We start from the raw sequence: 57671 nt of genomic DNA, 5'->3' as shown, positions 1-57671 counted from the left end.
CGCGTATATCGGGCGGCACGGTATCGGGCATCGGTACATTGTTGTCTGGTTCCCACGTCGGAATGGATATCGGTACATCGCAAAAGGCGCGACGCGATTTCGTCGGACTCGAGTCACCGCCAGTACTCGCTTCCGGTGCGCCGGGGCGGGAGTTCGTGCTTAAAAGTGAAAACCTCGGCTCACTCGATATCGGTTCGCCGGTGTTTTTCAGAAGGCTTCAGGTTGGCCAGATCGTCTCCTACGCGCTCGATCCCGAAGGCGCGGGGATGATCGTACACGTCTTTGTCAACGCGCCTTACGACAAGTACGTGACGAACGACACCCGCTTCTGGCATGCAAGCGGCGTCGATGTGACCGTGGATACGACCGGCGTGAAGGTGGACACCGAATCATTGGTATCGATTCTGATTGGTGGCCTTGCATTCGAGAGTCCACCCGACACAAAGACTGGGGTTGAAGCCGATGCCCTGCACCAGTACCCGCTTTTCCTCAATCGAACAGAAGCGATGAAGCGGCATGACTCAATCACCGATAAGTACGTGTTGAACTTCAAGGAGTCTGTGCGTGGGCTCACCGTGGGAGCACCCATCGACTTCCGCGGGATCGTCATCGGCGAGGTATCGGCGATCAACACACACTTCGATCCGGCTACGCGGGAATTCAGCATTCCGGTCGAAGTCAACATTTTCCCGGAGCGCCTCATTCCACGCGACGAATGGAAAGACCAAGGTGGTCAAATATCCTCGGCTCGAAAGGAATTCGCGGACTACCTGATCTCAAAGGGGCTGCGGGCACAACTGAGGACAGCGAGCCTGCTGACCGGACAACTGTACATCGCAATCGATTTCTTCCCCTCCGCGCCGAAAGTGACCATGGACTGGAGTAAAAAGACGCCGCAACTGCCTACGGTGCCAGGCAATCTGCAGGGGCTTCAGGAATCGATTACCGATCTCGTCGCGAAGCTGAACCGTATTCCGTTTGAAGGAATAGCCACAGACTTGCGCAAGACACTGGGTGACGCGGACACGCTGTTGAATACGATCAATACGGATATTGCACCTGACGCAAAAACGACGATGGCCGCAGCCCGTGAAGCACTCGCGTCCGTGAATCGCACGATGCAAAGCGATTCGCCACTTCAGCAAAGCACCGCCGACACCATGCGCGAGGTCTCGCGGGCTGCCGCCTCGATCCGTTCGCTTGCGGAATACCTCGAACGTCATCCCGAAGCGCTGATCCGCGGCAAAACCGAGGACAAGCCATGAGCCGACGTTCAGCATTACCTGTGTCGATGATTGCGCTTGTTCTTGCCACTGGATGCGCAACGTCGCCGACGCCGGCGTTCTACACATTGAGCCCTGTCCAGCATATTGAACAGTCGCCAGGCGCTAGTCCAATTGCAATCGCAATAGATCTGGTTACGGTTCCCGAACTGGTCGATCGTTCGCAAATAGTCACGAAGCTCGACGCGAACCGCGTCCGTATCGACGAGTTTGCGCGCTGGGCCGATCCATTGAAGAGTCAGATTCCCCGCGTACTCGCTGCGGATCTGGCGGAGATCATTCCAGGGGCGATCGTATCGACTTTTCCTCAGCGCGCGAATGACAACGCCTACCGCGTAACGGTTGACGTGCAGAACTTCGATTCATCGGCGGACGGTACGGTGATGCTGGCCGTTATCTGGTCGGTGCGTCCTCCAAACGGAGGAAAGCAGATTGCAGGACGTTCTTTCGTCCATGAGACCGCTGTCGGGTCAGGTTACGACGGCTTGGTCAAAGCGCACAGCCGAGCTCTGTTGTCCGTGGCGAAGGATATCGCTGCGGCGACGCAATCGGCTTTGCGGTTATGAAAGCGCCAGGTGCGCGCTTTCGCGTCAGGAGAATACGCTCGCTAGTTCTTTATGAAGATCACAAGGTAGATTGGAACCCGTCGCCCTGCCATGCCGAAGTGGATAGCGCAGCGACCGGCACTACGTTAGCACCGGTCGCTGCGTCGTTCAGGCCGTACTTGCGTGAAGGGAGTCAAATACCGGAATCCGCCCTTCCTGGTCTGGATGGTGAGGTGCAGAATTACGCCGCCTGCGTTTCAGCATGGAACGGATAGTCGGTGTAACCGCGTGCGTCGCCACCATAAAAAGTACTACGGTCGTACTGGTTGAGTGGCAGATTCAACCGCAGGCGCTCCGGCAGATCGGGGTTGGCGATGAAGTGGCGGCCAAACGCTACGATGTCCGCGTGGCCCGCTTCGATGATCGCGTCCGCAGTCTCTTTCGTGAAACCGCCTGCAGCGATTAGCGTGCCGGTGAACTTCGGCCGCAGATGGCGCGCCGCGACCGGATCGTGAACTTCGCCGATCGTCTCCGTGCCCTTGATGCGCGGCTCGACCACGTGGAGATAGCCGATGCCACGCTTGTCCAACTGCTCCGTCACGTAACCGAAGGTGGTTTCCGGATCGCTGTCATACATCGAGCCATAGGTGCCGCTCGGTGCAATGCGCACGCCAACCCGATCCGCTCCCCACACCGAAATCAGTGCGTCCGTCACTTCGAGGAAGAAGCGGGCGCGATTTTCAATCGGTCCACCGTACTCGTCGGTGCGAGCATTCGAACCGTCCTGGAGAAACTGGTCCGGCAAGTAGCCGTTTGCGCCGTGCAGCTCGACACCGTCGAAGCCCGCGCGCAGTGCCCGCTCGGCACCTCTGCGGAAGTCCTCGATAATGGCGGGGATTTCGTGCAACTCAAGTGCACGGGGCATCGAGAATTCGACTTCGCCGTTCACCGAATACGCATGGCCTTCAGCTCTCAGCGCAGACGGAGCGACGGGCGCCACACCACCAGGCTGAAGATCGGGGTGAGACTGACGGCCAACATGCCACAACTGCAGGAAGATGCGAGCGCCTTTGGCGTGCACGGCATCCGTGATCCGGCGCCACCCTGCAATCTGATCGTCGGAGTAGATTCCCGGGGCCATTGCATAGCCGTAGCCTTGTACCGAAACGGGGGTTGCCTCAGTGACGATGAGACCACCTTCGGTTGCGCGCTGCGTGTAGTACTCAACCATCAGATCGCCCGGCACGTCGCCGGGCTCCGAACGCATGCGTGTCAATGGCGCCATCGCGACGCGATGGGAAAGCGTGTAGGGGCCCACTTTGACGGCTGAAAACAGCTTGCTCATGGAGTTACTCCTTGCGGATCAGTTAGCACCGGCTTGCGGTACGAGTGCGGTAACACGTTCGATGGCTCTTGCAACTGTCGGGCGAGCCACAACGGCGATTTGCTGTCAGACGAGTTCCTGGTAGCGGTTCGCCGGACACAGAAACATCGTCGTTGAATTGAACGGGCCAGGGTAGGCAGCGCGACTGCATAACACTCATTCCCTTGGGGCATATCGGCAGGACTTCATCCCGGTCGGTGAACATCTGATGGCGCAAGGGAAGTCGCTGAGGATAAGAACGCGTTACCGTATGCCTGTGCGGCATGAGTGTTATGCCGACGCTACGGAAAACAACGTGGCGCGGTGGTGTATCTTCCGGCAAGCAGGTTTCGTCGCGCGTGTTTGACGGTGCGACGCTCGAGCCCCAGACATCCGTTCCAGGAGGGACGACCGTGGACCGACTAACAGCGATGGAGACGTTTGTGTGTGTGGTGGAGTCCGGCTCTTTTTCGGCGGCAGCGCGGTTACTGAACGTGGGGCAGCCCGCCGTTTCCAAGTCCATCGCGCAACTCGAAGAGCGGCTCGCGGTTCGACTGCTGCTTCGCTCGACGCGCGGGCTGACGCCGACCGAAGCAGGCCACGCATTTTACGAGCGCGCAAAGCGGGCGATCGAAGAGGCGGACGAAGCGGAGGTTGCGGCAAGAGGATCGGCTGGCGCCCTCTCGGGTCGTCTCAGGATTTCAGCAGCGGTGACCTTTGCGCGAATTCACATCCTTCCGCGGCTTCAGACATTTCTTGATCGACACCCTGAACTCAACATCGACATTGTGCTCGACGATGAAAACATCGATCTGCTGGAGCGCGGCATCGACGTTGCACTCAGGATGGGGGTGCTTGGCGACTCGAACATGACTGCACGCAAGGTCGGTCACGGTCGGCGTTGCGTCGTCGGCACGCCAGCGTGGTTCGCAAAAGCCGGCGAACCGCGGGTCCCTGCGGATCTGCTATCGCATCAGGCGATCGTGTATGAGCAGGGCGGCGGCGGAAGCGTGTGGTCGTTCAAGCAAGGCAATTCGGAAACGTCAATTGTCGTCGCCGGGCGCGTCCGCGTGAACGCCGCGGAAGGCGTGCGCGCGGCCGTGCTCGCCGACATGGGCGTCGCGATCGCTTCGGAATGGATGTTCACGCCGGAACTCGCAAGTGGTGCCGTCAAACGCGTGCTGCCCGACTGGGAATTGCCGGGTATCGACCTGTGGGCAGTTTTTCCCAGTGGGCGCATGGTCAGTGCAAAGGCACGCGCTTTCGTTGCCTGGATTGAGGAGATATTCGGCCCTCAGATTGACGCCTTGCCAATCGAAGCGCCGCCATCGACAAACAACGTTTGACCCGTAATGAAAGCAGCGTCATCGGACAGCAGGAAAGTGATGGCTGCAGCAATCTCGTCTGGCTTGCCGAAGCGTTTCATTGGGACGGCGGCGAGATAGCGCTGCTCCCCTTCGCTTCCTGGCGCGTTGTTGGCTCTAAACAGTTCGGTTTCCGTGGGACCGGGTGCGACGGAATTGACTGTGATGCCAGTGGTCGCCAGCTCAAGCGCCCAGGAGCGCGAAAAACTCACCAGGGCGGACTTGGCGGCGGCATAAGCCGTGCGCTCCACGATGCCAAGGACAGTGAGGCTCGTTATGTTGACGATTCGCCCCCAGCCTTGGGCGCTCATATTGGGCAGGAGTGCTTGCGCCGCCTGTACAGCCGGATGCAGATTGACCGACATGACGGAGTCGAGCGTGTCCAGATCGATGGCGCCCAGCCTCTGCGGTTTGACCAGCCCAACGTTATTGACCAGGCCGTCGAACTTGTATTCCGCCACAAGCCTATCGAGCACAGCCTGCGTTTTCACGCGGTCGGACAGGTCGACAGGCACGAGCGTTCCTGGGAAGCCAGGGTCGTCTGCCTGGCGTGCCAGTCCCACAACCCGGTGCCCGTCTGCGTTCAGCCGCGCTGCGACGGCTCTGCCGATGCCTTTGCTGGCACCGGTTACAAGAAAAGTGCGTGATTTCATATTGCCTCGATGTTGATGTACCAGCTTGCCTGTCCAATCGTTCCCGACGGTTCACGGCCGGGAACGAAACAGGACCGAATCAGGACCGAATCAGGACGCCGAAGCGACCTTCTTGCGGAGAACCGGCAACATATCCTGGGGCTCCGGACGGTGCGTATAGTCAGGGTTGACTTCCGAGTACAGGATCGTTCCGTCTTGCCCGACCACGTAGCGCGCCGGCATCGGCAACGTCCAACTGTCGTCTCCGTTGAACGCCGGCAGATCGTTCTTGAGGTTCTTGTACAGATCCACGAGATAGTCGGGCAAAGCAAAGCGGATGCCGAATGCGGCGGCCACATCATTGTGCGTGTCGCTCAGGATCGGGAAGTTCAGCTTGTTAGTGCGGACCGATTTGCGGCTGTTCACGGCATTCTGCGGGGAGATCGCAACCAGACTTGCACCTTCGGCCTTGAACGACGGCAGCGCTTCTTCCAGGGCCGTCAGTTCAAGATTGCAATACGGGCACCATACGCCGCGGTAGAAGCTGATTACGAGCGGCCCCTGCTTCAGCAGCTCGACAGACGACACGGGTTTGCCCTCCGGATCATTGAGGGTAAATTCCGGTGCTAGGTCGCCTGCTTTGAGCGCGCGTGCGGCCTGGCCGGACGCCACGAGTTCGGCCGTCGCACGTTCCATGACCGGATGGATTTCCGGCGGTGCAAAGAATGGGGCTTTACCGCCTTTGAAATCGGCCTTGAATGCATCGAGCCTGGCTTGAAGTGACATGACTATCTCCTTCCTGATGATGTTCAACGCACATTGCGTGGGAGGGATAGTCCGTCAATGCAAACCGCCGGAGAAGACAGCGCGATTGCATAACTGTCATTCCTGCTGGGCATGGGAGGCGCCGGTGCGCTTCCCACCGCTGATTGAAACTGTTTTTTCCCATGACCCGCTTATCGCATTGCCGGGACGAAGATAGCCTCAGTCGACTCACAACCTAGCAACAGGACTTTTCGTGGAACGACAGGCAACACACTGGATAGACGGCGAATGGCTGGAAACCGGCACGCCCCGGGAAAGCATCGACCCGGCAACCGGCCAGGCATTCGCATCGTATTTCGACGGCGGACTCGACGAAGCGAAGCGCGCCGTCGCGGCCGCCCGTAGGACCTTTCTCGAGACCGACTGGAAAGTCGATCCGATGAAGCGCGCGAGCGCTCTGAGCCATCTCGCCGATGCCTACGAGCAACGTGCCCAGGACATCATCGACTGCCTCTCAATCGAAAACGGCAAGCCCAAGGTCGAAGCCGGCTTTGAAGCCATGCAGATCGTGCGCGCGCTACGGTTTGCGTCCGGCCTCGCGCTCCATACATTTGGGCGGGTCTCGGAGCCGCGCCCCGGAACGCAGTCGATGGTGCTCCGCCAGCCCGTGGGCGTGGCGGGGCTGATCGTGCCATGGAATTCGCCGGCCTATCTGCTGGTCCGCGCGCTGGCACCCGCGCTCGCGGCAGGCTGCACCGCAGTCGTCAAGCTGCCGGCCCAGGCGGCACAGACCGCGCAGCTCTCGGCCGAGATACTCGCGAGCGTGCCGGAAATTCCCCGAGGGGCAATCAATCTGTTCGTCGAAAGCGGTGCGGACGGCGCGAAGTTCCTCGTCGACTCACTCGATGTCCCGGTCATCAACTTCACGGGCAGCACCTCAACCGGACGTGCAATCGCCACGGCGGCCGCCGCCCGCTTCAAGCGGGTCGGACTCGAACTTGGCGGAAAGACGCCGCATCTGGTTTTCGACGACGCGGATCTCGCACAGGCGGTGCCGACCATCGCGGCATCGTCCACCGTGTTCGCAGGTCAGTTCTGCGTGACGGGCAGCCGCATTCTGGTTCAGCGCGGAGTCGCGGAGCAGTTCAAGAACCTGCTGGCGGAACGACTCGCCGCTGTGCAGCCCGGTGCATCCGCCGATGCATCAAGCCAGATGGGGCCGCTCATCGACCGCGCGTCGGTCGAGCGGGTCGACCGGATGGTCGCGGCCGCGCTGGCGGAAGGTGCGACGGCCGTCGTGCGAGGCGGCCCGATTGTCGAAGGGCCACTCGCGGCGGGCGCCTTTTACCGCCCCACGCTGCTGGAAGTGCCCGCGTCGGGTCTCGCCATCTCGCGCGACGAAGTGTTCGGTCCGGTTCAGACGCTTCAGGTGTTCGACACGGAAGACGAAGCCATCGCACTCGCCAACGATAGCGAGTATGGCCTGAGCGCTTGCATCTGGACGCGGGACGCGGACCGGCCGATCCGCGTGGCGCGTCAGCTCGACGCCGGCCACATTTGCATCAACGAGTGGGCGGGCATGCAGGTCGAATTCGAGGAAGGCGGCTTCAAGAACAGCGGCCAGGGCCGGCTCGGCGGGCTCGCCGGCATCGACGATTTCCTCGAGTACAAGCAGATCCTTCAGGTCTTCCACCGCGCGTAACAGAAACCGGCGGCTGCAAACCCGGCGTGCGCCGGCAGCGGAAAGACCGCCAGGGTTTGCTGCCTCAACGAAGAGCCGGATATCGGCGAGCCTTTCCACGATATTCCCATATTTTTTGAAAATCCTTCAAAAGATAGGCCAATTATCAAAATTGGTTCGCGTGTACACAATGGGCTCACTTCTTCAATCCGCGACTCTTCATTACCTCACGCCCCCAGAGATTTCCACCATGACATCCACCGCTTCGTCACTCTTCACGCCGACCGTTGTTTCACAGTTCCAGCTCCCGCACCGGGTCGTCATGGCGCCGATGACACGCTCGCGCAGCACGCAGCCGGGCGACGTGCCCAATGCGATGATGGCGCGCTACTACGCGCAGCGCGCATCGGCCGCATTGATCGTCACCGAGGCCACGCAGATTTCTCCGCAGGGCAAGGGCTATTCGTTCACGCCGGGCATTTATAGCGCCGCGCAGGTCGCGGGATGGCGTCTCGTCACCGATGCGGTTCACGCCGCCGGCGGCCGGATATTCCTGCAACTGTGGCACGTCGGGCGTATGTCCCATCCGGACTTCCACGACGGCGAACTGCCTGTCGCACCGTCCGCCATTCCCTTCAACGGTCAGATCTGGAAAGTGGACGCGGCAACGGGCATAGGCGCTATGGTCGCGTGTCCGACCCCACGTGCGTTGTCCGTCGAGGAAATTCGGGATGTCGTGGCCGACTTCCGCCGCGCGGCGCGCAACGCGGTGGACGCGGGCTTCGACGGCGTGGAGATTCACTGCGCGAACGGTTATCTGGTCGACCAGTTCCTGCGCACGACCTCCAACACACGCACCGACGAATACGCCGGCTCGCGTGAAAACCGGCTGCGCTTTCTGAAGGATGTGGTCAACGCCGTGGCCGAGGAAGTCGGCGCGGAGCACACCGCCATCCGTCTCGCGCCGTTCCTGACCGCCCGCGGCATGGACTGCCCGGACATCCTGCCGACGATTCTCGAAGCAGCCGAGTTTCTGCAGGCGCGTGGCATTGCCTATCTGCATCTCGTCGAAGCCGACTGGGACGATGCCCCTCAGTTCACCGAAGCATTCCGCAAGGCCATCCGCGAACGTTTTACGCGCCCAGTCATTGTTGCCGGCAAGTACGACTCGACCCGCGCCGAGTGGGTTCTGTCGCACGGCTATGCGGACCTGGTCGCCTTCGGCCGCCCGTTCGTCGCGAACCCCGACTTTCCTCGCCGCCTGGCCGAGGGTCTGCCGCTTGCCAGCTTCGACGGAAGTACGCTGTTCGGCGGCACCGAACGCGGATACGGCGATTACCCGAACTGGAGCGGCACCGCCATGACGGCGGAAGAAAGTGCGCTTACTCCATAAGCGACCATTCACCGGCACAGCACGCTATGTTAAATTCTCACGCCACTACTCACACATCATCTTCATCGCGCTCCCAGCGCATCGCCTTCGTCCAGGCCTGCTGGCATAAAGACATCGTCGATCATTGTCGAACCTCGTTCGTCGCGGAACTTGCTCAGGCTGGTTATGCCGAATCGGACTGCGATTTCTTCGAAGTTGCCGGAGCATTCGAAATCCCGCTGCACGCTAAAATTCTTGCGCAGAGCGGCAAGTACGCGGCGGTGGTTTGCGCCGGGCTGGTTGTTGATGGCGGGATCTATCGCCACGAATTCGTGGGTCAGGCAGTCATCTCCGGACTGATGCAGGTGCAACTGGAAACCGGAACACCGGTCCTGTCCGCCGTGTTGACACCGCATCACTTCCACAGTTCGGAGGAGCACACGAATTTCTTCCTCGCACACTTCGAAGTGAAAGGCGCCGAGGTCGCTCGCGCCTGAATCCAGACAGTGGAAACGATCGCTGCAATGCGCAACTCGCGCGAGTGCGCGCCGGCGGCGCAAGCGGCCTGAGGGAGAAAGCGAACGGCGAGCGCATGCGAGCGGTCGCCGCATTTGGCAGTCAGAACGTTTCCAGCCTTCGGTCCGCGAGTGAGCCGTTGCCGGCACCGGCACGGCCGCCCTCGCTGCAGAGGTTTGACGCTCTTGTGCCCTTACGACCGGAGCCTTGGGTGGCGGGGCCGCTCGAGCCTGCATCGGCTGACCGTGAAGCGCACCGTCAAGGCGGAAGATCGTCACCGCGTCGATCAACTGGCGGCCCTGGTCCTCGAGGGACCTCGACGCGGCGGCCGCTTCTTCAACCAAGGCAGCGTTCTGCTGCGTGATCGAGTCCATTTGACCTACCGCGCGATTCACCTGCTCGATCCCTCTCGACTGCTCGTCGGTCGCGGCGCTGATCCAGTCCGGACACCAGAAGCACCAGCAAGACAAGCAATCCGAACGCCACCGTGAGCTTGCCGCGCAGGGTCATTTTATTAGAATTCATGACTTATTCTCCGGTCACAACACTACAGATGGCCGTGTCCCGGACAGCCCCAACCGGACGGAACGCGGATTAATTATTTTCGTCGCATCTTCTCTGCTGCATAAGTGCCATAACACTGGCGAGCGCAGACGGAAAACAAGCAGCTATCCACCGTGATCAACGGAGCGTTTCCATTAGCGCAATCTGGCACGCGCCCGCGCGATCAACGCCGAAGTCGACGAGTCATGCTTCTTCTCATCGACGCTTGCCGACGTCAAATCCGCCTCGACCACCTTGCCGAGGATCTTGCCCAATTCGACGCCCCATTGATCGAACGGGTTGATGTCCCATACCGATGCCTGCACCAGCACCTTATGCTCGTACAGCGCGATCAATGCGCCGAGCGAACGCGCGGTGAGTGCATCGACCAGCAGCGTGCTCGTCGGACGGTTGCCCGGAAACACCAGATGCGGCGCCAGTTCCGGCTTGTCCGCACCGGCAACCTTCTTCGCTTCTTCGAGCGTGCGGCCGAGCATCAGCGCTTCGCTTTGCGCGAAACAGTTCGCCAGCAGCTTCGGATGATGACTGACGAGCGGATGCTCCGGCGTCAACACGGCGATGAAGTCGATCGGCACGATCGTCGGGCCCTGATGCAGCATCTGGAAAAACGCATGCTGACCGTTCGTGCCCGGTTCGCCCCAGGTCACGGCGGCGGTCGGATAGTCGACCATTGCGCCATCGAGACGCGCCGACTTGCCGTTGCTCTCCATTTCGAGCTGTTGCAGATACGACGGCAGGAAATGCAGCGCTTCCGAATATGGCGCGACCAGATAGCTTTGCGAGCCGAAGAAGTTGCGATACCAGATGCCGATCATGCCGAGCAGCACCGGCAGATTCTTTTCGAGCGGTGCGTCGCGGAAATGCTGGTCCATCTCGTTGGCGCCGGCCAGCAGTTCGTCGAACTGTTTCGGCCCGATCGCGATCATGATCGACAGACCCACTGCCGACCACAGCGAATAACGCCCACCGACCCAGTCCCACATCTCGAACACATTCTCTTTCGCGATGCCGAACCTGACCACTTCAGCCGGGTTTGCCGACACGCCGACGAAGTGCTTCGCCAGCGCACTCTCCGGGCAGCCTTTCTCGATGAACCAGTCGCGCAGCGAGCGCGCATTGGTCATCGTTTCGAGCGTCGTGAAGGTCTTGGAGACGATGATCGCAAGCGTCTCTTCGGGATCGATCATCTGCATCACGTTGTACAGATCCGCGCCGTCCACGTTCGACACGAAGTGCGTGGTGATCTCCGGCGTGGCCAGATGATGCAGCGCGTGCACGACCATCTTCGGCCCGAGGTCCGAGCCGCCGATGCCGATGTTCACGACGTAGCGAATCCGCTTGCCGGTGTAGCCGGTCCACTCGCCGCTGCGGACCTTGTCGGCGAACGCGGCCATCCTGGCGCGTTCGGCCAGGATTTCCGCATGGAATGGCGCCTTCGGATCAGTGGCGCGCAGCGCGGTGTGCAATGCGGCGCGACCTTCGGTCGGGTTGACGACTTCGCCCGCGAACATCGCGTCGCGGCGCTTCTCGACGCCGGCTTCGCGCGCGAGTTGCACCAGCAGTTTCAGGGTTTCGTCGGTGATGCGGTTCTTCGAAAAATCGGCCGCGAGACCGCCGCCCGCGAACGCAAAGCGCTCAGCACGGGTAGGGGCGGGATCGTTCTCGGGGGCGAACCAGTCGCGCATGTGCGCATCGCGAATCTTCTCGTAATGCGTTTGCAGCGAGGACCATGCGGCCACGACCTCATCGTGGTATCGGATCAGGCGCTCCACTTCCAGCCTTGACCCGAGGATGACGGGAACGCGCTGATGGACATGGTCAGGCTGGACTTCCATGATCCGCATCTCGCCCGTCGTACTCATCCCGCCAGCCTGTTCGACGATGAACGACATCGGATTGGCCTCATAGGTCAGCCGCAACCGTCCAGCAAGCTGGGGGTTCTTGTTGTCTCGCGGATAGAGGAAAACGCCTCCACGCATCAGGATTCGATGGACCTCCGCGACCATGGACGCTATCCAACGCATGTTGAAATTCGTTTGCCGCGGCCCCGAAGCACCTGCCACACACTCGCGGACATAGCGGCGCACAGGTTCTTCCCAATAGCGCTCGTTGGACATGTTGATCGCGAATTCGCAGGTATTTTCCGGGATCTGAAGCTGTGGGTGGGTCAGCACGAACGATGCCGACTCCCTATCGAACGTGAAACCGTCGACGCCATACCCCGTGGTCAGCACGAACATCGTCGTTGCACCGTAGATCGCGTACCCCGCGCAGACCTGCTTCACGCCCGGCTGAAGAAAATGACGCTCGTCGAGAACGGCATCAGACACCGGAGCAGCCAGCACGGAAAAGATACTTCCGACAATGCCGTTAATCTCAAGATTGGAGGATCCATCGAGCGGATCGAAAAGCAGCAGATATTCGGGGGTATCCGTGGCATGCTCATGCCCGCTCACCTGAACCGACTCGAGCTCTTCAGACGCCAGTCCGCGCAGACAACTAATCGACTCGACCGTACTGATCATAATGTCGTTAGAAACGACGTCGAGCTTCTTTTGCGCCTCTCCATGAACATTCTCGGAATGTGCAATTCCGGATGCGCCGTCGAATACGCCTCGCTCAACAGCGGTTGCGATGGAGGAGCATGCGTCGGCAACAGATTCGATCAGCGTAACCAGTCCTGCCGGGACTCGTTCGTCAAGTGCTGCTTTCGCGAGAAATGAGGACAGCGTAATGTACTGGGTGCTTGCTATGTGAGTCATGTTCGGTCTGCTTGGCAGAAACTATCTGGCGATCGATTGGAATCAACGGGTTGAGAGAGACTCCGTCGACATGCATACAGCAATGGTGGACGCTTACGCATCACATGGCGCGGCGCTACCTTGCCCGAGCAGCGCGAGGGCTGCATCGGGACCCGCGCCTCCCGCAACATACGGCTCGGGAGGATCCTGCTCGCGCCAAGCGTCGATGACAGGATCGACCCATTGCCATGCGGCGTCGAGTTCGTCGCCTCGCATGAAAAGTGTGAGTCTGCCGCGGATCACGTCGAGCAGGAGCCGCTCGTAGGCATCCCTTCGTCTCGTCGAGAATGCCGAAGAAAACTCGAGGTTCAAACTCACCGGTCTGACCGTCATCTCATCACCCGGCGCCTTGGTCATCAGGTACAGTTTCAGGCTCTCGTCCGGCTGCAACCGGATGACGAGGCGGTTGCCCTGGCTGTCCGTGCCGGGAGAGCCGAAAACCGAGTGCGGCACATCCCTGAAATTGACGACGATCTCCGCGACTCGACTCTGCAGGCGTTTGCCGGTGTACAGGTAGAAGGGCACGCCTGCCCAGCGCCAGTTATTCAGCTCCACTTTCAGCGCGACGAATGTCTCCGTCCGGCTATCGGCACGAATGTCCGGCTCGTCCAGGTAGCCGGCAACCGGCGCGCCATGCATCTCGCCGGCCGTGTACTGACCACGTACGGTCTGCCGTGCCACATCGACCGCGCTGAGTGGCTTGAGCGAGCGAAGGACCTTGAGTTTCTCGTCGCGTACGGCATCCGCTTCGAGACTCAGCGGCGGCTCCATGGCGAGTATGCACAGCAACTGCAACAGATGATTCTGGACCATGTCCCGCATTGCGCCGGTGCGCTCGTAAAACGCACCGCGCCCCTCAACGCCCACCTGCTCGGCAATCGTGATCTGGACATCACGAATCCCGTCGCGATTCCAGAGACGTTCGAACATCCCATTGCCAAAGCGCAACGCAAACAGGTTTTGAACAGTCTCCTTACCGAGGTAGTGATCGATCCGGTATATCTGCTGCTCGCGAAATATCGCCCCGACCTCGCGGTTGATCCGTTGAGCGGAGGGCAAATCATGGCCCAGCGGCTTTTCCAGAACGACCTTCGATGTCGCGGAGACCAGCTCTGCCCGATTCAGTTCAGTGCATATCGGAATAAACAGTTCCGACGGCGTGGCAAGGTAGAAGATGTGCCCCCGGCTCTCCTGCCATCGCAACATTGCGGCGAGCCGTGCGTAGTCCGCAGACACTCGCGCGTCCAGTTGAACGAATTCGAGGCGAGCTGAGAAGGTGCTCCACTGTGCGTCGTCGAAGTCGGTCGCGGGCAGGAACTGACGCAAGGCATCGCGTACCTTATCGAGGTAGCTGTTCCGCTCCAGCCCCTCCCGTCCGACGCCGACGATGCGCATGCCGTCCGGAAGCGCGCCCTCCCGGTGGTTCTGATACAACGCGGGTAGAAGCTTGCGCATGGCAAGATCTCCCGTGCCGCCAAAAATAACCAATATCTGTACTTTCATCGATCTGACTCCGACGGGATTCCTGGGGCCATGTGACCTGTCGCGCGCTCGTGCCAGCGCAATCCATTACGCGCAGTGCACGCGGTCATAGCGCCCTGCCATCGCCGACAGCGCAACCGGCTTGATCTTGTGCGCCTGTCCGGCACTGCCGAATGCCTCGAAGCGGGAACAGCACAGATCCCGGGCCGCGCCGAGTGCGTCCGTGAAGAATCGACGCACGTCGAACTCGGAAGGACGCTGTGCAAGTGAGCGCCGTATTGCACCGGTCATCGCGAGGCGAATGTCCGTATCGATGTTGATCTTGCGTACACCATGGCGAATGCCCTCGCAGATCTCTTCCACCGGAACACCGTACGTTTCGCGGATTTCGCCGCCGAATTCACGAATGATCTCGAGCCATTCCTGAGGCACGGAACTCGATCCGTGCATCACCAGATGAGTATTGGGCAGGCGGCGATGAATTTCCCTGATCCTGTCGATCGCAAGAATGTCGCCCGACGGTTTGCGGGAGAATTTATAGGCACCGTGCGATGTGCCGATAGCAATTGCCAACGCGTCGACCCCGGTACGCTGCACGAAGTCGACGGCCTGCTCGGGGTCGGTCAGCAGCATGTCGTGGGTCAATACGCCTTCGGCACCCGAGCCATCCTCCTCCCCTGCCATTCCCGATTCGAGCGAACCCAGACATCCGAGCTCACCCTCGACCGACACCCCGACGGCATGCGCCATCTCCACCACAGTGCGCGTCACCTCGACGTTGTAGTCGTAGCTCGCAACGGTTTTCATGTCCGGCATGAGTGAACCGTCCATCATCACGCTGCTGAATCCGCTGCGGATCGCGGCCTGGCAAACAGCCGGCGACGCCCCGTGGTCCTGATGCATCACGACCGGGATGTCGGGATAAGTCTCGATCGCCGCCTCGACGAGGTGACGCAGAAACGCTTCGCCTGCGTATTTCCGCGCGCCGGCGGAGGCCTGCATGATGACCGGACTATCGCAGTCAGCGGCCGCCTGCATGATTGCCTGAACCTGCTCGAGGTTATTGACGTTGAATGCCGGCACGCCATACGCGTGCTCCGCCGCATGGTCCAGCAACTGCCGCAATGAGATCAGCGCCATGTCATTTCCAGGAAGTAATGTCGCCGTGCGGCGAACGTCGTTAAATTGATATCGAGAATGATCACGACATCGCGCCGGTGTCGGCGATTCCGGCACTTTTGGGCACGACGCGGCGACGCAACGAAGACGAAACTAGTCAACCACCCCTTGTTCCACTTCGAGCGTGCGGTTCACGGCGTCGACGATCGCATCCACCGTAATACCGAACTCTTCGTACAACGTCTCAGCCGGAGCCGACTCGCCAAAGTGCGACAACCCGATCACAGCGCCGCTCAACCCGACGTACTTCCGCCAGAAATCGCCGGCCGCCGCTTCAATGGCCACGCGCCGGATCTTGGGCGGCAAAACGGAAAGCTGGTACGCAAGCGGTTGACTATCGAAGATCGTGGTTGACGGCATCGACACAACCCTTGCGGCAATCCCTTGATCGGCGAGCGCCGTCTGCGCTTTGAGCGCGAGTTCCACCTCGGAACCCGTCGCAATCAGAATGATGTCCGCCGGTCCGCCGACAGCCTCCGAGAGCACATAACCGCCTTGCCGGATCTGTGCCTTCGCCTGCGCGGTACGGGAAAGCGGCGGCAGATTCTGGCGCGAAAGCAGCAGCGCAGTCGGCGCATCGGTTGTTTCCAATGCTGCCGCCCACGCATATGCCGTTTCGACCGCGTCTGCCGGACGCCACACGTTCATCCCCGGAATCTGGCGCAGCATTGCCGCGTGCTCGATCGGCTGATGGGTAGGCCCGTCCTCGCCGAGACCAATCGAATCGTGGGTGAAAACGTAAATACATTGCAGATGCATCAACGCCGCCATACGAAGCGCATTCTTCGCGTAGTCGGAAAACACCAGGAAGGTCCCGCCATACGGAAGGAAACCACCATGGAGCGCAGCGCCATTCATGATCGCGACCATGCCGAACTCGCGAACGCCGTAGTGGATATAGTTTCCAGGCCCGTTCGCGCTGTCGGACATGAGCGCACGCGAAGCCGGCACCATGGTGAGATTCGACGGCGCCAGGTCTGCCGAACCGCCCAGAAGTTCAGGCAATCGACCAACCAGCAACTCCAGGCATTTCTGCGACGCCTTGCGAGTCGCCATCTTCTGCTCGAACCAGTCACCGCCCTCCAGCAGGCTTTCGATCGCCTCGGCGGATCGTTCGCGGCGGCTGCCGTGCATGCGGGACTCGAAGTAGCCGGCCTTTTCCGGAAAGCGGGTGCGATAGGCTTCGAACAACGTGCGCCAGGCCATGTTGCTCTCACGGCCCGCCGCTCGCGCATCCCATGCGTCGCGAACCGGCCCGGGAATATCGAACGGCGCGTGATGCCAGCCAAGATGCTCCCGCGTGGCCGCGATTTCAGCGGCGCCAAGTGGAGCGCCATGCACGTCGTGCGTGCCGGCCCGATTCGGCGAACCATGTCCGATCACCGTCTTGCAGCAGATCAACGTCGGCCGGTCACGTTCCGCTCGCCCTGCCTCGATCGCCCGCTCGATCGACAGCGGATCATGTCCGTCGACACCCTCGACGACATGCCAGCCGTACGCACGGAAGCGCATCGGGGTCTGGTCGGTGAACCAGCCCTCGACATGGCCATCTATCGAAATGCCGTTGTCGTCATAGAACGCAATCAGTTTGCCGAGCTGCCAGGTGCCGGCGAGCGAGCACGCCTCATGCGAGACGCCTTCCATGAGGCAGCCGTCGCCGAGAAACACATAGGTGTGGTGATCGACAATGTCGAAACCCGGTTCGTTGAATTCAGCGGCCAACAGCCGTTCAGCCAACGCCATGCCGACGGCATTGGCAAGACCCTGTCCTAACGGGCCGGTAGTCGTCTCGACCCCTGGCGTCAGACCGCGTTCCGGGTGCCCGGGCGTAATCGACTGCCACTTCCGGAAACCCTTCAGATCGTCTATCGACAGACCGTAGCCGCTCAGATGCAACGCGGCATAGAGCAGCATCGACCCGTGACCGTTTGACAGCACGAAGCGATCCCGGTTGACCCAATCCGGACTTGCCGGATCATGCTTCAGGTACTTGCGCCACAGTACTTCGGCGATATCCGCCATTCCCATCGGCATGCCGGGGTGTCCAGAATTGGCAGCCTGGACGGCGTCGATTGCCAGAAACCGAACTGCGTTGGCAAGTTCTGTCCGGGTCGGATTAGCATGATCCATGAATCACCACTGTTTCGTATACCTAAATTAATATATTGAAGCCCCGCGCGTTTTTCTCGACGAGGCTCCGGCATCCTGTCTTCGGGTACTGTTACGACCTCAGGCGGCAGGCACCGCCGTACTATCCAGCAGATGCGTGATCGATTCACCCATGCTGCGCAGGATCAGAAAGCAGGAACATGCGCCGGCGTCCAGGACACCAATCGAACGGTCGCCCAAACGGGCTGCCCGGCCGATACGGGCGCGCAGCTCGCGGGTCGAATTCATCCCGGCTTCCGCGGCAACCACCATCGCATCGATACACTCCCGGAAGCTCTTGCCCTCTTCCAACGCCACCCCATACGCCATCCGCGCGGGAGCAAGCGTGTCGATCAGCGTCTTGTCGCCGACCTTCGCATCGCCGATCTCCTGGACAGAATCGATACCGGCAACAAGTGCCTGATAGAAAAGGGATTTGTCGAGTTCGGCGTGGTCCGCGAACGTGTCGCTCATGCTGAGAAAGAACGTCCCGTAGAGCGGTCCCATTGAACCGCCGATGCCGTCCATGAGTGCCGAGGACAGATCAGCGAGAGCCACCTGGAGCGACGGTGCCGATCCGCGTGCCGCAAGATGCTCCCCACACTGGCTAAAGCCCTTGCTCATGTTGATGCCATGGTCGCCATCACCAATCGCGCCGTCGACTTCGCTCAGATACTGGCGATTCGCATTGATGGTTCGAACCAGATCGACGACCACACCGCCGGCGTCGGCCAATTTAACGATTTCAGTCATCGTGCGTCTCCCACATTGAGTCCGATGCTTTGACATGGATGCGCGAGGCACGCGCTCAGTTCGTCGTCGAGTTTCGTCAACGTCAGCGTAACCCCCATCATTTCCAGCGACGTAAACAGATTGCCGACGAACGAGAACTGGATGTCGATTCCCGCTTCACGCAGATACTCGGCAACCTCTCCGTACAGGATGTATTGCTCCATCACCGGCGTCGCGCCGAGACCGGACAACAGCACCGATACCCTGTCGCCTCTGGCAAAAGGCAAATCCGGCAACAGCTTGTCGAGCATCAGCCTCGCCATGTCTCTCGCGGGAACGGTGGGCTGGACCAGGATTCCGGGTTCGCCATGATGGCCGATGCCGACTTCCATTTCGCCATCTTTAATGACGAAGTTCGCCTTGCCGACCGCGGGGATCGTACAGGCGGACAGGCCGACACCGATCGAGCGCGTCGAGTCCACCGCTTTGCGCGCACTGGCGATCACTTCATCGAGCGTGGCGCCCTGAGCGGCCCGTGCCCCCCCTACCTTCCACATCACGATTTCACCGGCAACGCCGCGCCGTTTTTCGATCTCGTCTTTCGGCGCCGACGCGGCATCGTCGTTTGCGACGACCGTGCGCACGCGAATACCTTCGCGCTCGGCCAGCTTGATTGCCATCTTCACGTTCATATTGTCGCCTGCGTAGTTGCCGTAAAGGCACGCTACGCCCGCGCCGCTATCGGCCGCCTTGAAAGCTTCAAAGAATGATTTCGCAGTCGGCGACGAAAAGATTTCGCCGATGGCCACGGCGTCCACCAGGTTGCGCCCGACATAGCCGATAAAAGCCGGTTCGTGTCCTGATCCCCCGCCGGTCACAATACCCACACGGTCCTTCTGGCGAGCATGGGCATGCGAGACAACGCGAGGATTCTCCGGTGCGGCGCGCAGCTCCGGGTGTGCCGCGAGGATGCCGCGAAGCATGTCCTCGACAACGAGATCAGGATTGTTAATGACGCGATTCATACCGTTCCTTTACATCTTGAGTATTGTTACTGGGCGGTGTAGCCGCCATCAATCACGATATTCTCGCCGTTGACCATCGCGGCGGCATCGCTGACCAGATACAGAATCAACGCGGCGATTTCGTCGGGGCGTGCGAATCGCCCTGCGGGAATTTTAGCCTTCATCGCTTCGCCCACCGCACCCGCCCAGGCTTTCCTGCCCAGTTCGGTATCCACGACCGTGGGCGAAACGGCGTTGACCGTAATGCCGTGCTTTGCCCATTCGAGCGCGAGCACCTTGGTCATGCCGACGATTGCCGCCTTGCTCGCGCAGTACGCCACATGGCGCTCCAGTGCGACGACACTCGCCTGAGAAGCCAGATTCACAATCCGGCCGGGACCACCACGGCTCAGCATCTGCTTGCCGACGGCTTGCGCCAGGAGAAACGGGGCTTTGAGGTTGATTGTCATCGTCCTGTCCCAGGCTTCCTCTGACAGTGCTTCCGCGTTCTCAAGCAGAGCGACGCCGGCATTGTTGACCAGGATGTCGACGGGACCCAATGTCTCGGTCACGCGCCGCACCAGGGCATCCGATATCCCGGCGACCGTGATATCCGCCGCGATACCCACGTGCCTCTCCGGGCCGCCAGGAAGCGTCCGGGCCACGGCCTCGACGGCCGGGTTGATATCGAGCAGCGCAACGCGCGCACCCGCGGCAGCAAGGCACTCGGCAACGGCAAACCCGATACCGCTTGCCGCGCCGGTCACGACCGCGACGCGGTCCGTGATATCAAAAGGGGTCGTTGAATTGACCGACATCGCTCCACTCCTTGATTAATTACTCTTGGGAATCTTGTTGAGAATGTCCTGGGCGTTGGCCGGCGTGACCTGCGTCCAAGGCACCGCGTAGGACTTCGCCGTACCGTCGTCCCAAGGCATCTTCGCGCCGTATCCCGCCCAGACGTCCGAGCGCGGTTTGTAAGACGAACCGATGACCGTACGCAGCGCAACGTCCAGTGCGCCTTGCGCCTGCGCCTGCGAGTCCTGGAAGAAGGTCGTCATTTCGCCGCGCTTGACTGCGGCGATGCCGTCGACAATTCCGTCAATACCGGCAACCGGAACTTTCTTCGGATCGATACCCTTCGATTTCAGCGCCTGGATTGCGCCGAGCGCCATGTCATCGTTCTCCGCAATGATGCCGCTGATCTGCCCCGGATGCGCGGTCAGCCAATTCTCGACCAGCGCCAGCGACTCGGCACGCGACCAGTTCGCCGTCTTATGCTCGAGCACCTTCACGTCCGGATTTTTCGACAGCACGTCCTGAATACCCTTCGAACGATCGATCTGCGCGGACTGGCCGATCGGCCCCTCGAGGATGACCACATTGCCCTTGCCGCCGATCGCCTTGACGATCGCCCCGGCTTCCATTTGTCCTGCAATCACGTCGTTACTACCAACATAGGACGTGAGTTTGTCGCCGGACACCAGGGTATTCGATCCAATGACCGGAATATGCGCCGCGGCGGCTTTGGCCACGGCGGCGGCACCCGCTGCCTTGTCGATCGGCACGAAAATGATCGCGTCGTATTTCTGCGTGATCATCGTGTCGAACTGATTGCTCTGGGTGAGCGCGTCATAGTTGCCGTCGAATACCGTGATCTGCACCGTACCGTCCTTGACCGCGGGCTGAGCCTTAAGTGCGTTGGTCCACATCTGCATGAACTCACCCTTGAGCCCATACACCGCTGCGCCAATACGGATGGGTTTGGCCGCCTGCGCGACAGTGCAGGTGAGGCCCATCACTGCGCAGGCCAGCAAGGTTTTTTTCCACGAAATCATCGAAGTCTCCTGAATAGTTCCGGATTGTTTCTTTTGAGGTTGACGTTATTGCTTCTTGCGCGAAGCATCGAGCAGGACGGCACCGACGATAATGACGCCCTTTACAACTTGCTGGTAATACGACGACACGCCCAGCAAATTCAGTCCGTTGTTGATGACGCCGATCAGCAGCGCGCCGACCACCGTGCCGCCGAGCGAGCCCGTGCCGCCCGAAAGACTCGTGCCGCCGATCACGACGGCCGCGATAGCATCGAGTTCATAGGACACGCCGGCCTGCGGCAATGCCGATGTCGTGCGCGCGGCGAGGATGATCCCGGCAAGGCCCGCCAACAGTCCACCGATCACGTAGACGGAAAAGAGGATCTTCCCCGTCGAAATACCGCTTGTTTTGGCGCTCTTTGCGTTGCCGCCCACTGCATAAACGTAGCGGCCGTAGGTCGTATAGCGCAGGACAAACCAGAACAGCACAACGACGAGAGCGAAAACGATGATCGGCACCGGTATCCCGGCAATCGCGCCCGTGCCGATGGTCAGGTATCCGTCCGGCAGATCGGTCACCGGCATGCCATCGTTGTAGATATAGGTCAGCCCTCGCGCCGCGCTCAGCATGCCGAGCGTCGCAACAAAAGGAGGAATGGAGAGCCGGGCAACGAGCAAACCGTTGATCGCACCGATGGCAGCGCCTACGGCAAGCCCCGCCGCCAGTCCAATTGCCGCGCCGTGCGGATGCGGACCCGTCACGAGACTGGCGCTGATGATGCCGGCGAGAGCGAGCGTGGACCCGACCGACAGGTCAATGCCCGCCGTGAGCACGACATACGTCATCCCGACGGCCAGAATGCCGTTGATCGACGTTTGTCGCAGGATGTCCGCGATGTTGCCCAGCGTCAGAAAGTACTGATTGGCAAAAGACAACACGATGCACAGGACGACGAGCACGGCGACGATGCCGTAGCGCCGGTAGATATCGCGCATATGGGCGGAACGGCTTTGGCTCGCCGGGACTTTCAGGGAAGTGGTATGAGTATTCATGATGCGAGGTGCAAAAGATCTTCCTGAGTGGTGGTATGGCCGTCGATCACGGTGACCAACTGCCCCGACTTGAAAATGGCGATGCGGTCGCTGACATCCAGAATCTCCTGTGCCTCGGAAGACACCACCATGGCGGCGCCGCCTTTCGACACGAAGTCGTCGAGCAGCTTGTAGACCTCGCGCTTGGCGCCCTCATCGATGCCACGGGTCGGTTCGTCGCACAGCAGGCACGTGGGCTCGGTTGAAAGACAACGCGCGAGCACGACCTTCTGCTGGTTCCCCCCGCTCATCGACGAGACCGGCAGCGACACCGAACTGGTCTTGATCCGCATGCGATCGACCATCGTGTCGACGAGGGCCTTCACTTTCCGGCGGTTGATCAGCGACAGGCGCGACAGGCGGTTGTAGGCGGAGAACGAGATGTTGTCGCGCACGGACGCCGACAGCACGAGTCCCGTCTCCTTGCGATCCTCCGTCACAAGCGACAGGCCGGCCTGGATGGCCTTGGCGGGGCGGCCAACCGGCAATGCGCGGCCCTTGAGCCTGACTTGACCGCTATCGGGACGGGTCAGCCCGTACATGCAGTTGAGGTATTCACTGCGGCCCGCGCCCATGAGCCCGTAGATGCCAAGGATTTCTCCCTCGTGAACCGTGAGCGAGATATCGTTGAATTCCGACTCCCGGGAAAGACCCGTCGACTCCAGTACGGGCTCGCCCACGGCCCTGCGAACCTTCTCGGCGGAATGCAGCTTGCGCCCGACGATCGTGCTCACCAGATAGGAGCGGTCGATGTCGGCGATACGGCCGCTGTCCACATACCGTCCGTCGCGAAAGACCGTGTAGTCGTCCGCGATCTGGAATATTTCCGAGAGCCGGTGGCTGACATAGATGATCCCGGTCCCCTGCGCCGTCAGGTTACGGATCGCGTTGAACAGTACTTCGGTTTCGCGCTCGCCGATCGCTGAAGTCGGCTCGTCCATGATCATCACGTCGCAGTCGCGGCTGAATGCCTTGGCGATCTCAACTAGCTGGATCTGCGCGAGACTCAGCGACGACATGCGTGCGCGGGCATCGACCGGGAAAGCAAGGCGGTCCAGGAGTTCCTGCGCCTGTCGCACGAGCGCCCCGAATCTGACCAGCACACCGGCCCTGCGGGGTTCGCGGCCGAGATACAGGTTCTCGGCAACGGTCATGCCGGGAATCGGCGAAAGCTCCTGCGTAATGATCGCGATGCGATTGTCGAGTGCTTCGGCCGGCGTCTGGAAATTGACGCTTTGTCCCTTGAACAGGATTTCTCCGGCATCGCGCTGGGTGATACCCATGACGATGCCAAGGAAGGTCGACTTTCCGGCACCGTTCCCGCCGCATAGCGCATGGACACTTCCGCGCCGCAGCTTCAACCGGCCGTCCTCTAATGCCCTGACACCATTGAATGCCTTTTGTACACCGCTGGCATCCACAAGAAGGTCGTCCACTTTGTCTCCTAACATTTGCTCGCGGTTGAACATTTGAGCATCTGGATGACATCGTAGGTTCGCTCCAGACACCTGTCAATTACTCGAATCACGTGGTTTACCCCTAATGTTATCTCGCCTCAAAATCTGCTGCAGCGCAGTGATTACGGTCAATGACGCCTTGGGCGCCTTAACAGAAAACGCGCACCTACGGTCTTGACATTCACACGCACACGATTGAGAATTTGATCATCAGTGGACATTTGATCAATCGTGCGCTGAGCAATCTCGGACAACTGGAGTGGAATATGAAGCTGGCAATCGGGTGCGATGAAGCCGCATTTGACCTGAAGGAACTGATCAAGCAACATTTGGCTGGCAAGGGGCTGGACGTCACTGACTTCGGAACCTACGAGGCGGAACCTGTCCACTACCCAAACATCGCGTTCGCCGTAGCGGAGAAGGTTGCGCAAGGCGAATTCGATCGGGCCGTGCTGCTGTGCGGAACTGGCATCGGCATGGCGATCGCCGCCAACAAGGTGCATGGCATTCGCGCTGCGCAATGTCACGACACCTACTCGGCGGAACGGGCGAGCAAGAGCAACGACGCGCAAATCATTACAATTGGCGCTCGCGTCGTCGGTCCCGAACTCGCGAAAGCGATTGTTGATACATGGCTTGGTGCGAGCTTCGATGGCGGACGCTCCGTCCCGAAGGTGAACCGCATCAAGGAATACGAGGATGACCACCAGCTACCCCGCAACAACAAGCCTGCCTGAACTGGCTGCCCCGGTCATAAGTCGATTACCCACCGGCTCCGCGGCAAGCCACGTAATATCCAGCCGAATGGGAAAGAGACAAATCATATGACCACCGACGAACTGACTCGTCTGGCAACGCTTTACTACGTCGACGGACTCACGCAGGAAGATCTGTCGAAGCAGTTTTCGCTTTCCCGAGCCAAGATAGGCCGTCTTCTGAAGCGTGCGCAGGAAGAAGGCATCGTTGAAATTCGCGTCAGGCACCATCCACGTGATACACGAGACCTCGAGCGTGAGTTGATCGAACGGTTTGGGATCGAAAAAGCGATCGTGTCCGTCAATCACAAAGACCAGGACAAGCAGCGCGAACTGCTTGCCGGTCTGGTCGCCAGCCATCTGGATCGCATTCTCACCAACGACATGATCGTTGCCGTGGGTATCGGCCGTAATATCAACGCGATCTCGGAGCATGCGATCTCGTCGACGCAACGCTCTCCGACCTTCGTCTGCGCCATCGGCGGCTTCTACCGGGGCGGCGAGATCATGAATGCCGACCACATCAGCCGTCGGCTTGCCGCCCGTTTTGGGGGTGGCAGCGAAACACTTTACGCGCCAGCTCTCGTGGGCGACCCTGCCGTCCGCGAGGGCCTGCTTCACAACGATGCGGTCAAACCCACGCTTGACAAGGCACGTAGAGCCCACATCGCGCTGGTTGGGGTCGGCGACATCAATGAAGACAGCATCATGGTTCGCAACGGCTGGTTTTCGCCGGACGAGATCGCCGAACTCCGCAAGTGCGGGGCAGTTGGAGACCTGATGGGCTACCACTTCATCGATATTGGCGGCCGCCCCGTTGTCACTCCCGTGCGCGACCGGGTCATCGGTCTTAGCATGGAAGACCTGAAACGCATTCCGAACGTTATTGCGGTCGCCAGCGAAAATACCAAGACGACCGCGGTCCTGGGCGCGTTGCGCGCAGGGGCAATCACCACGCTCGCAACGACGGAAGCCATTGCTCAATCGATTGTCAGCCTGGAAGACGCCACTCGCAACCCGCTTTCTCCGCAACAATCGGAGCTGGCGACCCGGTAAAAGTCGGGCCGTCTGCATGGTCCGCATGCGCGTGGCGTGCAAACTCGAACAGCGTCCGCACTCGGTTCGGACAGCCTACTTCCCGACCGGCTCGAGAACCGCGAGCTTGCCGCCCCGCACGCCAACGATCTGCATCATGACGTGGGCATGATTGTGTTCGTCCATCGCAAAGGTGCCACCCAGCATGGAAGGCATCTGGGTCGATCGCAACGCCTGCCGTATCGCAACAGGATCGTCCGAGTTCGCGCGACGGATCGCGTCCACAACCAGCTCCGTCGCCTCGAACGCGAGGACCGACCGCTGGGTCGGAGCAAGCCCGTATTTCTCCCGGTAAGAGGCCACGAACTCCTGCACGCCAGAGTCGGGCGCCGAGGGTGTAAATACCGAAATCCCCGCGGACCGATCAAGCGCGCCAGCCGCCACGAACTGGGGAGACAAATTCGCAATCGCCGCCGTGAAATCAATGCGGCCCGCTATCGGGGTGCCGCCGCCGGTTTGCTCATAAGCACGGAAGAACGCCGCACTGGACGCGCCAAGAAGCGTAACGATGCGATCAGGTTGCAGCGCCTTCAATCGCTCGATTGACGGAACAAGGTCCGTGGTTCCCTTTGCAACGGTCTCGCTGGCCAACGTCTCGATGTGAGCGGCCGTCGCGGCCTTTTCCATCGCCACCGCGTTGGCGCGGTTGAAGTCGTTGTCGTCCGCCAGGATGACGATACGCTTGACGTTCTGGGCCTTCAGCCACTGCATCATCGCGCTCGCCACGTCGCCATCGGACGGACTGGTTTTGAAAACGTAGTCGTAGCCCCCGGAACCGGCGGCATCGACGAATTCCTTGCCGGCCGAAATGTCGATCACAAACGGCACCTTCGCGTCATTCGCTACCGGCATCACGGCACGCGTGACCGGCGTTGCCAGCGCGCCCAGCAACACGGAAACGTGCTGCTGTCCGATGAGTCGCTTCGCCGCCGCAATCCCTGTTGCCGGATCGGCAGCGTTGTCGGCATAGAACGCCTCGACAGGTCTGCCGAGCACGCCGCCGGATGCGTTGATGCGCTGTAATGCTAACTCGACGCCGTATTGCTCGCTCTGTCCGCGATCGGCATTCGGGCCGCTCAGGATGGTTGTGACGCCGATGCGAACGGGGTCCGCGGCGAATGCCGGGCTAACCACAATCGCCAACCCCGTCGCCAACAACACTGACATCAATCTCATACACGATTCCTTTGCTGATGGCTTAACTGGCGATCGCAGCCAGACTGCCTGTGGAAAGCTCCTGCTACCGGAACAGAAGGCGAGCGCCGCGTTATGCGCGCACGTCGACTACCACTTTGCCGAAATGCCGGCCGCCCGCGAGATACTCATAGGCTGACGGAGCCGCATCGAACGGGAAGACTTTGTCGACGGCAGGATTGATCTGGTTGACGTCGACGAAACGGACGAGCTGTTCGAGCATCGCGCGGCTACCCGCGGTAATGCCGGCGAGACGCTTTGCTCCGCCGACGAGTGCGCCGGGCTCGATCGAGACACCGCCGCCGCCGCTGACCCGGCCGATCACGACGATCGTCCCACCGGGTCCCGCGGCCTTCAGCGAGCGCGCCAGCGTGCCCTCGCCACCGACCTCGACAACAACATCAACGCCGCCCCCCTCCGTGAGCTGCAAGACCTCGTCCTGCCATTCCGGGCTGTTCCGATAGTTGATGGTCGCATTCGCGCCCAGCGAGCGTGCACGTTCAAGTTTTTTGTCCTGGGACGATGTCACGATCGTGAAGACGCCCGCAGCTCTCGCAAGCTGTAGTGCCCACAGCGAGACACCGCCGGTTCCCAGCAGCAGCACGCTGCCACCGGGTTTGACCGCGCCTGCGACGAACAGCGCATTCCATGCCGTCACGCCGGCGCAAGGCAACGTTGCGGCCATGATGGGATCAAGACTGCGTGGCGCCAGCACGAAAGCCTCCTCACTTGCCACGAGTTCTTCGGCCAGCGTGCCGTCGAACTGGGCGCCGAAGGACACGGCCGTCTTGGCAGGGGACAACGCACCGTCAATCCATCGCGGGTAGTAACTCGTGATGACGCGATCGCCCACCTTGAAACGGGTGACCGCCTCCCCAACGGCAATGACGTCCCCGCATCCATCGACGAGCGGGACGATCGGATAGCTCGGCGGGTTATAGAACTGACCCCGCGCGAAACTGAGGTCGCGATGGTTGAGCGCGGCGGCGTCTACGCGCACCCTGATTTCGTAGGCACCGGGGTCCCGGCTTGGGCGTTCGACACGTTCAAGTCCGCCAAGGCCAGCACCGGCCTGGATTTGATAAGCCTTCATTACACCTCCTGGTAGACTGCACGGCGCAGTGCCATTGGAAAATTCCCGGTCATGCCTGCGACTGCCGTGTTCGTCAACGCAACGACAGAAATGCCGGTAGCCGGGTCCACCCAGAAGTTCGTGCCGTACACGCCGGACCAGTTCCAGGCGCCGGCGCTCACTGGCGATTTCGCCGCAGCCGGATCCCTGAGCACGGCCACGCCGAGTCCCCAGCCGAAGCCTGGGCCCGCTGCGCCGACCGGCAAATCGCCGATCGCATTGGACGTCATCGCCGCCACGGTTTCCGGGCGGATGATGCCCGCACCACCTGAGCGGATCGCTTCGGCAAAGCGGAGGTAATCTTCCGCCGTGCCTACCATGCCGACGCCACCTGATGGAAAGGCCTTCGAATCGAATGCCCGGGCGGGCGAATACACAATGGCGCTTTGCCCGAAGCCGAGCGAGAAAGGATCGGTCATGCGGGTGGGGTGAGGCGACGCATCGCCATACGGCGTCGCCAGCACGGTATCGGCTGAAGCAACGAAGCGGATACTGGCGATGCCCAACGGATCCGTCACGATGCGCTGGACCGCGTCGGGCAATGTCATGCCGGTTACGCGCTCGATGACGGCGCCGAGCACGTCGATGGCGACGGAATAGTGCCAGGCAGTCCCAGGCTCAAAAAGCAGCGGTGCTGCTGCAATTCGCCAAAGGTTCTCTTTCAGCGTCAGCCCGGAATGATCGAGTCCGTCGGACACGCCCAACTGGTGATAGGGACCGCCCTCAGCCTCGAGGAACCCATAAGTCAGCCCAGCCGTATGCGTGAGCAGATGGCGCACCGTGATGACGGGCTCGCGGCCATCGGACAGCTTCGGGCGGAAGTCGGGCAGCCATCGGGTAACGGGATCTTCCAGGCCAAGCCGGCCACGATCGATGAGCGCCAGCGCCGCCACGCAGACAATCGGTTTTGTCATCGACGCGAGGCGGCAGACCTCGTTTTCCGTCATTGGCCGGCGGGCTTCGCGGTCGGCAAAACCAGCCGCGTGCCGGTAGACGATCTCTCCGTCTTTTGCGGCAATCACGGTCGCGCCTACGATATGCCCACTGTTCACCGCGTCGAGAATGATGGCGTCCAGCGCCTTCGCCCGATTCCATCGGGACCGAATGGCCGGCGCAGATGGCGTCGCCTCGGAAACCGGACTCGTCAACGCGGCGGCAAGGCCGCCGACCGTGGCGGCGACACAGAATTCACGGCGCGATACCTTTCGCACCGCGACTGCTCGCCGGGATATGGATGCTCTCATTGCTGCCTGCCCTCGCCGCTCATGCGGCCTCTAACAAGATATGGAGAGCAATGTACAGTTTCACCTATGAGGCGAGAATACGTTCAATTGTCGATTAAGTTTTTCATCAGGGTGAGAAATAGAAGCGCGTGACGCGCCAGATCGACGGCAAACATCCTGCATCCGTATGTCACATTTCGGATTGCTGAAGAAAACGATCCGATTTCTTACTATCAGAAAAAAAACAATTTCCGGCCAGTAGAATTGGCGCCGCCCGTAGAAGCTCTACCATGGAGATCCGTCAGCCAGCATCCAGTCCGCGTTGCGTACTCTGTCTGTCACAACCCGCACGAGTACATACCATGACAGCTCCCTCGCTTTCCCGTCGCTCATTCGTCGCGGGTGGACTGGCCGCTCTGGTCGATCTGTCTGCGTTTGGTCAGGCGTCCGCCCTACCCGGCGCTGCTTCACCGCCGCCCCTTCCCGACATCGGCGGCGAGGGGCCCTGGGATTACTGGGCATCAGGTCAGGGAGCAGGTGTCGTCAGGATTGCATCTGCCGCGATTCTTTCCGCGAGCCCCTACGATACTCAACCCTGGCTGTTCCGGCTGCGCCCCACTCGCATCGAAGTACTCGCCGACAAGAACCGCAATCTCGGTGAACTCGATCCGTTCCGACGAGAGCTCTACATGGGCCTCGGATGCGCCATCGAGAACGCGTGCGTGGCCGCGCCGGCTCAAGGAATCAACCCTGTCGTCCGTCTGTTGCCTGAGTCGTCGGCTGGCAATGACGATCTCGCCGCGGTAATCGGGTTGCAGCCGGCCCGGCAAGCGAAGCACCCGCATCATGATGCAATTGCCCGACGACACACCAATCGCCTTCCCTACGACACGGATCGCAAGATCGATCAGGCGACACTCGACGCGCTTGCCGGACTGGCGTCTTCGGCAGATGTGCAGGTAATTTTCCTGGAGGCGACCTCACCAGGCGGCACCGTCTTTACGGACCTGACGATGCAGGCAACGCAACTCATCATCGACACGCCGGACTTGCGCGAAGGCCGCAGGGCGGGCTTACGCGCAATAGCGGCAAACCCGTCCGCCCTGAACGCCGAAGCCCTGCAACAGGCCGACGCGAACTGGTTGAAAGCAACCCGGACAGTGGCCTGCGCAACGGCAGCCGCGTTCGGGCTGATCATGGTCCGCGGCACAAGACAGGATCATCGCCTGCATATTGAGGCCGGACGGCTTTGGCAGCGCATCCACCTCGACGGTACAAATCGCGACCTGGCGATGCAGCCAATGAACCATTTCGTCGAAGTGATTGACTACGAGACCCGCACCCAAGGAACGTCGCGGACATCCTCAGCCATACGCGCAGCGCTGCAGCAAAACTGGAACGGATGGGAGCCTATCTTCGGTTTCCGCCTCGGCTACGCCGGTGCAATGGCGCCGCGAAGCCCTCGCCGGCCGTTGTCGTCGATCGTTGTCGCCTGACGGGCTCGTTACCGGTTTGCTATTGCTTGCGTTCATGCTTGCCGCCAGTGCGGCCAACATCATATACATTCAGCATTACTTATCATACCAATATCAACCCCTGGGGTTCTTGCCAGAGGAAATTTTTTCAAATACCTGACAATCTCGCCTTCAGTGACCGCCATACCTGCCGTAAACCAAAAGACAGGTTGAGGCCATGGGTCCTTCCTATAGCACTTATGACAATCAGGCTATAAAGGAAAAAGCGTGTACAAGTTAGTACAAACAATTAAATTCAAGATCATTCTCGCATTCGTCGTGTACGTCGTTCTTATGGCTTCCGTCGGGATTTTTGGCGCATTCGGTCTCTACAGACTGAACTCGAACATGAACGAATCCTATTCCAGAAACACCATTCCCGTTAGTGACTTATCCGATGTTCGTGCAGCCGAGTTGACTGTGCGCGTTCAACTGCGGCGCATCCAGGCATACCGGGACCTGAGTAGAACAGGAGATGCCATTGCGAGAATCCGCACCGCCCTGGAACTCATCAATTCCTCCTGGAATCGCTACTACCCGAACCTCATATCCAGCGGCAAGGAACATGAGCTCGCAGAGCAGATTAAAAGCGCCCTTTCTCAGTTCACAGCAATGGCGAATGAAGCTGTAGCAGTTGCTAGCGTGGGCAATTTCGACGCGACTACGTTGACGATCGAAAAGATTGTCCCAGTGTCCAAGACGTTGGACGACACTCTGGACCTTGACGCTGCGCTCAATATGGCTCAGGCCAAGAAATTCGCCGACGACAGCGAAGCCACATTCACGACCATTTTTTGGAGTGCCATCGCACTTCTCGGTGTCGGTGTCGTAGTCGCCTCCGGTGTATCGGTCTACTTGCTACGTGAAATCTCGAATCCGCTTAATAGAGCCGTGGACGTTGCAAATCAAATCGCCGATGGGAAACTGGAAAACCAGATCAACGTGGACTCGGGAGGTGAGTTTGGTCAACTTCTCGCAGCGCTGAAGAAAATGGATCAGCGGCTCAGTCATGCGGTTCACGGGATCAAAGCGTCCACGGAATCTGTCACGCTGGCTTCCCGGGAAATCGCCAGTGGCAACACTGACCTATCCTCTCGCACAGAAGAGCAGGCCGCGTCGCTTGAGGAAACAGCGGCTAGCATGACGCAGCTAACGGAAACAGTGAAACAGAATGCCAACAACGCACGTCAGGCGAACACGTTGGCAACGCATGCGACCGGCATTGCCGACACAGGCAATGAGGCTGTCCAGGGTATGGTCGGAACGATTGAAAGGATTAGCGGCAGTTCGAGCAAAATTTCCGAAATTACCGGCGTCATTGAGGGCATTGCATTCCAGACGAACATTCTGGCATTAAACGCTGCCGTCGAAGCTGCTCGTGCCGGCGAACAGGGACGCGGTTTCGCTGTCGTTGCCGGCGAGGTTCGTAGTCTGGCTCAACGCTCAGCCACTGCCGCGAAAGAAATCAAGGAGCTGATCGGTTCGTCCGTAGCAATGATTCAGGATGGATCGAAACAGGCGACGGAAGTTAGCGCGACCATGGGGCAGGTAAAGCAGGCAATCAAGCAGGTCTCCGATATCGTCGGTGAAATCGCAGCCGCTTCTGAAGAACAGAGTCGTGGCATCGAACAGGTGAATCAAGCCGTCAATCAAATGGACGAAGTGACTCAGCAGAATGCGGCGCTCGTCGAGCAAGCGGCTGCGGCAGCGCAGTCACTTGAAGAGCAGGCCATGAACTTGAAAGACGCTGTCTCGGTATTCAAGGTCGCCGAGAGAGGGACCTCTGCGTCACGAACGGCGATTCCACAAAGACAAACCGCGCCCGTCCGGCCACAAGACTTTGCCCAACGGTCGCACGGAATCGGCTAAGCCGGGAACAGCTCGTCAGTAGCGCCCGATTCAAACTCGCAATATCGCACGGTCTCTCACGTTCCGATTCGCCCCGAGTCAGAACGTTTTGGCGTCGTGCTTAGTTAGCACGACGCTATTTTTTCATTCGAAAAATCGCTCCTACACAACGCCCGCATCACCATGAACAGCACCGCTTTTTTAAAAGAATATGAACTGAACGCGCTTTCCAAAGCCTGTGCCACATTCGATCCATCAAAAAGGGATCAGCGGATGGTCATTCGCATCATGGTCGTGCCAATGCTCACGCGCAAGCTGGACGATCTGCGTATTGCACTTCGCGCGAATGAGCACAGCGAATCCATTCAAGAAATGATCGACGAAATTACGCATGCGCTTAACCGCGCCTGTGTCCGACTCGATTGCACTTTCGATCCGCGTATCGACGCTGCTATTTCGGCCGACGAAGCTCGAATGGAAAAAATCCTCGCGAACCTCCCCGCGCGCGCAAAGATCGAAGTCAGAAGGAACGAAAAGTAGGCGCGAACGTGGTACTTCACGCGGGAGTCCCGCCGTCGTCCTTCAGGGAGATGGGGAAGTCGATACTTGACTGTTTGACGGCCTTTGGCCCGGGGTTAGCATCGGCAGACGAGCGACGAACACCCAGTCTGCATAGCGATGCTTATCGTTGAACCCCTGAAAATCCCCCGTAAAATTCGCGATCTTGATCGGATGCGCGTTCGACGCACTGTGTATGCCCACGATAGTCTGTCCGTCCGGTGATTTGACCAGCACCCAATCCGCCTTGCCCGTCATCGGGTCCACGTAAAGCTTGCGCAAGTGGCGCACCACGTTCGGGTAGCGCTGATCGCGCAGAAGATCGTCGAATGTACGGGGCTGCGTCGGCTGACCCAAGGGCGTGGCCGCGGCATAGCTCAACAGCGCCCGCTGGAATTCGCCGCCGATGACGAGCAGGTGCTCTTCGGCCATTCGCCGCTGATAGATCGCACCGAGCTGGGCCCCGGCGGCAGCGGCCACGCCAATGATGGCGATCAGGATCATCAGCGCCAGATACGCGTAGCCCCCTTGCTTCCTATGCCGCCTGCGGCTGCCGATTCGCATGTCTAGCGGGCCTCGTACGGCTGGCCGTCGCGATCCGTACCCTGCGCGCCGCTCTTGATGTCGTAGACGTTGCCGGGAAACTGCTCGTCCGGGGGAACGATGTGCCAGGTCGTCGTGCTGTCCGCGATCGGGTCGACAGGCAGCGACCGAAGGTAATGCTTGTCCACGAGTTCTTGCAGCGACTCTGGATACCGCCCTATGTCGCCGTAGAACCTGTCGATGGCGTCGCGGGTCACGTGCAGATTTTCCGACAGGATTTTCTCCTTCGATGCATCGATCGAGTGGAAATACTCCGGCAACGCGAGCGTCAGCATCAACGCGATCACCGCCAGTACGATCAGCAGCTCAATCAGCGTGAAGCCGACTGTACGCATGCGCCCTTTCATCGGCGTCACCATTTCCGGTAGGGAATGCCATTGAGCCCGACGCCCGCAGAGGTCGAGTAGACGTCGTACACGTCGTCGCCTTCCTGCGGGTCGTCCGCCTCGCTCGCGTAGCTGCGTTTGCCCCAGGTGGCCGCATCGCCGAGCTCGGCGTTGTAGTTCATCGGATCGCGCGGGATGCGGCGCAGGAAGTACAGCTTGTGCCCCTTCGGATCGGTCTGGTCCGGCACGCCGTCGACCAGCAAGCCCAGGCTGGGCGGATAGCCGCTGGCGCCTGCCTCCTTGGCCACGCGCCCTTCCTTGCTCGCGGCCTGGTAAGCGTCGATGCCGCCGCGTATTTCGCGCAGCGCCACGCGCAAGTCCTGCTCCCGTTCGCGCTGACGCATGACCTGCGCCACGGGTACGGTCATACAGGCGAGCACGCCCAGAATGGCGAGGGTGACCAGCAGCTCGATCAGCGTAAAACCACCCGCGCCGCTGGCGCGCCTGCAACAGATTACGCCGTGCCCCAGGCGGTTCGTCATCGGGCCAGTATCCCGAAGTCGTACGGCGACGGCGGCACCATCGTGACGGGTGCGCCGCCCACGCCGACAATCGCACCGGGCTGCACCTGGATCGCCGTCTGTGCAGCCGGCGCCAGCACCTTGAAACTCAGCACGGCGAAGGTAGCCTGCGCGGATGCGCCGACTCCGCCCGCGACCGTGTCGGCTACGGTCAACTGGCCGTTCTGGCCCACGCGGCTGGAAAAGCTGGTCGGCGCGCCGCCCTGCTTCAGGAAGTCGCCTTCGGTCACGCCGGTGAACTGCAGCTTCGTGCTGTCGAAACTCACGGTCGCGGGCACGCTGGTCACGGGCTGGTCGGCCTGCATCAGCAACGCCACCGTGAGCGAATCGCCCACCTTGACCTGCGGCGGCCCCTGGATCGTCATCTGGGCAGTGCCTGCGCCGGGCGCAGTGCCCCCTCCTATTTCCGGATCAATTCCGCTGCCCGCGGCGAGGCCGCCCGTCATGCCGTTTACGCCATTCGCCCCGCTTTGCGGATAGCTCGACGGCAAACCCGGGGCGGCAACGGTGGCAGTCCCGGACGACGTGGTTGCCGAAGTGCTCGAGGAAGCAGTCGAAGAAGCGGAGGCAAGCCCGTTCGACTGAATCATGCTCCGCATGTTCGATTCCGTGCCGGCCGTGAAGTAAGCAAGACCGGCATCTGGACGCTGAATGTTGCGAACCAGATGCGGCGTGATCGACAGGACGATTTCCGTCTTCTTGTCGTCGTCCGTGGTCGCCCCGAACAGTCGACCGAGGACCGGCAGTTGGCCGAGGCCGGGCAGCTTGTTGCCCGAGGTGCGTTCCTGACTGTCGATCAGGCCGGCAAGCACGTCGGTCTCGCCGTTCTTCAATTGCAGCACGGTGCTGGCAGTACGTGTGCCGATTTCGTAGGCGGTGGTGCCGGAGGACCCGGTAACCTGGTTGAGCAGGCTACTGACCTCCAGCGCCACCTTGATGCCGACAGTGTCGTCGAGGTAGATGGTCGGTTCCACGTTCAGGGTCAGGCCGATGTCGAGGTAGTTGACCGATTGCGAAACGAAGCCGGTCGAGGTCGCCGTCGAGGTGATGTTCGGCACGCGCTCGCCGATCAGGATCTTGGCCTTCTCGTGGTTGCGCACGCGGATGCGCGGGTTGGTCAGCAACTTGGCGGTGGAATCCACGAGGCTCGCGTTCAGCGTGGCCTGCATCGACGAAACACCTACGGTGCGGGAAGTCTGGTGCAGCAGATCGCTGAGCAACAGGGAAGGTGACGCGCCACTTCCGGTGGACGGCGTTCCGAGCGTTCCCACCGTGCTGCCGATCGTGTTGCTCGCGGCACCGAGCACGCTGCCGGCCGGCAGTGGCGTGAGCGTCACCGAGTTCGGCCACTGGATGCCGAGGTCCTGTGTATTGTCGCGCTGCACTTCCAGCACCTCGACCTCGAGCATCACTTCCGGCTCTGCGACGTCCTCGAGCGCCACGAGCTTTTCGGCTATCTTGATGGCCTCGGGCGTGTCACGCACGATCACCATGTTGAGCTTCTCGTCGACGACGATGTCGTGCGACTTGACGATGGTCTTGAGCGTGTTGGCAACCGTCTTCGCCTCGGCGTTCGAGAGGAAGAAGGTACGCACCGCCAGTTCCTGGTAGTCCTTCAGCTTGGCCAGCGTGGCCGGGTAGATCAGCACCGTGTTCTCGTCGAGCACCTGCTGCGCGAGCTGATTCGTCGCCAGCACATAGCGCACGGCCGCCTCGATGGTGCTGCTCCTGAGGAAAATCGACGTACGCTGGTCCGTCCTCACATCCTTGTCGAACAGGAAGTTGAGCCCCGAGGTACGCGAGATGACCTCAAACACCTGCTTGAGCGTAGCGTCCTTGAAATCGATGCGAATCGGCTTGCGGTAGGCGCTCGCCAGCGCCGCCTCGACGCTCGACACACCGGCGTCGCCAGTCAGCTTGCGCTGCAGCGCCAGGGCGCGCGGCTGCGTCGGCGCCTCGGTCAACACCTGGGTGAGCAAACGGCGTGCGCCGTCGCTGTCCTTCTTCGCGGCCAACGCCTGCGCGCGATCGACGAGCGCCTCCAGCCGTGCCGCGCTGTCGAGCGCGGCCAACCCGGTCAGCGCGCGTTCGTCGGCGGGGTCGATGGTGAGCGCATGCTGGTAGGACTTGCGCGCGGCCTCGCGCGCACCGCTGCCGGCAAGGCGGTCGCCCTGCTCGTCGTAACGCACTACCGCGTTTTCGCGCGCCGCCAGCCAGCTCGAACGATATTGCGCGTCGCGCGGCTCGCGTGTGACCGCCTCCTGCAACTTGGCCAGCCCTTCATCGGTCTTGCCCGCGGCGACGAAGTTCTGGCCGTCGCGAAAGGCCTGCTGCGCTGCGCAGCCGGTCAGAAGCACCGGCAACACGATGAACCGCGCGATTTCGCGGAGTTTGCGTTGGAGGGAGAATTGCATGTGGAACGGTTCGTTTCCTCGTAGCGCGCCGGTCAATCAGCGCTGCCGATGTCCAGGGTCTGGACCAGTTTCAGGGGCAAGTAGACGAGCGTCATGGTCGGAGGCTTGATTGCGTCGACACGATAGGTCGCGTCGATGACAGTCTGCTCGCTCACGATCACCGTCTCGTCCCCACTTGCCAGGTACACTTCCCAGCGGCCGTCCGCCGCCTTCTTGCCGAGATAGGTGAAGGGCAAACCGGGCACAGCCGGCAGCGGCGGCAGTGGCGGCACCTCCGCATGCGCCGGCGCCAGCGATGGCAACGGCGGCGCCGACGATTGGCTACCGAACAGATCATGGTGCTCACCATGATCGGGGCCGAACAGGTCGGAGCGCGCACGCAGTGCCGCAATACTGACGCCCGCCGCAGCGCCTGCGCCGGCAGCCCGCGTCACGTCAGGTCTGCTTGGGCGCGGCGCGGCTTCGACGATCGGGTTCGCCGGAATGCGGTCCGCAAACAGGAGCACGCCGGCGCAGACGACGAACGCCAGCGCGAGAGCGACGTGGCTGCGCTTCATCGCCTTCATCGCCTTCATCGCGGCACCTCGCCCGCCGCGACACCTGCCGCCGCCGGTGCGGAAGACCGCAGGAAGACCGTGAAACGCAGGCTGGCTTCGACAACATGGTCGTTGGCGGAGGTGCGCTTGAAGCGCATGTCGTCGAGCGCGGCGTACGGAACCGTCAGCAGAACCTTTTCGCAAAAGCGCCGCAGGTCTGGATAGTCGCCCTTGACGGGCAGCACGATCGTGTAGGTCTCGAAGCGCCCGGCGGCATCCAGCGCCGGTTTGTAGTCGATCTTGTCCAGCACGATGCCCGCCTCGCTGGCGGCCTCGAACAGCCGGGTCACGATCTGCTCGGTGTGCCCTGCGTCACCCAGCGCCGCATAGAACGCCGCCAGCCGCTGGGCAGCCAGCGTCGATGACGAAACGACCGGCGTGGGCTTGGGCGCCGAACGCGCGCGCGCCACCTCGCGCGTCTGCTGAACGATGCGCGCCGACAGGCCGGGCAGCAGCGCGAACCACATGACCGCGGCTGCCAGCAAAAGCCCGCCTGCGAACAGCCCGCCCGCACTGGCGCGTCTTAGCGCGAGGCTCAACCCTAGCAGGGCGTGCGGCAGATCCGGTAGCTTCAAGATCCGCTCCTGCGCCACTCGGCTTCGATCTGGAAACGGATGACGCCATCCGCCTGGTCCCGCGCACGCTCGTTCCTGACCAGGTAGACGCGTCCGAACAGCGCCTGCTGCTCGAGCGCCTTCAGGTAAGCGATCATTGCGTCGCTGCTGCTGCCCTCCGCTTCGATCTTGAGCAGCGCGCGGGCTGGTTCTGGCGTAATCGACAACAGCGCGACCTCGTGGGGCGTGGCGGCTTCGACCGCGTTGAGGATGTCGTCCCAGGGCAGGTTGAGGCGGCCCACGGCCGCATTGATTGCGCTCGCCTGCTTCGCGTCGACCGGTTCGTTAGAGACCCGCACGAGCGAGCGTGCGGATTCCGCCGCGCGTGCCGCGAGGTGCATCGCCTCCCGATCGAGCGAGTGGAGGCGGGTCAACTGCTTTTGCGCGCGCAAGCCTGCCAGCACGCACAGCAGCAGTCCGGCCAGCGCCAGCCAGCGCGCAGCCGGATGCATGCGATACAGCGGGCGCCGAACGCTGAACGGCGCAAGGTCGATGTGCAGGCGCTTCATGGCGTCGCCCCGCTGCCGGCGTGCTGCGCCGCCGTCATGCCGATGCTGGCCGGTCCGGGCACAACATGATCGGCCGCCCACCAGTGCACGGCCATGCCTTCGCCGCCGGACGACGCGACGCGCGGCTGCCTGGCATCGAGCTGCTGACCATGAAGGTGCAGCACGGACGGCGCCGGCAGATTGTCGAGCAACGCGACGCGCGCCACCTGCTCGCGCAGCCATTCGAGCGGCGGTGCGTCCTCCGGCAGTTCGAGCGTGCGCACAGCGGCGAGACGAGGCCGTGCGCCGCCGGCGAGGAGGCCAAGCGTCAGCGCACCCTCGTGCAGCGTCGCCGGCCACGCATCGGCGCTGAAACGGCGCCGCTCGCGATTCCATGCGCGAACGAAGTTCGGGCTCGCCGATACAAGGCAGCCGCGCTGCGTCCGCACCGCAAGCTGCAATGCCGTATGCAGACGCCGCGATACGGCACAGGCGAGAAACGGCGCGTCGGCCTGCCAGTCCGCAACGAGCTGCCAGGCTGCCACGGATTCGCCGTAGAGCACCACGAAGCGCACCTCGGCGGCGGCGCGCAGATCCTGCATGCGCGCGCTGTTGCCCGGCGGCGTGACGATGAAGTAGCGTACGAGGTTGTCCGCGAAGGTGGCGTAAACCGGCAGTCCGCTGCCATCGGATGCGGCTAGCGTCGCGGCGATCTGCGCGGCCAGCTCATCCGGCTCCGTTCCGGGCAGATCAGACCATGGCCGGTCCACGACGGCCGGCGCGGACTTGCGCGACGTGCCCATACGCACCACCGAAATGGCCCCGCGCGACAGGCTGAGCCTGCAATGTCCGTGCAGCCAGCGAGGCATCAAGAGGTTACGCATTGAGGGTGACTCGCTTGACTTCGGCGAGCGTCGTCTCGCCGCGCCGGACCTGGACGAGCGCTACGTCGCGCAAACGGCGCGTACCGTTCCTGCGGGCGACTTCCTTGATCAGCCGGATCGGCTGCTTCTCGACCACCATGTCGCGAATCTCGTCGTCGAGAATCAGGATCTCCGCAATCGCGCGGCGTCCGCGGTAGCCGGTGCCGCGGCAGTCGCCGCAGCCGGTACCCTGCCGGAAATCAAAATCGGCAACGTCCGCGCGGCTCAGCCCGAGACGTGTTAGTTCGGCGTCGCCCGGTACATAGGATGCGGCACAGTGCGCGCAGTTGACGCGCACGAGACGCTGCGCCCAGATGCCGTTGAGCGCCGATACGAACGCGTAGGGATCGATGCCCATATGGCTGAAGCGGCCGAACACGTCGAACACGTTGTTGGCGTGCACGGTCGTCAGCACGAGGTGGCCCGTCAAGGCCGACTGCACGGCGATCTCGGCCGTCTCACGATCGCGGATCTCGCCCACCATGATCTTGTCCGGATCGTGCCGCAGGATCGAACGCAGACCGCGGGCGAAAGTCAGCCCCTTCTTCTCGTTGACGGGAATCTGCAGGATGCCGGGTAGCTGGTATTCGACCGGGTCTTCGATGGTGATGATCTTGTCGCGTCCGTTGTGAATTTCCGTCAGCGCTGCGTAGAGCGTCGTCGTCTTGCCCGAACCTGTCGGGCCGGTGACGAGCACCATGCCGTACGGCTCCTCTGCGAGACGGCGCAACGCCGCGAGGGATTCGCCGTCATAGCCCAGCGCCTCGAGCGTCAGCGAACCATAGGCCTCGATCATCGCGCGCTTGTCGAGAATCCGGATCACCGCGTCCTCGCCGTGAATGCTCGGCATGATCGACACGCGCAGGTCGATGTCACGCCCGCCCGCCGCCACGCGGAAGCTGCCGTCCTGCGGCACGCGCCGCTCGGCGATGTCCAGTTCCGCCAGCACCTTGAGCCGCGAGATCACCTGCTCCGCGGTCTCGATGCCGTTGACGGTCGCCGCCGCGTCGAGCACGCCGTCCACGCGGTATTTCAACGCCAGACCGCTTGCGGTGCTCTCCAGGTGGATGTCGGAGGCGCCGGCCTTGAGCGCGTCGTACAGGGTCGAATTCACCAGTTTGACGGCCGGACTGGCCACCTCGTTGATCGACTCGAAGGACAGCACCTGCGCCGTGCTGCCATCGGCCTGCGCCGCGCCGCCGTCAGTCACGAGGCTGTCGACGGCGCGCGCGGACTTCTCCATGCGCGTGTGGTAAGCCTGAAGATCGGACGGCAGGGTGAGCCGCACGTCGACCGGCGCCCCCGCCTGCGCGCCCAGCCAGGTCTGCAGGTCGAGATCGAACGGGCTGGTCAGCACGCCGATCAGGCCGCCAGCGGTGTCGCGCAGCAGCGCGCAGCGGCGCTGCATCGCACGCGACAGGGGCACGCGGTCGAAGGCCGGCTGCAGCGCCAGCATCTCCGCGGTCTCGATGACGCGCATCGCGACCTGCTGTGCGAGCGCCTGCATCAGCTCGCGCGGGTCCGCGCCAGTCAGCGCCTCCAGTTCGACCAGCAGGTGGCGCTGCGTAGCTGCCGCGGCCGTGCGTGCGCGGGCCAGCAGATCGGCGTCGAGCAGCGGCGCCGTCGTCTCCTGCACGGTCATGACAGGCTCCCCGCGAGATCGAATATCGGCATATAGAGCAGGATCACGATCGTGCCGACTACAAGCCCGATAGCCGACATCAGCAGCGGTTCGAACAGCCGGGTGAAGCGATCGATCCAGCGGCTGATTTCGCCGTCGTAGAACGCCGCCGACTTCGTGAGCATGTTGCCCATTTCTCCCGAGCGCTCGCCGACCCGCAACATCCGCAACGAGATGGGGGTAGTCAGTTCCTCGGCGTCAAACGCGCTGGACAATGTCGCGCCGGCCTGCACGGCGGCGCGGGCCTGCGAGAGGCGCTCGCGCAAGGCCGGCGAAATCGTCCCGCCGGCCGTCTCCATTGCGGCGACGATGGGAATGCCGCCTTCGAGCAGCATGCCGAGCGTGAGATACAGCCGCGACAACTGATAAATGCGCAAGTGCGGACCCAGCAGCGGAATACGTCCTAACAGGGTGACAAGGCCGGCCCTGGCGATCGCGGCGCGCAGGAGCATCCCACCGGCCATCACGACGGTGACGGCGCCGGCAAGCAGCGCCAACCCGTGGGACGCGGCGAACGTGCCCCAGTCGAGCAAAGCCTGCGACATCCACGGTAGTGACCGGCCCGTGCCTTCGTAGATGGTCGCGAAGCGCGGCACCACGTAAGCAATCAGGAACCCCGCCACGCCGCCGCCCACGACCAGCAGGATGCACGGATAGATCGCAGAACTGATGAGCTTGTTGCGCACCGTGTCGATACGCGATTGATAGTCGACGTAGCGTTGTAGCGAGCGCGGCAGGTCACTCGTGCCCTCCGCGGCACGGACGATGCCGACATAGAGCGGCGGGAACACGTCCGGCTGCTCGGCCAGCAGATTCGAGAAGCGCTTGCCCTCGCGCAGGCCAACCAGCAGCCGCTCCAGCACGCCGCGCAGGCGGCCGCCGCCCTCGCGCTCCAGCAGCGCCTCCAGACCTTCCACAATGGACAGGCCAGCCGTCAGCAGCGCCAGCAACTCCTGGCTGAACAGCACCAGCGAGAGGCCGCCCCGCGACGCCGACGGCAAGCGCAGCGAGCGCTGCGGAACGAGCCGCGTTGCGTGCAGCCCGCGCGCTGCGAGCTGGCGTCGCGCATCGTTTTCATCCTGCGCGTCGACGACGAGGGCGATGATCTGGTTGTCGGGCGAAAGCGCTTTCACTTCGTATTGCATGTTGCCGTGCTACCGATGGTTGCCTTGTTACCCCGCGCCCGGACGGGCGCGCTCGCATTGCATGTGCCATTGCCTGTGCCGCATCATTCGCTGCTGATGTCGGCGTCCTCGCCGGTACCGCCTGGCTGACCGTCGCGACCGTATGAGATCACCGCGTAGTCGCCCTTGGTGCCGGGCACCTGATAAACATACGGGTGCCCCCAGGGGTCGAGCGGCACGTCTTTCTTGAGATACGGTCCGTTCCACTTGTCGACATTGGCCGGCTTGACGACCAGCGCGCTCAGCCCTTCCTGGGCCGTCGGATAGACGCCCACGTCGAGCCGGTAGTTGTCGACCGCCTTGGTGAGGACATCGATCTGCGCGCGGGCGATCGTGACCTGCGACTTGCCCAGTTGCGAGAAATAGCGCGGTCCCACGATGGCCGCCAGCATGCCGATGATGACCAGCACCACGAGCAGTTCGAGCAGGGTGAAGCCTCGCTGTTTCGCCACCCGCGCGCGCCGCGCCCCTGCACCGTCGAGCGCCCGGCTCACTGTCCCAGACTGCATTTACACGCCTCTCAAGATCAAGAAATAGTGAGCGCCCGCCGTGCGGGCGCTCGTTCTGCTTGCAACAGACCCTCAGCCGGGCATCACCAGCCGATACCCAGCACCATGTGCTCCGGCTTCTGCGCGACGATCGACGAGCTGCCGTTCGATACGTCGTCGTAGGCGAATCCGTACGCGAGTCCGCTGACGCTGTGGTCGTGGAAGAACCGGGCGTACTCGTTCGTCGGCGACTGGCTCCACCAGGCCGTCGGCACCGCCCATTTCGTCACGTCTTCCATGACGTGACGGTTGAGCGCCGCGCAGATCTGCGCTTCGATCTGCAGGGTGACCGAGTCACCGGTGGCAAGCGTGCCGGCCCCGAGCAATACGTCCTGCGTGGAAGGCTTGCTGACGCTATACGTCCCGCCGACGAAGGCGCCGTTGTTCAGGTCGACTTCCGTGAATACGAGCTGGTCGCCCTGCGTCCTGCCGACAAAGCGCCGGCTGTTGCTGAACAGGTTCAGTACCAGATCCTGGTTCGCATAGAGCTGCCACATCTGGTTCACGTAGCCGTCGAAGTAATTGCCGTTCGGTTGCCCCGCGCCGAAACTGCCCTTGGCCGGCGCCATGATGCGGATCTTCGAAGCCGACAGGGACTGGAACTCCGGCGGCACTTCCCGCGCGTAGTCCGCGAAGATTTCCGCACTGCTCAACGTGGTGCCGGTTTGCATGTGCGTGGTGTGATTCATGCCGTAAATGTCCTCGACCAGCGGTATGCCGAACTCGTCGACCTGCGTCGTGTTGATGAAGAGCGTGTCGCCGCCGTTATCGAATTCGATCCAGTCGAAAACGACATTGACGTTCGGATCGGTCAGGTTCTGCGGATTCGGCCCGGCAAAAGCGACATTGCCGTTCGCATCGTCCAGCACCTTGATGAACAGCGGACTGCCGAGCGACACGAACATGCGAGCCGACGACACGTGCGGGAACTGCAGCGTTTTGGCCTGCGCGAGCGTGAAGGCGTAGTTGCTGTAGTTCTGGCCGGCCGCGCTCAGGTGGCCCGGCGCGTCGTTATCCGACAGGGCCATCGGCACCATCGTGCCATCCGGCTTGAGCCACACGAACCTGCCGCCGTTCTGCGGGTCGCGTCCGATGATCTCCACATACACCTGGTCGTCGGTGAATGCACCCTTGGTGTTGTTGAGCAGATCGACGCCGACGAAGCCCGGCGTCACCGTGTAGTTCGGTATCGTGCTGTCCACACTGAGCCTGGCGTCGTTCGACGTGATCGGGCCGTTCGGCCCCGTGACCACGACGCTGTACACCGAGCCGTCATCGCTCTTCGTCGTGGCCGCCGTGTCGTACGTGCGGGCCGTCGCACCGCTGACCGGCGTACCGTTGCGGCGCCACTGGTAGCTGAACGGACCGCTGCCCGACGCGATCGCCGCGAAGTGGCCGTCTTGCCCGGCCGGCACTGTCTGGTCGGCCGGCTGCTCGATGAAGCTCGCCGCCGCCGACGTCCCTGCCGCAGTGTTGTACACCTCGAATTCGTACAGCGAATCACCGTACGGCGTCGAGCGCTGCGTCGCGAACATCCGGACATAACGTCCGGCCGCAGGTGCCGGCAGCTTCAGGTCTTCGATACCCCCCTGGCCCGCGGTCTGCGTGAGCACCGTCGTCCAGTTCTGGTTGTCGTCGGAGGTCTGGATCTGATACGCCACCGCATGCGCGTTTTCCCAGTTCAGCACGACGCGATCGAAGGTCTGCCGCGTACCGAGATCGACTGAGATCCACGACGGGTCGACGAAGGCTGACGACCAGCGGGTAGCCGGATCGCCATCCACCGCGGCCGACGCGGGATACGCATCGGCTTCGAGGCCGCTGGCGGTCGCCGTCTTGTGCAGCGCCAGGTTCACGCCTGCCGCGAGCGGTACGAAGCTCACGCTGATGCTGTGCGGCGCGGTCACGTTAGTGAAGGTGTAGGTCGACTGCACACCCTGCGACTGGCCGTCCACGGTCAATGCGCCCACGGCAAAACCGGCCGCCGGCACCGCCGTGAAGGTCTGCGTTCCCGCTTCGCCCACGCTCACGCTGCCCGACGGGCTGATCGCGCCGTTCGGACCGCTGCTCGCGGCGATCGTGACGGCGGGTGTCGCAGCCGAGTTGTAGATCTCGAACTCGAACAGCGAGTACCCGTACTGCGTGGCACGCTGCACACCCTGCATGCGAACGTAACGCGCGGTCGTGGCCACCACGGGGAGGTCTTCCGTGCCGCCCGTGCCTGCATCGCGCGTCGAGACGGTCGTCCACGTCTGGTTGTCGTTCGACGCCTGAATCAGATAGGACTTGCCATACGCATTCTCCCAGCGCAGCACGACGCGGTCGAAGCGCATCGGCTGACCGAGGTCGACCGTGAGCCACGCGTTGTCGTTGAAGTCCGACGACCAGCGCGAGCCGAGGTTGCCGTCGACCGCGTTAGCTGCGTTGTAACCGTCGCCCTGCACGCCGCTCGCGGTGGCGACCTTGCCCAGCGCCAGATTCGTGCTGCCCGTACCGGCCGTGCCACCGCCGGTGCCCTGCCCGGTGCCGTCGTTCGCGCTGCCCGGCGGCGCGTTGACAGACAGCGTCACGCCGGTGCTTGTCACGCTGCCCGCAGCGTTACTGACGATCACGCTGAACGTCGCGCCGCTATCGCCCGCCACGGTCGGCGGCGTCGTATAGGACGGCGTTGTCGTCGTCGCCACCGGCGTGCCGTTCTTCAGCCACTGATAGCTGAGCGGAGCGGTACCGCTCGCCACCACCGCGAACTGCGCGGGATCGCCCTGATTCACCGTGACGGCAGCGGGCTGCGCTGTGATGGCCGGCGCCACCGGCATGTTGTACACCTGGAACTCCCACAGTGAGTAGCCATACGCCGTATTGCGCTGCGTGCCGAACATCCGCACATAGCGTGCGCTGACGGTCGGGAACGACAGGTCTTCGGTGCCGCCCTTGCCGGCAGTCTGCGTAAATACCGGGGTCCAGTTCTGCCCGTCGTTCGAGGTCTGGATCTGATAGGCCACGCCGAACGCGTCCTGCCAGAACAGAATCACCCGGTTGAACGTCTGCACCGAACCGAGATCGAGCTGGATCCACGACGGGTCGACGAAGGCCGACGACCAGCGCGTAGCCATATTGCCGTCCACCGCGGCCGACGCCGGATACGCATCGGCTTCGAGACCGCTTGCGGTCGCCTTCGCGCCGAGCGCGAGATTCGCCGCAGCCGAACTCGGCCCGAACGCCACGCTGATCGTGTGCGGCGCCAGCACGTCGTCGAACGTGTAGCTGTTGACCAGCCCGATGCTGCTGCCGTCCACCTGCACGCCCGTGACCGCGAAGCCTGCCGCCGGCGTGAACGAGTACGTCTGTGGACCGCCCTGGAACACCTGGGTCGTGCCGGCCGGCGTGATCGTGCCGTTACCGGTCGCGCTCGCCGTGACCGCGTATTGCGGTGTGGTCGCGGTGTTGTACACGCCGAACTCGAACAGCGAGTAGCCGAACTGCGTGGCGCGCTGGGTACCGAACATCCGCACGTAGCGGGCCGTGGTGGCCGTAAAGCGGAGGTCCTCGGTGCCGCCCTTGCCGGTTGCCTGGGAGTAGACCGTTGTCCAGTTCTTGTTGTCACCGTCGTCGTTCGATACCTGAATCTGGTACGCGACGGCATATGAGTCCTGCCAGCGCAGCACGACGCGATCGAACGTCTGCGCCGAGCCAAGATCGATCTGGATCCATGACGGGTCGACGAACGACGATGACCAGCGCGTAGCGTCGTTGCCATCTACAGCCGCTGCCGGCAGGAACGCGTCGCCTTCCACACCGCTCGAAGTCGCGACATGGCCGATTGCAAGGTTGGCACTCGGCACGGGGTTGCCGGCGGCCGGCGCACCACCGCCCGGATTACCACCATCTCCCGTATTGCCGCCGTTGCCCGGATTGCCGCCATCCCCGGTGCCCGTGTCGATCGCTGCGGTCACGGTCAACGTTGCAGCCGCGCTGGTAACGCTGCCGCCGCCGTTGGCGATGACAACCGTGAACACTGCGCCGCTATCGGCCGCTACCGTTGGCGGCGTCGTGTAGACCGGCGTGGTCGTGATGGCAACCGGTGTGCCGTTCTTCAGCCAATTGAAGCTGAACGGACCGGTGCCCGTGACGCCCACCGTGAACTGGGCCGTCTGGCCCTGGGCCACGCTCTGGCTGCCCGGCTGCGCAGCAATAACAGGGGCGGCAGCGGATGCACCCGCGACGCACAGCGCCCAACCCGGCGTGTTGTTGATGATGCCAGGTACCGACTGGCCCGACGAGAACACGAGATATGCGTTGGTCGGATCGTTCGGCACGCCAGTTGTCGTCCACGTCCCCCACGGGGCCGGGAAGGCACATGCGCCGTAGTTGGAGCGGGCCACGGTCAACGCTTCGTTCTGCGTGGGCAGACGCATGCCGACCGACGCGCAGTATTGCGCGGCGATGGTCTGCGTGAACTGCGCGCCTTGAGCCGGGAAGGTCGTCTGGAACTGCTGCCAGACCAGACCGCTCAGATTGTCACGCACGGTCGGGACATTAGGCCCCGACGACAGCCCCGGGATGGTCGATGTGTACTGACCGGGCGCCGCGCCCAGCGGCGTATAGCGCTCGGCGGCGCTGCCGCATTGCGGTGCGTCGAAGACTTCGAACTCGAACAGCGAATAGCCGTAGTCCGTGGCGCGCTGTGTGCCGTACATGCGCACGTAGCGGGCCGAGGTGCTCGGGAAGTTGATCGTCTCGGTGCCGCCGGTACCTGCGTTCTGCGTAAAGACGGTCGTCCAGTTCTGGTTGTCGTTGGACACCTGGATCTGGTAAGCCCTGGCGAAGGCGTTCTCCCACACCAGCGCGACCTCGTCGAAGGTCTGCACTGAACCGAGATCGAGTTCGATCCAGGACGGGTCGATGCCCGGTGCGGATGACCAGCGCGACGTGAAGCTGCCGTCCACGGCGAGGCTCGCCGAAAGGCCTGCATTTTGCTCGCTGCTGGCCGTAGCCGTCGCGCCCAGTGCCAGGTTGGTGTCGCCGCCGCCGCTTACGACGAGCGTGACCGGTGTACTCGTTACACTGCCGGCACTATTGGTGACCGTGACAACGTAGCTGCCGGCGTCGCCGTTCTGCGCCGATGCAATGACGATGCTTGAGGCGTTCGAGCCGACTGGCGTGCCGTCTCTCGTCCACTTGTATTGGAGCGGTGCCGAGCCGCTGGCCAGCACGTTGAAGGTCACACTCTGGCCAACCGGCACGCTCTGGCCGCGCGGTTGCGACAGGAGGGACGGCAGGGTCGCGGCGCCCACCGTCAAGGTGGCGCTGCCCGACGTGACCGTACCCGCGCTGTTGGTCACGACGACGCTGTACACCGTGCCGCTGTCCGAGGTCTGCATGATCGGCGTGTCGTACACCGCTTGCGTCGCGCCCGCGATGGCCGCACCGTTCTTCAGCCACTGATAGGTCAGCACTGGCGAGCCGGCCGCCAGCACGGTGAATTCAGCACTCTGCCCGCTCGTGATGCTCTGCGGCGTGGGAGGCGTGACGATGGTCGGCACCGCCGGCGCCACCACCGTTAAGGTTGCCGCACTCGACGTGATGCTGCCGCTGGCGTTGCTCACGTCGACGCTGAGGCTTGCTCCATTGTCGCCGCTCTGGACGGCCGGCGTCGTGTAGGTAAAGCTGGTCGCACCGGCGATCGGCACGCCATTCTTCATCCATTGGAAGTTCGGCGAAGCGCCGGCCGTGAGCACGGTGAACTGCGCCGTCTGCCCCACAGCGGCCGTCTGGCTGAGCGGCTGCGTGATGATCTGCAGACTGCTCGCCTGCTGCGGACCGATAACCAGGTCATTGCCGTTGAACACCTGCTGGCTGCCGGTCGGCAATACGTTGAACGTGGCAGTGCCGCCACCGAGACCAGGCGCGCTCGCCGTCACGGTGACCGTGCCGGGCGTGAACTGCGTCTTGACGGCGATTCGGGTCAGACCGCCTTCAGCCGACAAGTTAGGATCGCCAGGCGCATGGTATCCCAGCGGCTGGCTCGCCGTGACCAGATGGTCGGAGCCGCCGCGATAGGTACCGGGGCCACTGACGTTGAAAGTAATGATCGGGCTCGCATCAGGCACGCGAACGTTGTTCGCATCCACCACAGTTGCCGTAACGAGGGCAGCGTCCGTACCGTTGGCCGTGAGCACGAAAACCTCGCCGTCCGGCTTGACGAGTTCGGGCTCGACCGTGAGCACGATATGGTCGGCCGGACCGGCCGTCACCTGTGTGTCCGTCGCGGCGACCTGGCCATTGCTGTCCAGACATTCAGCCAGCAGCGTGCCGGGTGCCCACGTGACGTTATTCCAGTGCACCTGGGCTGGCAGCAGCGTCGTGTTCTCGCTCAGGTCCGCCCTCGGGTCCGACGTCGGCGGGTTCGGAGTCTGGTCAGGGCCAACCGGCTGCCCGTTGAGCAGCAGCCGCACCGTGGCGCAATTGCTGAACGCATTGACGGTCACAGGGCCGGCCGCGGAGCGGTTCCAGTGGTAAGCGAGTTTGACCACCGGCTTGATCTGGAACGGCGTCCAGGCCGCTTCATAGATGTAGTAAAGCAGGCGCGGAATGCGGTTGGCATCCATCATGGATGCGCCATTGCCGCGCACCATCTCCGGGGTGGTGCCGTTCGCGTTTCCTTGAGGCGAGCCGGGGCCATCGATCTGCTGGTTGATTTCACCTGGCGTATCGGCCAGGTACCAGTGCGCGATGCCGAACGACTTGCCGGCCACGCTGTGCACCCAATCGTTCAGGTAGGGCGCGGCAAACGCGAGTTCATAGTCATACAGCGCGCGGCCGACGCCGTCTCCCCAATATTCGGACCCCCATGCAGGCGAATCCGGATAGGTTTGTTTGACATTGACGTCGCACCCTTCGCCACTGCAGCCGAGGATGTCGCCGTTAAGCGGGTTCGGCATGCGGTCGGCCTGGGCGCGCGTGAGAATCGGGTCCCACACTTGCGACAATGCCTTCAGGGATTGCGCGAGCGATGTATCGGTCGAGCCGTTGTCGGCTTCCCATGCCAGCACCGAGGGATGATTGCGATCGTGCACGATCATGTCCCGGTGCAGTTCCTTCTTCAGCTCCACGTTGTCAGCCGTCGTGCAGCCCGTCGTAACCGTGCTCGTGCAGAGGATCGAAAATCCGTTCTCGCCGTCGCCGCTGGGTTGAATCATCATCACGCCGTAGGCGTCCGCGGCGTCGAGAAATTCCGGGCCCTGGCTGGAGTGGCCGGGCCGGTAGAGGCTGCCGCCCGCCTGCGCGAGCAGGTTCAGATCGCGCCATTGCAGCTCTTCCGGCACAGCCGATCCGAGCGCCGGGTAATCGTAGCGCCCGGAGGCTCCCCACAGATAATGGGGATGGCCGTTAATGATCGGAAAGTTCTGGTCCCAGGTGATCGTGCGAATGCCGAGCGGAGTCTCCGTGGAATCCACGACGGTGCCGCCGACGCTGACCGAGTGAATTACGTGATACAGGTATGGACTGCCGAAGACACTGTTATTCGGAAACCAGAGGGTCGGGTTCGCGACCGTCAGCACCTGATCGAACAGGCTCGGATGCAAACCCGGCGGCGCATTGGCCGGCACCGTACTGGTATCCTGGGCGGTTGCCACGACGTTACCGCTGGCGTTCACGATCTGCGTCGTCAACGTCACCTGCTGGTCCGTCGGATATTCGTTCAGCACGTTGGTCTGTACACGGATCGTGGCCGAAGTGGTACTCGCCGCGACCGTGGAGACATACGTTCCCCAGGTGCCAAGGACCGCATAGACATTCTCCGGAATGTGAACCTTGTCCGTGATGTACATCCACACGGGTCGGAACAGACCGGTATCGTCCTGGCCAAAGCGGAAGGCGCCCGAAAAACTCGGCGACTCGAAGAAGCTGTCGCCGCGCGCGACCTTCACCGCCATCACGTTATCCGTCCCGTCGAATTTCACGTAAGGCGTGATGTCGACGATGAACGGAACGAAGCCGATTACGTGAGTCGCTTTGGGGTTGATCAGGCTGTTGCCAGGAATGAACTGGCCATTGATGTAGACCTGTGCACCCGTGTGCGCCCCCTCGAACTCGACAAATATCTTGCGGTTCGAGTAGGACGAATCCACGGTGAAGTGCTTGCGGTACCAGTTGATGTTGCCCGTCAGGTACAACTGGTCGCCACCGGATTTCGTGTTGATGAAGGTGTCGTTGTCGGACGGCGTTTGCGGCACGCCCACCGATTGCCAACCCGAGTCGTCGAAACCCGGCTGCATCGAACCAGGATCGTCGACGTCCTTGACGTACCGCCAGGGGGTCTGCCCCAGATTGATCTTGATGCGGTTCGATGCCGGCAGATCGCCACTCGCCACAGCATGAGTCGCGGCGAACACCAATAGCACTCCAAACAAAGTAAACAAGCCGGCAAGCTGCCTCGTAAACTTCCAAACGCGATCGCGCATGGCGAAATCCTGTTTTTTCTTCGAGCGTGTGTGGTTTTGCTTCGCCGCGAACAGCGCGCAATTCAATGTTGCCCGCCTCGGTGCGTTGCTCGACGGCACCTGTGGGCCAAAACTAGCCAACCCGCAACATCGACCCCGTTATTCGCCTGACATGGGGGCTCTCCACAGCGGGTTGAATGGCGCGACGGTCGCCATCATTCTTTGTGGCTAACGTTTGCGCTTCCATCCGACTTACGGCCATACCGTTGATCAAATGATCCAACGCGAACAAATGATATGACGACTCCAAGCATCAATCTCTTGATTGGTGTAAACCCTATATTTCTCGACAGGCAGCACAAATGCCAAACGCCGAAACTTCGCTGGCGCACCGCTGATTTCACGAACAATTCATAAATTTCAATAATTTGCGACTTGCTCATGTCGAATCGGTGCTGGCCGCTCAGCGACAACGACAAGTCAGAGCCGAGGTGCGCCGATTGCCGGTCCGTCACATCCAAAACACGCACTCGAGCTGTCCAGCAAAAAAATTCACCGAAAACAAATGATAAAATGTTCATTGTTGGTCAAATGAACAGCACAAAACTACGCCAGACCATTTACAGGTGGCGTCAAAAATTCGGACAGGGCGATACGTGGAGCAGCTTGAATCTGAGCCTCGCGGACGCCCTTAGCGGCGTTCAAGGCAAAGGTGGCGCTGACTGGTGCAGCAATTCGATGTACATCCGAACCCGCTCACTGAATGGAAGCGCCAACTTCAGGAGCATCCGTTTGCTGGCGCACGCAGGCTGGTTCGGATATGACGGCGCAAGGATACAGTTGCATTTTTTAGGCGATAACATGCATATTCGTCGATTCAGTTTTTAACCACAGCGAGAAATCACAATGCTCGACCGCCTTACGGGAATGCAGGTGTTTTCCCGTGCAGCTACTGCCGGAAGCCTCTCCGCGGCCGCCCGGCAACTCGGCCTGTCGCCCGCCATGGCGACAAAGCATCTGGATGCGGTGGAGCACCGGCTGGGCGTGCGCCTGTTTCACCGCAGCACGCGCAAGCTCACGCTCACCGAAGCGGGACAGCAGTATCTGGAAACCTGTGCCCGCCTCCTGCCCGATCTGGAAGAAGCGGAGGCGACGATCGCGTCCCAGCGCGTGGAGGCGAGCGGACTGCTGCGGCTGAATTCGCCACTTTCGTTTGGCGTTCGCTACATCGCGCCGCTGATTCCTGCCTTCAGAAACAAGCATCCCGGGGTCACCATCGACCTCGGGCTGAACGATCGTGTCGTCGATCTCATGGAAGAGGGCTGGGATCTGACGATCCGGGTTGGGCGCCTGAAGGACAGTCGTCTCGTCTCGCGCAGGCTCGCGGAGAGCGCGATGATTGTCTGCGCGGCTCCGGGCTACTGGGAGCGGTATGGGCGCCCGAAACGCTGGTCCGAACTGGGCGATCACAATTGCCTGAGCGTCACTTTCTCCAACATCTCGCGGCCCGACGAATGGCGCTTCGGCAAGGACGGCGACAAGCGCGTGGCCGTCAAGGGAACCATGCGAGCCAATAACGGCGACGCACTCGTCGCCGCGGCCGTTGCCGGTCTCGGCGTTCTTTACGAGCCCGAGTTCATCGTCGCCGATGCGGTTCGGCAAGGCGCACTGGAGCAGATTACGCTCGAAGTCCGCACCGCGGACCTCGGCGGCATACACCTGGTTCGCGCGCCGGATCGGGCTCCCCCGGCGAAGGTGCGGGTCATGACTGATTTCCTTCTCGACGCATTCAATCCACATCCGCCGTGGGCCATTCGATAAGGCGACGGCGAGCGTCAGGTTGGATCGCCGGACTGCTTACGATTCAGGCCGCCGGCGGGCGACGACGCGTCGAGGAAGTCCTCACCTCTGACACATTCATGCGGAACAGTAGGCCAGGTTACCGAACCACGCTCAGATAACGATTGACCTCATTCAATAGGGCCGAGTGATATTCTTCAGGCAAGCACCTGTCGTCACTCAGAGACATCAATACTTCAATCCTGTTGCGGAATGATCGAGTGACATCAGCCTTCATTGAGGCTGGCAGGTGCACCAACATGGAAATCAGCAATTCGCCGATGACCGCAAGGCGCGCACCGTGTTGAACTGCATTGATGCCATTTGTTCTCGACAGGAGAGTAAGCGCTCCGATCAACGCGTCGTTGCTGGCTGCTTCGCACTGATCTAGTGAAGTGAGCACAGATTGTTCGATCGAATTTGTTTTTAATGGTAAGGATGACATATTGTTTTCAAGTTGATGGCTTTACGCATGTTCTCTTGCAAGGTCTGCCCCTCCCGCATGCACGGCAATCTGATTGCCCAGTTTTCCTGCTGCGATTTGGTTTGCATCGTCTACGGCCGTGTTGAGCGGCTTCGAGACCGCGCGTAGCAAATAGACGGACGCACCGATCGCGATGATGACGTCACCGAGCGGGCAATCCACAGAAAGATTCCTGAGGTCAGTTCACTCTCGTCGGCAATCGGGGCCGTCGGCGGGCGGGCCCCGAGTACTTTCGACGAGGAGCGAAGAGGGGCGTATGACTAGCCCATGAACAGGAGCACCGTCTTTGCCACGACCTTGGCCAACAGCGCCGGCATCCGGCCCTGGACTCGCCTCCAGTCCTCTGGTAGTCGACCAGAAGACCTGAAGGACTGGATGAAGCGGAATCGTGCCGCTGCGTCCTCGGGTGCTGCGCCGCTGGAGCTGCCGAAACGCATGACCAGGGAACCCGGCCCGCCGTAGACCGGCCATGGCGGCAATCCGGGGCCGTTCGGATTCCCATTCCGTGCGAAGTTCGTCCAGTACGACATCATCAACGCCGACAGTTCCTTGTCTGCCTCGCCGGCCGGTGCCTTTGACGGCCCAAAGCTCATGTCAAGGCTACCGAATACGAATGCCGTTTCCGCGCCGTGGCTAGGCTTGGGCGAATAGGGCGAAGTGTAGTCGAAGTTGTAGGCAAACACGTCCGAGCGGGCCGTCGTGCGATGCAGACCCAGCCATGCCCAAGTCTGTTGGCTAATGCACAGATCACCCATCAGATACTGCGCCGATTGCTCGGCCGCTTGCTTCGTGTCGGCAGGATATACGGCCAGAAAGTCCTGCATCCGAGATGGACCGAACTGTGCCGTGGCGGCCTTGACGAACTGCGCCGGTGTGCGATGCGGCAACGCCCGGCTCATGAAGAAGCTGTGCTCGTCTGCATTCCAGCCACCCAGCAAAGGGACATCGGCTTGCCCGCCGCGCTCGAACGTCTGTGCGGGCGATTCTTGCAGCACAAAACCGTCGATATTAGGAGCAAATGCGGTGATGGCGGGGTCTGTAAGAAAGTTCCAGGCGGAGGCGCGGTGAAGCTTTTCACCCGCCAGCGCACGCAACTCCGCGAGAGAACGGACCCGCATCCTGGTCATGAAGGCGCGGGTTCGGGCTTCGGCTTCGGCCTTGGTCGCGATCGACCCATGCTCGGTGTCCCAGAATGCGCCGCTTTCTCCGATGGCTCGATGGAACAAGCCGCGGGCCAGTGGTGAGGCCATGAGCATGCCCACAGCGTGCGACCCGGCGGATTCGCCAAACAGTGTGACATTGCCCGGGTCGCCGCCGAACAGTGCAATATGATCTTGCACCCATCGCAGCGCCTTGATCTGATCCTGCAAGCCGAAGTTGCCCGAGGGCGAACCTTCGCGATCCAGTTCGGGATGAGCGAGAAATCCGAACACGCCAAGCCTGTAGTTCATGCTGACCATCACGACGCCCTTCGCCGCGAGGTGCGCACCCTCAGCCCCGAAGAAGGTGGACGCGCCCAACTCGAAGCCACCTCCATGAATCCACACCATGACCGGCCGCCGCTCCTTGGCAGTCTGCGCCGCAGTCCAGACATTCAAGGTGAGGCAATCCTCGCCCTGATCCCTGGTCAGCGCTTTCAGGCCCGGCACCGGCATCGGTGCCCCAAAGCACGGCGGGCCATAGGCAGTAGCGTCGCGGACATCGGTCCAGCCCACGACATCTTGCGGAGGCCGCCAGCGCAATTCACCGACCGGTGGCGCAGCGAAAGGGATTCCCTTATAGGCGAGTACGCCCTGTGCATTGCGGGTAACGCCGCGGATGCGCCCATGCGGCAAGCTCAACTCAGGCATCAGCATGGCTGGCGCTTCCTGTGCCGACGCGTGATGAGCGCCGTGATCGACGAGTGCTAACATTCTCACCATCCTCCCGCGGCCGGCGCGGCCGATTCCGCACTCAGGAACCGCGCGCGCATCAGTGCGATATAGTTGTCTTCGCCCATTTCGTGCCGGGCCTTGACCAGCGCAGCGATATCTTCGCCGACAACATAGCGCAGCCGCGACGACTGATCGATCGCCGCGCCGAAGACAACATCGGCCACCTGCTCGGCACTGCTCGTCTCGCCGCCCTGCATCGCGGCGTAAAGGGCATTGGTCTTGTCGATGAACCGGTCGTAGCAGGCCAGCGACCGATCATGCGCAAATTCAGAGAACATCCGCGCCCCAAACTGCGTGCGCACTGCGCCCGGCTCGATCAGCCTGACGGCGATGTTCTGCGACGTCAGTTCATAGGCCAGCGATTCGGAGAAGCCCTCGACCGCGAATTTGGTGGCGTGGTACATCGACATCAGCGGCACGGTGATCATGCCGCCGCTGGAACTCACGTTGACGATCGTGCCACCGCCCTGCCGCCGCAAGACAGGCAGCACGGCGCGCGTGACATCCATCAGGCCGAAGACGTTGACCGCGAACTGCTCCTGGATCTTTTGCGGCGACAGCGCCTCGAAAACGCCAAACAGGCTGAAGCCGGCGTTGTTCACGAGAACATCGATCCCACCGAAGCGCTCGACGGCTGCATCAACCGCCGAAGTCACACTGGACTCGTCCTGAACGTCCAGTCGCGTGACGAACAGGCGGTCTCCGTTGACGAGTTCAGTCTCCGCAGACGGATCGCGCAGTGTCGCCACGACGTTCCAGCCCCGCCCGGCAAACTGCTTCGCTACAGCTTTGCCGATGCCTGACGAGGCACCGGTGATGAAAATGGTCTTAGGCATGCCCTGCTCCGTTCCCACAAGTCGTTCATATGTTGAGGTATCATTCAACTTCATCCTATTTTAAAGTTGAGGGTGCCGTCAAGTTATGAATAAAACCTTAACGCCATGAACCATCCTGGCGCCGGGAAACCTGATACGCCGCGGCTACGACGCGACGCACAGCTCAATACGGAAAAGATCAAGACTGCCGCACTGGACGCATTCCAGGAGCGTGGCCTCGACGTGCCACTGGAAGAGATCGCGCAACGTGCGGGTGTCAGCATCGGCACCCTGTACAACCGGTTCGGCACGCGCGAAGCACTCACCGATGTGGTCATGGCGGACGTCGCGGCAGAGCGGCTCAGTGACGCGGTGGCGCGCGCACGCGGCTGCCCCGACCCATGGAGCCGGTTCGCCTGTTATGTCGAACTGATTTGCGAAATCCAGGCCACCGAGCCTGCGCTCAACGACATCGTTTCACGCCGCCACCCCGACGCCTCGCGGCTGGCGGCTGTGTGCGACGAGACGATGACGCAAGCGCGGCAATTCGTCGAAGACGCGCAGCGCGATGGTTCGTTGCGCCCAGACTTCACGCTTGAGGACCTGTTTCTGGTGTTCGTGTCGAATGGCGCACTGATGCGGATCATGGCCGACATCGGAGCCGACACCTGGCGGCGTCGCGTTGGGTTCACGCTCGACGGTCTTCGCACCGAGGCGGCGCGACGATGATGGTGCGCCCGTTCGTGAACGAACGCCGGCAGCAGGCGGATTGCCGCAGCAGCGTCGACAGACGCCGCCACGCCACCTGGCAATTAGAACCGGTGAATGATACCCACGCCTGCCGCGAACTGGCTGCGTGACGAGGACGGCGCGCTGTTCTGACCGTCACCGATATCGGCCGTTGCGTTGATAATGCTCTTGCCGTTCGTTCCGATCGTCTGGCCACCCGCACGCTGATAGGCTTCCAGCGCATACAGCCCCGTACGCTTGGAGAGGCTGTAGTACTGCGAGAGATTGAACTGCTGGTAGCGTGCCGAGCTCGAGATGCCATTCGACTGCGTTGCGCGCGTATAGCTATAGC

46 protein-coding genes and 3 pseudogenes (1 of these 49 running past the window's edge) are annotated in these 57671 nt (G+C 61.8%); 13 read left to right on the top strand and 36 right to left on the bottom strand.

Translation table 11 applies throughout. The annotated features are described in order from the left end of the window. Together M0D67_RS35100 and M0D67_RS35095 are read left to right on the top strand one after the other, a co-directional pair. Window positions 1–1265 carry the 3' portion of an intermembrane transport protein PqiB gene (locus M0D67_RS35100; RefSeq protein ID WP_266241636.1) on the top strand. It extends 280 nt beyond the left edge of the window, so 1265 of the gene's 1545 nt are visible here — the last part of the coding sequence; its start codon lies beyond the left edge, outside the window; the stop codon is at window positions 1263–1265. A gap of 26 nt (window positions 1266–1291) precedes the next feature. Then, complete coding sequence (locus M0D67_RS35095; RefSeq protein ID WP_154562569.1) at window positions 1292–1849, top strand: membrane integrity-associated transporter subunit PqiC; 558 nt, start codon at window positions 1292–1294, stop codon at window positions 1847–1849. A gap of 220 nt (window positions 1850–2069) precedes the next feature. Here the strand turns inward: M0D67_RS35095 and M0D67_RS35090 are convergent, their stop codons facing one another. Further along, window positions 2070–3173: an alkene reductase gene (locus tag M0D67_RS35090; RefSeq protein ID WP_266241616.1), complete on the bottom strand. Its 1104-nt coding sequence runs from the start codon at window positions 3171–3173 to the stop codon at window positions 2070–2072. Window positions 3174–3604: 431 nt separating this feature from the next. Here M0D67_RS35090 and M0D67_RS35085 point away from each other — a divergent pair, with 431 nt between their 5' ends. Further along, window positions 3605–4537, top strand: a complete 933-nt coding sequence (locus M0D67_RS35085; protein WP_266241614.1) for a LysR family transcriptional regulator — start codon at window positions 3605–3607, stop codon at window positions 4535–4537. Here the strand turns inward: M0D67_RS35085 and M0D67_RS35080 are convergent. Further along, the gene (locus M0D67_RS35080) at window positions 4486–5208 is read right to left on the bottom strand and encodes an SDR family oxidoreductase (RefSeq protein WP_266241612.1); all 723 of its coding nucleotides are present in this window, start codon (window positions 5206–5208) and stop codon (window positions 4486–4488) included. The genes M0D67_RS35085 and M0D67_RS35080 overlap by 52 nt on opposite strands. Window positions 5209–5298: 90 nt before the next feature. Next, a complete protein-coding gene (locus M0D67_RS35075) occupies window positions 5299–5973 on the bottom strand; it encodes a peroxiredoxin-like family protein (protein ID WP_154562573.1) in 675 nt (224 codons plus the stop codon). A 232-nt stretch (window positions 5974–6205) separates the two neighbouring features. On the opposite strand from M0D67_RS35075, the gene M0D67_RS35070 reads away from it, so the two are divergent. The 3 genes from M0D67_RS35070 to M0D67_RS35060 all read left to right on the top strand — a co-directional run bounded on the left by M0D67_RS35070 (window position 6206) and on the right by M0D67_RS35060 (window position 9502). Next, window positions 6206–7654, top strand: coding sequence for an aldehyde dehydrogenase family protein (locus M0D67_RS35070; RefSeq protein WP_266241610.1), 1449 nt, complete (start codon window positions 6206–6208; stop codon window positions 7652–7654). A 229-nt stretch (window positions 7655–7883) separates the two neighbouring features. Then, window positions 7884–9026 carry an alkene reductase gene (locus M0D67_RS35065; RefSeq protein WP_266241608.1) on the top strand — a complete coding sequence of 381 codons (1143 nt, stop codon included), beginning with the start codon at window positions 7884–7886 and terminating at the stop codon, window positions 9024–9026. A 26-nt stretch (window positions 9027–9052) separates the two neighbouring features. After that, the gene (locus M0D67_RS35060) at window positions 9053–9502 is read left to right on the top strand and encodes a 6,7-dimethyl-8-ribityllumazine synthase (RefSeq protein WP_266241606.1); all 450 of its coding nucleotides are present in this window, start codon (window positions 9053–9055) and stop codon (window positions 9500–9502) included. Between the two features lie 276 nt (window positions 9503–9778). On the opposite strand, the pseudogene M0D67_RS35055 reads toward M0D67_RS35060, so the two are convergent. The 12 genes and pseudogenes from M0D67_RS35055 to M0D67_RS35000 all read right to left on the bottom strand — a co-directional run. Then, window positions 9779–9958: pseudogene (locus M0D67_RS35055) on the bottom strand (methyl-accepting chemotaxis protein); the annotation flags it as partial. 261 nt (window positions 9959–10219) lie between these two features. Then, window positions 10220–11824, bottom strand: coding sequence for a glucose-6-phosphate isomerase (gene pgi, locus M0D67_RS35050; RefSeq protein ID WP_266241634.1), 1605 nt, complete (start codon window positions 11822–11824; stop codon window positions 10220–10222). Between the two features lie 15 nt (window positions 11825–11839). Continuing rightward, window positions 11840–12847 (bottom strand): annotated as a pseudogene (locus M0D67_RS35045) (class 1 fructose-bisphosphatase); the annotation flags it as partial. 93 nt (window positions 12848–12940) lie between these two features. After that, window positions 12941–14389 carry a glucose-6-phosphate dehydrogenase gene (gene zwf / locus M0D67_RS35040; protein ID WP_266241604.1) on the bottom strand — a complete coding sequence of 483 codons (1449 nt, stop codon included), beginning with the start codon at window positions 14387–14389 and terminating at the stop codon, window positions 12941–12943. Between the two features lie 66 nt (window positions 14390–14455). Next, window positions 14456–15508 (bottom strand): class II fructose-bisphosphate aldolase, encoded by a 1053-nt coding sequence (gene fba, locus M0D67_RS35035; protein WP_266241602.1) that lies wholly within the window; start codon window positions 15506–15508, stop codon window positions 14456–14458. Window positions 15509–15640: 132 nt separating this feature from the next. Further along, window positions 15641–17677, bottom strand: coding sequence for a transketolase (gene tkt, locus M0D67_RS35030; protein ID WP_266241600.1), 2037 nt, complete (start codon window positions 17675–17677; stop codon window positions 15641–15643). A 99-nt stretch (window positions 17678–17776) separates the two neighbouring features. Next, on the bottom strand, window positions 17777–18448 hold the full coding sequence (gene dhaL / locus M0D67_RS35025; protein WP_266241598.1) for a dihydroxyacetone kinase subunit DhaL: 672 nt from the start codon (window positions 18446–18448) through the stop codon (window positions 17777–17779). Next, a complete protein-coding gene (locus tag M0D67_RS35020) occupies window positions 18445–19452 on the bottom strand; it encodes a dihydroxyacetone kinase subunit DhaK (protein WP_266241597.1) in 1008 nt (335 codons plus the stop codon). Before M0D67_RS35020 ends, dhaL begins: the two co-directional genes overlap by 4 nt. A 26-nt stretch (window positions 19453–19478) precedes the next feature. Next, a complete protein-coding gene (locus M0D67_RS35015; RefSeq protein WP_266241595.1) occupies window positions 19479–20249 on the bottom strand; it encodes a GolD/DthD family dehydrogenase in 771 nt (256 codons plus the stop codon). A 15-nt stretch (window positions 20250–20264) separates the two neighbouring features. Next, window positions 20265–21269, bottom strand: coding sequence for a substrate-binding domain-containing protein (locus tag M0D67_RS35010; protein WP_266241593.1), 1005 nt, complete (start codon window positions 21267–21269; stop codon window positions 20265–20267). A 45-nt stretch (window positions 21270–21314) separates the two neighbouring features. After that, window positions 21315–22301: an ABC transporter permease gene (locus M0D67_RS35005; protein WP_266241591.1), complete on the bottom strand. Its 987-nt coding sequence runs from the start codon at window positions 22299–22301 to the stop codon at window positions 21315–21317. Next, window positions 22298–23809: a sugar ABC transporter ATP-binding protein gene (locus M0D67_RS35000; protein ID WP_266241589.1), complete on the bottom strand. Its 1512-nt coding sequence runs from the start codon at window positions 23807–23809 to the stop codon at window positions 22298–22300. Before M0D67_RS35000 ends, M0D67_RS35005 begins: the two co-directional genes overlap by 4 nt. Before the next feature lie 254 nt (window positions 23810–24063). On the opposite strand from M0D67_RS35000, the gene rpiB reads away from it, so the two are divergent. Both rpiB and M0D67_RS34990 read left to right on the top strand, forming a co-directional pair. Then, a complete protein-coding gene (gene rpiB / locus M0D67_RS34995; RefSeq protein WP_266241587.1) occupies window positions 24064–24534 on the top strand; it encodes a ribose 5-phosphate isomerase B in 471 nt (156 codons plus the stop codon). 87 nt (window positions 24535–24621) lie between these two features. Then, window positions 24622–25608 (top strand): sugar-binding transcriptional regulator, encoded by a 987-nt coding sequence (locus M0D67_RS34990; protein WP_054042380.1) that lies wholly within the window; start codon window positions 24622–24624, stop codon window positions 25606–25608. 75 nt (window positions 25609–25683) lie between these two features. Here the strand turns inward: M0D67_RS34990 and M0D67_RS34985 are convergent, their stop codons facing one another. From M0D67_RS34985 to M0D67_RS34975, 3 genes are all read right to left on the bottom strand, one after another. Further along, entirely contained in the window at window positions 25684–26823 is a 1140-nt protein-coding gene (locus tag M0D67_RS34985; protein WP_266241584.1) for an ABC transporter substrate-binding protein, read from the bottom strand. A 91-nt stretch (window positions 26824–26914) separates the two neighbouring features. After that, window positions 26915–27934: an NAD(P)-dependent alcohol dehydrogenase gene (locus tag M0D67_RS34980; RefSeq protein ID WP_266241582.1), complete on the bottom strand. Its 1020-nt coding sequence runs from the start codon at window positions 27932–27934 to the stop codon at window positions 26915–26917. Next, window positions 27934–29184, bottom strand: a complete 1251-nt coding sequence (locus M0D67_RS34975; protein WP_266241580.1) for a serine hydrolase — start codon at window positions 29182–29184, stop codon at window positions 27934–27936. Before M0D67_RS34975 ends, M0D67_RS34980 begins: the two co-directional genes overlap by 1 nt. A 302-nt stretch (window positions 29185–29486) precedes the next feature. On the opposite strand from M0D67_RS34975, the gene M0D67_RS34970 reads away from it, so the two are divergent. The 3 genes from M0D67_RS34970 to M0D67_RS34960 all read left to right on the top strand — a co-directional run bounded on the left by M0D67_RS34970 (window position 29487) and on the right by M0D67_RS34960 (window position 33098). Beyond that, window positions 29487–30692 carry a hypothetical protein gene (locus M0D67_RS34970; protein ID WP_266241578.1) on the top strand — a complete coding sequence of 402 codons (1206 nt, stop codon included), beginning with the start codon at window positions 29487–29489 and terminating at the stop codon, window positions 30690–30692. 246 nt (window positions 30693–30938) lie between these two features. Then, on the top strand, window positions 30939–32579 hold the full coding sequence (locus M0D67_RS34965) for a methyl-accepting chemotaxis protein (RefSeq protein WP_266241576.1): 1641 nt from the start codon (window positions 30939–30941) through the stop codon (window positions 32577–32579). 162 nt (window positions 32580–32741) lie between these two features. Then, window positions 32742–33098: a hypothetical protein gene (locus tag M0D67_RS34960; RefSeq protein ID WP_266241574.1), complete on the top strand. Its 357-nt coding sequence runs from the start codon at window positions 32742–32744 to the stop codon at window positions 33096–33098. A gap of 42 nt (window positions 33099–33140) precedes the next feature. Here M0D67_RS34960 and M0D67_RS34955 read toward each other — a convergent pair whose 3' ends face one another. The 13 genes from M0D67_RS34955 to M0D67_RS34895 form a co-directional block, all read right to left on the bottom strand. Then, complete coding sequence (locus M0D67_RS34955) at window positions 33141–33680, bottom strand: type II secretion system protein (RefSeq protein WP_266241572.1); 540 nt, start codon at window positions 33678–33680, stop codon at window positions 33141–33143. Between the two features lie 2 nt (window positions 33681–33682). Beyond that, window positions 33683–34078, bottom strand: a complete 396-nt coding sequence (locus M0D67_RS34950; RefSeq protein ID WP_266241570.1) for a type II secretion system protein — start codon at window positions 34076–34078, stop codon at window positions 33683–33685. Further along, window positions 34072–34587, bottom strand: a complete 516-nt coding sequence (locus tag M0D67_RS34945; protein ID WP_266241568.1) for a type II secretion system protein — start codon at window positions 34585–34587, stop codon at window positions 34072–34074. Before M0D67_RS34945 ends, M0D67_RS34950 begins: the two co-directional genes overlap by 7 nt. Continuing rightward, on the bottom strand, window positions 34584–37040 hold the full coding sequence (locus M0D67_RS34940; protein WP_266241566.1) for a cohesin domain-containing protein: 2457 nt from the start codon (window positions 37038–37040) through the stop codon (window positions 34584–34586). Before M0D67_RS34940 ends, M0D67_RS34945 begins: the two co-directional genes overlap by 4 nt. 32 nt (window positions 37041–37072) lie before the next feature. Next, window positions 37073–37615, bottom strand: coding sequence for a hypothetical protein (locus tag M0D67_RS34935; RefSeq protein WP_266241564.1), 543 nt, complete (start codon window positions 37613–37615; stop codon window positions 37073–37075). Next, on the bottom strand, window positions 37612–38211 hold the full coding sequence (locus tag M0D67_RS34930) for a hypothetical protein (protein ID WP_266241562.1): 600 nt from the start codon (window positions 38209–38211) through the stop codon (window positions 37612–37614). The genes M0D67_RS34935 and M0D67_RS34930 overlap by 4 nt, the downstream gene beginning before the upstream one ends. Further along, window positions 38208–38759: a PilN domain-containing protein gene (locus M0D67_RS34925; RefSeq protein ID WP_266241560.1), complete on the bottom strand. Its 552-nt coding sequence runs from the start codon at window positions 38757–38759 to the stop codon at window positions 38208–38210. The genes M0D67_RS34930 and M0D67_RS34925 overlap by 4 nt, the downstream gene beginning before the upstream one ends. Beyond that, entirely contained in the window at window positions 38756–39622 is an 867-nt protein-coding gene (locus M0D67_RS34920) for a hypothetical protein (protein WP_266241558.1), read from the bottom strand. The genes M0D67_RS34925 and M0D67_RS34920 overlap by 4 nt, the downstream gene beginning before the upstream one ends. After that, a complete protein-coding gene (locus tag M0D67_RS34915; RefSeq protein ID WP_266241556.1) occupies window positions 39615–41303 on the bottom strand; it encodes a GspE/PulE family protein in 1689 nt (562 codons plus the stop codon). The genes M0D67_RS34920 and M0D67_RS34915 overlap by 8 nt, the downstream gene beginning before the upstream one ends. Then, window positions 41300–42487 (bottom strand): type II secretion system F family protein, encoded by a 1188-nt coding sequence (locus M0D67_RS34910; RefSeq protein WP_266241554.1) that lies wholly within the window; start codon window positions 42485–42487, stop codon window positions 41300–41302. Before M0D67_RS34910 ends, M0D67_RS34915 begins: the two co-directional genes overlap by 4 nt. A gap of 83 nt (window positions 42488–42570) precedes the next feature. Beyond that, window positions 42571–43035, bottom strand: a complete 465-nt coding sequence (gene gspG, locus M0D67_RS34905; RefSeq protein WP_266241552.1) for a type II secretion system major pseudopilin GspG — start codon at window positions 43033–43035, stop codon at window positions 42571–42573. 83 nt (window positions 43036–43118) lie between these two features. Then, entirely contained in the window at window positions 43119–51470 is an 8352-nt protein-coding gene (locus M0D67_RS34900) for a discoidin domain-containing protein (RefSeq protein WP_308112626.1), read from the bottom strand. A gap of 263 nt (window positions 51471–51733) precedes the next feature. Next, window positions 51734–52099, bottom strand: coding sequence for a hypothetical protein (locus M0D67_RS34895; protein WP_266241549.1), 366 nt, complete (start codon window positions 52097–52099; stop codon window positions 51734–51736). 325 nt (window positions 52100–52424) lie between these two features. On the opposite strand from M0D67_RS34895, the gene M0D67_RS34890 reads away from it, so the two are divergent. After that, window positions 52425–53339 carry a LysR family transcriptional regulator gene (locus tag M0D67_RS34890; protein WP_266241547.1) on the top strand — a complete coding sequence of 305 codons (915 nt, stop codon included), beginning with the start codon at window positions 52425–52427 and terminating at the stop codon, window positions 53337–53339. A 118-nt stretch (window positions 53340–53457) separates the two neighbouring features. On the opposite strand, the gene M0D67_RS34885 is transcribed toward M0D67_RS34890, so the two are convergent. The 4 genes from M0D67_RS34885 to M0D67_RS34870 all read right to left on the bottom strand — a co-directional run bounded on the left by M0D67_RS34885 (window position 53458) and on the right by M0D67_RS34870 (window position 56611). Then, window positions 53458–53802 (bottom strand): hypothetical protein, encoded by a 345-nt coding sequence (locus M0D67_RS34885; RefSeq protein ID WP_266241545.1) that lies wholly within the window; start codon window positions 53800–53802, stop codon window positions 53458–53460. Window positions 53803–53823: 21 nt separating this feature from the next. Continuing rightward, window positions 53824–54003: a hypothetical protein gene (locus M0D67_RS34880; protein WP_266241543.1), complete on the bottom strand. Its 180-nt coding sequence runs from the start codon at window positions 54001–54003 to the stop codon at window positions 53824–53826. 98 nt (window positions 54004–54101) lie between these two features. After that, window positions 54102–55691, bottom strand: a complete 1590-nt coding sequence (locus M0D67_RS34875; protein ID WP_266241632.1) for a carboxylesterase/lipase family protein — start codon at window positions 55689–55691, stop codon at window positions 54102–54104. Between the two features lie 65 nt (window positions 55692–55756). Next, on the bottom strand, window positions 55757–56611 hold the full coding sequence (locus M0D67_RS34870) for an SDR family oxidoreductase (protein ID WP_266241541.1): 855 nt from the start codon (window positions 56609–56611) through the stop codon (window positions 55757–55759). 105 nt (window positions 56612–56716) lie between these two features. On the opposite strand from M0D67_RS34870, the gene M0D67_RS34865 reads away from it, so the two are divergent. After that, window positions 56717–57319: a TetR/AcrR family transcriptional regulator gene (locus M0D67_RS34865; protein ID WP_266241539.1), complete on the top strand. Its 603-nt coding sequence runs from the start codon at window positions 56717–56719 to the stop codon at window positions 57317–57319. A gap of 83 nt (window positions 57320–57402) precedes the next feature. Here M0D67_RS34865 and M0D67_RS34860 read toward each other — a convergent pair. Beyond that, window positions 57403–57671, bottom strand: a pseudogene (locus M0D67_RS34860) (porin); the annotation flags it as partial.

This window comes from Paraburkholderia sp. SECH4 (genome assembly GCF_030511745.1).
Taxonomy (GTDB): Bacteria; Pseudomonadota; Gammaproteobacteria; order Burkholderiales; family Burkholderiaceae; genus Paraburkholderia; species Paraburkholderia madseniana.
The sequence above is the reverse complement of the archived record's forward strand: the minus strand, read 5'-3'. Positions and strand labels throughout refer to the sequence as shown.

What these genes read in the sequence shown, in the direction of transcription:
- M0D67_RS34970 (WP_266241578.1), top strand. Translation starts at nt 29,487, where the DNA reads ATGGAGATCCGTCAGCCAGCATCCAGTCCGCGTTGCGTACTCTGTCTG.
- M0D67_RS35010 (WP_266241593.1), bottom strand. Translation starts at nt 21,269, where the DNA reads ATGATTTCGTGGAAAAAAACCTTGCTGGCCTGCGCAGTGATGGGCCTC.
- M0D67_RS35005 (WP_266241591.1), bottom strand. Translation starts at nt 22,301, where the DNA reads ATGAATACTCATACCACTTCCCTGAAAGTCCCGGCGAGCCAAAGCCGT.
- M0D67_RS34925 (WP_266241560.1), bottom strand. Translation starts at nt 38,759, where the DNA reads ATGAAGCGCCTGCACATCGACCTTGCGCCGTTCAGCGTTCGGCGCCCG.
- rpiB (WP_266241587.1), top strand. Translation starts at nt 24,064, where the DNA reads ATGAAGCTGGCAATCGGGTGCGATGAAGCCGCATTTGACCTGAAGGAA.
- M0D67_RS34895 (WP_266241549.1), bottom strand. Translation starts at nt 52,099, where the DNA reads ATGAACATTTTATCATTTGTTTTCGGTGAATTTTTTTGCTGGACAGCT.
- gspG (WP_266241552.1), bottom strand. Translation starts at nt 43,035, where the DNA reads ATGCAGTCTGGGACAGTGAGCCGGGCGCTCGACGGTGCAGGGGCGCGG.
- M0D67_RS34920 (WP_266241558.1), bottom strand. Translation starts at nt 39,622, where the DNA reads ATGCGTAACCTCTTGATGCCTCGCTGGCTGCACGGACATTGCAGGCTC.
- zwf (WP_266241604.1), bottom strand. Translation starts at nt 14,389, where the DNA reads ATGAAAGTACAGATATTGGTTATTTTTGGCGGCACGGGAGATCTTGCC.
- M0D67_RS35065 (WP_266241608.1), top strand. Translation starts at nt 7,884, where the DNA reads ATGACATCCACCGCTTCGTCACTCTTCACGCCGACCGTTGTTTCACAG.
- M0D67_RS35090 (WP_266241616.1), bottom strand. Translation starts at nt 3,173, where the DNA reads ATGAGCAAGCTGTTTTCAGCCGTCAAAGTGGGCCCCTACACGCTTTCC.
- M0D67_RS34940 (WP_266241566.1), bottom strand. Translation starts at nt 37,040, where the DNA reads ATGCAATTCTCCCTCCAACGCAAACTCCGCGAAATCGCGCGGTTCATC.
- M0D67_RS35015 (WP_266241595.1), bottom strand. Translation starts at nt 20,249, where the DNA reads ATGTCGGTCAATTCAACGACCCCTTTTGATATCACGGACCGCGTCGCG.
- M0D67_RS35060 (WP_266241606.1), top strand. Translation starts at nt 9,053, where the DNA reads ATGTTAAATTCTCACGCCACTACTCACACATCATCTTCATCGCGCTCC.
- M0D67_RS34945 (WP_266241568.1), bottom strand. Translation starts at nt 34,587, where the DNA reads ATGACGAACCGCCTGGGGCACGGCGTAATCTGTTGCAGGCGCGCCAGC.
- M0D67_RS34980 (WP_266241582.1), bottom strand. Translation starts at nt 27,934, where the DNA reads ATGAAGGCTTATCAAATCCAGGCCGGTGCTGGCCTTGGCGGACTTGAA.
- tkt (WP_266241600.1), bottom strand. Translation starts at nt 17,677, where the DNA reads ATGGATCATGCTAATCCGACCCGGACAGAACTTGCCAACGCAGTTCGG.
- M0D67_RS34870 (WP_266241541.1), bottom strand. Translation starts at nt 56,611, where the DNA reads ATGCCTAAGACCATTTTCATCACCGGTGCCTCGTCAGGCATCGGCAAA.
- M0D67_RS34935 (WP_266241564.1), bottom strand. Translation starts at nt 37,615, where the DNA reads ATGAAGGCGATGAAGGCGATGAAGCGCAGCCACGTCGCTCTCGCGCTG.
- M0D67_RS35080 (WP_266241612.1), bottom strand. Translation starts at nt 5,208, where the DNA reads ATGAAATCACGCACTTTTCTTGTAACCGGTGCCAGCAAAGGCATCGGC.
- M0D67_RS34985 (WP_266241584.1), bottom strand. Translation starts at nt 26,823, where the DNA reads ATGAGATTGATGTCAGTGTTGTTGGCGACGGGGTTGGCGATTGTGGTT.
- fba (WP_266241602.1), bottom strand. Translation starts at nt 15,508, where the DNA reads ATGGCGCTGATCTCATTGCGGCAGTTGCTGGACCATGCGGCGGAGCAC.
- M0D67_RS34915 (WP_266241556.1), bottom strand. Translation starts at nt 41,303, where the DNA reads ATGACCGTGCAGGAGACGACGGCGCCGCTGCTCGACGCCGATCTGCTG.
- M0D67_RS35000 (WP_266241589.1), bottom strand. Translation starts at nt 23,809, where the DNA reads ATGTTCAACCGCGAGCAAATGTTAGGAGACAAAGTGGACGACCTTCTT.
- dhaL (WP_266241598.1), bottom strand. Translation starts at nt 18,448, where the DNA reads ATGACTGAAATCGTTAAATTGGCCGACGCCGGCGGTGTGGTCGTCGAT.
- M0D67_RS34990 (WP_054042380.1), top strand. Translation starts at nt 24,622, where the DNA reads ATGACCACCGACGAACTGACTCGTCTGGCAACGCTTTACTACGTCGAC.
- M0D67_RS34885 (WP_266241545.1), bottom strand. Translation starts at nt 53,802, where the DNA reads ATGTCATCCTTACCATTAAAAACAAATTCGATCGAACAATCTGTGCTC.
- M0D67_RS34955 (WP_266241572.1), bottom strand. Translation starts at nt 33,680, where the DNA reads ATGCGAATCGGCAGCCGCAGGCGGCATAGGAAGCAAGGGGGCTACGCG.
- M0D67_RS35095 (WP_154562569.1), top strand. Translation starts at nt 1,292, where the DNA reads ATGATTGCGCTTGTTCTTGCCACTGGATGCGCAACGTCGCCGACGCCG.
- M0D67_RS34890 (WP_266241547.1), top strand. Translation starts at nt 52,425, where the DNA reads ATGCTCGACCGCCTTACGGGAATGCAGGTGTTTTCCCGTGCAGCTACT.
- M0D67_RS34910 (WP_266241554.1), bottom strand. Translation starts at nt 42,487, where the DNA reads ATGCAATACGAAGTGAAAGCGCTTTCGCCCGACAACCAGATCATCGCC.
- M0D67_RS34950 (WP_266241570.1), bottom strand. Translation starts at nt 34,078, where the DNA reads ATGGTGACGCCGATGAAAGGGCGCATGCGTACAGTCGGCTTCACGCTG.
- M0D67_RS34865 (WP_266241539.1), top strand. Translation starts at nt 56,717, where the DNA reads ATGAACCATCCTGGCGCCGGGAAACCTGATACGCCGCGGCTACGACGC.
- M0D67_RS35020 (WP_266241597.1), bottom strand. Translation starts at nt 19,452, where the DNA reads ATGAATCGCGTCATTAACAATCCTGATCTCGTTGTCGAGGACATGCTT.
- M0D67_RS34875 (WP_266241632.1), bottom strand. Translation starts at nt 55,691, where the DNA reads ATGCCTGAGTTGAGCTTGCCGCATGGGCGCATCCGCGGCGTTACCCGC.
- M0D67_RS34960 (WP_266241574.1), top strand. Translation starts at nt 32,742, where the DNA reads ATGAACAGCACCGCTTTTTTAAAAGAATATGAACTGAACGCGCTTTCC.
- M0D67_RS35075 (WP_154562573.1), bottom strand. Translation starts at nt 5,973, where the DNA reads ATGTCACTTCAAGCCAGGCTCGATGCATTCAAGGCCGATTTCAAAGGC.